General features: G+C 57.1%; 60 protein-coding genes and 1 tRNA gene (1 of these 61 only partly in view). 38 read left to right on the plus strand and 23 right to left on the minus strand.

Features of this window, described 5'->3' with window-relative positions; genetic code table 11:
• Positions 1–1,000, minus strand: the 5' portion of a protein-coding gene (locus tag AAC060_RS12650) for a TolC family outer membrane protein (protein ID WP_339826776.1). 464 nt of this gene lie to the left of the window's left edge; the window shows 1,000 of its 1,464 coding nt (coding positions 1–1,000); the start codon lies at positions 998–1,000; its stop codon lies beyond the left edge, outside the window.
• A 21-nt stretch (positions 1,001–1,021) separates the two neighbouring features.
• On the minus strand, positions 1,022–1,675 hold the full coding sequence (locus AAC060_RS12655) for a protein-L-isoaspartate O-methyltransferase (RefSeq protein WP_339826778.1): 654 nt from the start codon (positions 1,673–1,675) through the stop codon (positions 1,022–1,024).
• Positions 1,676–1,928: 253 nt separating this feature from the next.
• On the opposite strand from AAC060_RS12655, the gene AAC060_RS12660 reads away from it, so the two are divergent.
• The 4 genes from AAC060_RS12660 (at position 1,929) to AAC060_RS12675 (ending at position 4,897) form a co-directional block, all read left to right on the plus strand.
• Positions 1,929–2,002: transfer RNA gene (locus AAC060_RS12660), tRNA-Cys, on the plus strand.
• 144 nt (positions 2,003–2,146) lie between these two features.
• A complete protein-coding gene (locus tag AAC060_RS12665; RefSeq protein WP_339826780.1) occupies positions 2,147–2,944 on the plus strand; it encodes a tryptophan 2,3-dioxygenase in 798 nt (265 codons plus the stop codon).
• Complete coding sequence (locus AAC060_RS12670) at positions 2,941–4,062, plus strand: class V aminotransferase (RefSeq protein ID WP_339826782.1); 1,122 nt, start codon at positions 2,941–2,943, stop codon at positions 4,060–4,062. Before AAC060_RS12665 ends, AAC060_RS12670 begins: the two co-directional genes overlap by 4 nt.
• 142 nt (positions 4,063–4,204) lie before the next feature.
• On the plus strand, positions 4,205–4,897 hold the full coding sequence (locus AAC060_RS12675) for a crotonase/enoyl-CoA hydratase family protein (RefSeq protein ID WP_339826784.1): 693 nt from the start codon (positions 4,205–4,207) through the stop codon (positions 4,895–4,897).
• Here the strand turns inward: AAC060_RS12675 and AAC060_RS12680 are convergent.
• Both AAC060_RS12680 and AAC060_RS12685 read right to left on the minus strand, forming a co-directional pair.
• A complete protein-coding gene (locus tag AAC060_RS12680; protein ID WP_339826786.1) occupies positions 4,894–5,268 on the minus strand; it encodes a VOC family protein in 375 nt (124 codons plus the stop codon). The two genes, AAC060_RS12675 and AAC060_RS12680, sit on opposite strands and share 4 nt — an antisense overlap.
• A gap of 36 nt (positions 5,269–5,304) precedes the next feature.
• Positions 5,305–7,245, minus strand: coding sequence for a prolyl oligopeptidase family serine peptidase (locus AAC060_RS12685; protein WP_339826788.1), 1,941 nt, complete (start codon positions 7,243–7,245; stop codon positions 5,305–5,307).
• A gap of 70 nt (positions 7,246–7,315) precedes the next feature.
• On the opposite strand from AAC060_RS12685, the gene pabB reads away from it, so the two are divergent.
• The 3 genes from pabB (at position 7,316) to AAC060_RS12700 (ending at position 12,161) form a co-directional block, all read left to right on the plus strand.
• Positions 7,316–9,133 (plus strand): aminodeoxychorismate synthase component I, encoded by a 1,818-nt coding sequence (gene pabB, locus AAC060_RS12690; RefSeq protein ID WP_339826790.1) that lies wholly within the window; start codon positions 7,316–7,318, stop codon positions 9,131–9,133.
• A gap of 1,297 nt (positions 9,134–10,430) precedes the next feature.
• Positions 10,431–10,991, plus strand: a complete 561-nt coding sequence (locus AAC060_RS12695) for a hypothetical protein (RefSeq protein WP_339826791.1) — start codon at positions 10,431–10,433, stop codon at positions 10,989–10,991.
• Between the two features lie 150 nt (positions 10,992–11,141).
• On the plus strand, positions 11,142–12,161 hold the full coding sequence (locus AAC060_RS12700) for a DNA topoisomerase IB (RefSeq protein ID WP_339826792.1): 1,020 nt from the start codon (positions 11,142–11,144) through the stop codon (positions 12,159–12,161).
• A gap of 279 nt (positions 12,162–12,440) precedes the next feature.
• Here AAC060_RS12700 and AAC060_RS12705 read toward each other — a convergent pair whose 3' ends face one another.
• Positions 12,441–12,668 (minus strand): sterol desaturase family protein, encoded by a 228-nt coding sequence (locus AAC060_RS12705; RefSeq protein WP_339826794.1) that lies wholly within the window; start codon positions 12,666–12,668, stop codon positions 12,441–12,443.
• Between the two features lie 34 nt (positions 12,669–12,702).
• Positions 12,703–12,906, minus strand: coding sequence for a hypothetical protein (locus tag AAC060_RS12710; RefSeq protein WP_339826796.1), 204 nt, complete (start codon positions 12,904–12,906; stop codon positions 12,703–12,705).
• A 358-nt stretch (positions 12,907–13,264) separates the two neighbouring features.
• Between AAC060_RS12710 and AAC060_RS12715 the strand changes: the two genes are divergently transcribed.
• Entirely contained in the window at positions 13,265–14,113 is an 849-nt protein-coding gene (locus AAC060_RS12715; RefSeq protein WP_339826798.1) for a hypothetical protein, read from the plus strand.
• A gap of 52 nt (positions 14,114–14,165) precedes the next feature.
• Here AAC060_RS12715 and AAC060_RS12720 read toward each other — a convergent pair whose 3' ends face one another.
• Positions 14,166–14,720, minus strand: a complete 555-nt coding sequence (locus AAC060_RS12720) for a GNAT family protein (protein ID WP_339826799.1) — start codon at positions 14,718–14,720, stop codon at positions 14,166–14,168.
• Positions 14,721–14,816: 96 nt separating this feature from the next.
• On the minus strand, positions 14,817–15,713 hold the full coding sequence (locus AAC060_RS12725) for a LysR family transcriptional regulator (RefSeq protein WP_339826801.1): 897 nt from the start codon (positions 15,711–15,713) through the stop codon (positions 14,817–14,819).
• A gap of 94 nt (positions 15,714–15,807) precedes the next feature.
• On the opposite strand from AAC060_RS12725, the gene AAC060_RS12730 reads away from it, so the two are divergent.
• Positions 15,808–16,305 (plus strand): lactoylglutathione lyase family protein, encoded by a 498-nt coding sequence (locus tag AAC060_RS12730; protein WP_339826803.1) that lies wholly within the window; start codon positions 15,808–15,810, stop codon positions 16,303–16,305.
• Positions 16,306–16,550: 245 nt separating this feature from the next.
• Here AAC060_RS12730 and AAC060_RS12735 read toward each other — a convergent pair whose 3' ends face one another.
• Positions 16,551–17,201 (minus strand): twin-arginine translocation pathway signal protein, encoded by a 651-nt coding sequence (locus AAC060_RS12735; RefSeq protein ID WP_339826805.1) that lies wholly within the window; start codon positions 17,199–17,201, stop codon positions 16,551–16,553.
• Positions 17,202–17,526: 325 nt separating this feature from the next.
• Between AAC060_RS12735 and AAC060_RS12740 the strand changes: the two genes are divergently transcribed.
• The gene (locus AAC060_RS12740) at positions 17,527–17,889 is read left to right on the plus strand and encodes a PRC-barrel domain-containing protein (protein ID WP_339826807.1); all 363 of its coding nucleotides are present in this window, start codon (positions 17,527–17,529) and stop codon (positions 17,887–17,889) included.
• A gap of 108 nt (positions 17,890–17,997) precedes the next feature.
• Here AAC060_RS12740 and AAC060_RS12745 read toward each other — a convergent pair whose 3' ends face one another.
• From AAC060_RS12745 to AAC060_RS12755, 3 genes are all read right to left on the minus strand, one after another.
• Positions 17,998–18,189, minus strand: a complete 192-nt coding sequence (locus AAC060_RS12745; RefSeq protein ID WP_339826808.1) for a DUF3008 family protein — start codon at positions 18,187–18,189, stop codon at positions 17,998–18,000.
• Positions 18,190–18,232: 43 nt separating this feature from the next.
• Positions 18,233–18,718 (minus strand): MgtC/SapB family protein, encoded by a 486-nt coding sequence (locus AAC060_RS12750; RefSeq protein WP_339826809.1) that lies wholly within the window; start codon positions 18,716–18,718, stop codon positions 18,233–18,235.
• A 169-nt stretch (positions 18,719–18,887) separates the two neighbouring features.
• Complete coding sequence (locus tag AAC060_RS12755; protein ID WP_339826929.1) at positions 18,888–19,367, minus strand: pyridoxamine 5'-phosphate oxidase family protein; 480 nt, start codon at positions 19,365–19,367, stop codon at positions 18,888–18,890.
• Between the two features lie 225 nt (positions 19,368–19,592).
• Between AAC060_RS12755 and AAC060_RS12760 the strand changes: the two genes are divergently transcribed.
• From AAC060_RS12760 to msrA, 5 genes are all read left to right on the plus strand, one after another.
• Positions 19,593–20,867: an O-acetylhomoserine aminocarboxypropyltransferase gene (locus AAC060_RS12760; protein WP_339826810.1), complete on the plus strand. Its 1,275-nt coding sequence runs from the start codon at positions 19,593–19,595 to the stop codon at positions 20,865–20,867.
• Entirely contained in the window at positions 20,867–21,169 is a 303-nt protein-coding gene (locus AAC060_RS12765; RefSeq protein WP_339694204.1) for an alkylphosphonate utilization protein, read from the plus strand. Before AAC060_RS12760 ends, AAC060_RS12765 begins: the two co-directional genes overlap by 1 nt.
• Positions 21,170–21,242: 73 nt before the next feature.
• Complete coding sequence (locus AAC060_RS12770; protein WP_339826812.1) at positions 21,243–22,445, plus strand: pyridoxal phosphate-dependent aminotransferase; 1,203 nt, start codon at positions 21,243–21,245, stop codon at positions 22,443–22,445.
• Positions 22,446–22,811: 366 nt separating this feature from the next.
• On the plus strand, positions 22,812–22,970 hold the full coding sequence (locus AAC060_RS12775; RefSeq protein ID WP_339826814.1) for a hypothetical protein: 159 nt from the start codon (positions 22,812–22,814) through the stop codon (positions 22,968–22,970).
• Between the two features lie 32 nt (positions 22,971–23,002).
• On the plus strand, positions 23,003–23,713 hold the full coding sequence (gene msrA, locus AAC060_RS12780; protein WP_339826816.1) for a peptide-methionine (S)-S-oxide reductase MsrA: 711 nt from the start codon (positions 23,003–23,005) through the stop codon (positions 23,711–23,713).
• 249 nt (positions 23,714–23,962) lie between these two features.
• Here the strand turns inward: msrA and infC are convergent, their stop codons facing one another.
• Positions 23,963–24,502 (minus strand): translation initiation factor IF-3, encoded by a 540-nt coding sequence (infC, locus tag AAC060_RS12785; protein WP_082788356.1) that lies wholly within the window; start codon positions 24,500–24,502, stop codon positions 23,963–23,965.
• A 139-nt stretch (positions 24,503–24,641) separates the two neighbouring features.
• Positions 24,642–26,645, minus strand: coding sequence for a threonine--tRNA ligase (thrS, locus tag AAC060_RS12790; RefSeq protein ID WP_339826818.1), 2,004 nt, complete (start codon positions 26,643–26,645; stop codon positions 24,642–24,644).
• 380 nt (positions 26,646–27,025) lie between these two features.
• On the opposite strand from thrS, the gene AAC060_RS12795 reads away from it, so the two are divergent.
• The 5 genes from AAC060_RS12795 to AAC060_RS12815 all read left to right on the plus strand — a co-directional run bounded on the left by AAC060_RS12795 (position 27,026) and on the right by AAC060_RS12815 (position 29,778).
• On the plus strand, positions 27,026–27,421 hold the full coding sequence (locus AAC060_RS12795) for a hypothetical protein (RefSeq protein ID WP_339826820.1): 396 nt from the start codon (positions 27,026–27,028) through the stop codon (positions 27,419–27,421).
• The gene (locus tag AAC060_RS12800; protein WP_339826822.1) at positions 27,418–27,609 is read left to right on the plus strand and encodes a helix-turn-helix transcriptional regulator; all 192 of its coding nucleotides are present in this window, start codon (positions 27,418–27,420) and stop codon (positions 27,607–27,609) included. The genes AAC060_RS12795 and AAC060_RS12800 overlap by 4 nt, the downstream gene beginning before the upstream one ends.
• A 53-nt stretch (positions 27,610–27,662) precedes the next feature.
• Positions 27,663–28,010, plus strand: coding sequence for a hypothetical protein (locus AAC060_RS12805; protein ID WP_339826824.1), 348 nt, complete (start codon positions 27,663–27,665; stop codon positions 28,008–28,010).
• Positions 28,011–28,157: 147 nt separating this feature from the next.
• Positions 28,158–28,904 (plus strand): alpha/beta hydrolase, encoded by a 747-nt coding sequence (locus AAC060_RS12810; protein WP_339826826.1) that lies wholly within the window; start codon positions 28,158–28,160, stop codon positions 28,902–28,904.
• Between the two features lie 43 nt (positions 28,905–28,947).
• Positions 28,948–29,778: a tetratricopeptide repeat protein gene (locus tag AAC060_RS12815; protein ID WP_339826828.1), complete on the plus strand. Its 831-nt coding sequence runs from the start codon at positions 28,948–28,950 to the stop codon at positions 29,776–29,778.
• Between the two features lie 94 nt (positions 29,779–29,872).
• Here the strand turns inward: AAC060_RS12815 and AAC060_RS12820 are convergent, their stop codons facing one another.
• Entirely contained in the window at positions 29,873–30,592 is a 720-nt protein-coding gene (locus AAC060_RS12820) for an SIMPL domain-containing protein (protein WP_339826830.1), read from the minus strand.
• A gap of 133 nt (positions 30,593–30,725) precedes the next feature.
• Between AAC060_RS12820 and AAC060_RS12825 the strand changes: the two genes are divergently transcribed.
• The gene (locus AAC060_RS12825) at positions 30,726–31,145 is read left to right on the plus strand and encodes a VOC family protein (RefSeq protein WP_339826931.1); all 420 of its coding nucleotides are present in this window, start codon (positions 30,726–30,728) and stop codon (positions 31,143–31,145) included.
• A gap of 13 nt (positions 31,146–31,158) precedes the next feature.
• Here the strand turns inward: AAC060_RS12825 and AAC060_RS12830 are convergent, their stop codons facing one another.
• A complete protein-coding gene (locus AAC060_RS12830; RefSeq protein ID WP_339826832.1) occupies positions 31,159–32,817 on the minus strand; it encodes a diguanylate cyclase in 1,659 nt (552 codons plus the stop codon).
• A gap of 177 nt (positions 32,818–32,994) precedes the next feature.
• Between AAC060_RS12830 and gloB the strand changes: the two genes are divergently transcribed.
• Positions 32,995–33,717 carry a hydroxyacylglutathione hydrolase gene (gene gloB, locus AAC060_RS12835; protein WP_339826834.1) on the plus strand — a complete coding sequence of 241 codons (723 nt, stop codon included), beginning with the start codon at positions 32,995–32,997 and terminating at the stop codon, positions 33,715–33,717.
• 83 nt (positions 33,718–33,800) lie between these two features.
• Positions 33,801–34,211 carry a hypothetical protein gene (locus AAC060_RS12840; RefSeq protein ID WP_339826836.1) on the plus strand — a complete coding sequence of 137 codons (411 nt, stop codon included), beginning with the start codon at positions 33,801–33,803 and terminating at the stop codon, positions 34,209–34,211.
• A gap of 264 nt (positions 34,212–34,475) precedes the next feature.
• On the opposite strand, the gene AAC060_RS12845 is transcribed toward AAC060_RS12840, so the two are convergent.
• From AAC060_RS12845 to AAC060_RS12860, 4 genes are all read right to left on the minus strand, one after another.
• Positions 34,476–35,087, minus strand: coding sequence for a hypothetical protein (locus AAC060_RS12845; protein WP_339826838.1), 612 nt, complete (start codon positions 35,085–35,087; stop codon positions 34,476–34,478).
• A 181-nt stretch (positions 35,088–35,268) separates the two neighbouring features.
• Positions 35,269–35,526, minus strand: a complete 258-nt coding sequence (locus tag AAC060_RS12850) for a DUF2171 domain-containing protein (RefSeq protein WP_339826840.1) — start codon at positions 35,524–35,526, stop codon at positions 35,269–35,271.
• Between the two features lie 155 nt (positions 35,527–35,681).
• Complete coding sequence (locus AAC060_RS12855) at positions 35,682–36,302, minus strand: extensin family protein (RefSeq protein ID WP_339826841.1); 621 nt, start codon at positions 36,300–36,302, stop codon at positions 35,682–35,684.
• A 429-nt stretch (positions 36,303–36,731) separates the two neighbouring features.
• A complete protein-coding gene (locus tag AAC060_RS12860) occupies positions 36,732–38,489 on the minus strand; it encodes an AMP-binding protein (RefSeq protein WP_339826933.1) in 1,758 nt (585 codons plus the stop codon).
• Positions 38,490–38,735: 246 nt separating this feature from the next.
• Here AAC060_RS12860 and ggt point away from each other — a divergent pair, with 246 nt between their 5' ends.
• The gene (gene ggt, locus AAC060_RS12865) at positions 38,736–40,472 is read left to right on the plus strand and encodes a gamma-glutamyltransferase (protein WP_339826842.1); all 1,737 of its coding nucleotides are present in this window, start codon (positions 38,736–38,738) and stop codon (positions 40,470–40,472) included.
• A 14-nt stretch (positions 40,473–40,486) separates the two neighbouring features.
• Here ggt and AAC060_RS12870 read toward each other — a convergent pair whose 3' ends face one another.
• Positions 40,487–41,524 (minus strand): quinone-dependent dihydroorotate dehydrogenase, encoded by a 1,038-nt coding sequence (locus AAC060_RS12870; RefSeq protein ID WP_339826843.1) that lies wholly within the window; start codon positions 41,522–41,524, stop codon positions 40,487–40,489.
• Positions 41,525–41,646: 122 nt separating this feature from the next.
• Between AAC060_RS12870 and AAC060_RS12875 the strand changes: the two genes are divergently transcribed.
• Complete coding sequence (locus AAC060_RS12875) at positions 41,647–42,810, plus strand: isovaleryl-CoA dehydrogenase (protein ID WP_339826844.1); 1,164 nt, start codon at positions 41,647–41,649, stop codon at positions 42,808–42,810.
• Positions 42,811–42,847: 37 nt separating this feature from the next.
• Here the strand turns inward: AAC060_RS12875 and AAC060_RS12880 are convergent, their stop codons facing one another.
• Positions 42,848–44,284, minus strand: a complete 1,437-nt coding sequence (locus tag AAC060_RS12880) for an alkaline phosphatase PhoX (protein ID WP_339826846.1) — start codon at positions 44,282–44,284, stop codon at positions 42,848–42,850.
• 81 nt (positions 44,285–44,365) lie between these two features.
• On the opposite strand from AAC060_RS12880, the gene AAC060_RS12885 reads away from it, so the two are divergent.
• The 4 genes from AAC060_RS12885 (at position 44,366) to AAC060_RS12900 (ending at position 48,238) form a co-directional block, all read left to right on the plus strand.
• Positions 44,366–45,052, plus strand: coding sequence for a glutathione S-transferase family protein (locus AAC060_RS12885; protein WP_339826848.1), 687 nt, complete (start codon positions 44,366–44,368; stop codon positions 45,050–45,052).
• Between the two features lie 92 nt (positions 45,053–45,144).
• Positions 45,145–46,632 (plus strand): SulP family inorganic anion transporter, encoded by a 1,488-nt coding sequence (locus AAC060_RS12890; RefSeq protein WP_339826849.1) that lies wholly within the window; start codon positions 45,145–45,147, stop codon positions 46,630–46,632.
• 103 nt (positions 46,633–46,735) lie between these two features.
• Complete coding sequence (locus AAC060_RS12895) at positions 46,736–47,368, plus strand: glutathione S-transferase family protein (RefSeq protein WP_339826850.1); 633 nt, start codon at positions 46,736–46,738, stop codon at positions 47,366–47,368.
• A gap of 3 nt (positions 47,369–47,371) precedes the next feature.
• The gene (locus tag AAC060_RS12900) at positions 47,372–48,238 is read left to right on the plus strand and encodes an EamA family transporter (RefSeq protein ID WP_339826851.1); all 867 of its coding nucleotides are present in this window, start codon (positions 47,372–47,374) and stop codon (positions 48,236–48,238) included.
• Here AAC060_RS12900 and AAC060_RS12905 read toward each other — a convergent pair.
• A complete protein-coding gene (locus AAC060_RS12905; RefSeq protein WP_339826853.1) occupies positions 48,235–48,750 on the minus strand; it encodes a sterol desaturase family protein in 516 nt (171 codons plus the stop codon). The two genes, AAC060_RS12900 and AAC060_RS12905, sit on opposite strands and share 4 nt — an antisense overlap.
• Positions 48,751–48,895: 145 nt before the next feature.
• Here AAC060_RS12905 and leuC point away from each other — a divergent pair, with 145 nt between their 5' ends.
• The 9 genes from leuC to AAC060_RS12950 all read left to right on the plus strand — a co-directional run bounded on the left by leuC (position 48,896) and on the right by AAC060_RS12950 (position 55,878).
• Entirely contained in the window at positions 48,896–50,326 is a 1,431-nt protein-coding gene (gene leuC / locus AAC060_RS12910) for a 3-isopropylmalate dehydratase large subunit (protein ID WP_339826855.1), read from the plus strand.
• Between the two features lie 9 nt (positions 50,327–50,335).
• Positions 50,336–50,605, plus strand: a complete 270-nt coding sequence (locus tag AAC060_RS12915; RefSeq protein ID WP_339826857.1) for a hypothetical protein — start codon at positions 50,336–50,338, stop codon at positions 50,603–50,605.
• A gap of 2 nt (positions 50,606–50,607) precedes the next feature.
• A complete protein-coding gene (gene leuD, locus AAC060_RS12920) occupies positions 50,608–51,201 on the plus strand; it encodes a 3-isopropylmalate dehydratase small subunit (RefSeq protein ID WP_339826859.1) in 594 nt (197 codons plus the stop codon).
• A 31-nt stretch (positions 51,202–51,232) separates the two neighbouring features.
• Positions 51,233–52,234, plus strand: a complete 1,002-nt coding sequence (locus AAC060_RS12925) for an NADPH:quinone oxidoreductase family protein (protein WP_339826861.1) — start codon at positions 51,233–51,235, stop codon at positions 52,232–52,234.
• 70 nt (positions 52,235–52,304) lie between these two features.
• A complete protein-coding gene (locus tag AAC060_RS12930; protein WP_339826863.1) occupies positions 52,305–52,631 on the plus strand; it encodes a DUF1476 domain-containing protein in 327 nt (108 codons plus the stop codon).
• Positions 52,632–52,635: 4 nt separating this feature from the next.
• The gene (locus tag AAC060_RS12935) at positions 52,636–52,869 is read left to right on the plus strand and encodes a BolA/IbaG family iron-sulfur metabolism protein (protein WP_339826865.1); all 234 of its coding nucleotides are present in this window, start codon (positions 52,636–52,638) and stop codon (positions 52,867–52,869) included.
• 10 nt (positions 52,870–52,879) lie between these two features.
• The gene (grxD, locus tag AAC060_RS12940; protein ID WP_339826867.1) at positions 52,880–53,212 is read left to right on the plus strand and encodes a Grx4 family monothiol glutaredoxin; all 333 of its coding nucleotides are present in this window, start codon (positions 52,880–52,882) and stop codon (positions 53,210–53,212) included.
• Positions 53,213–53,635: 423 nt separating this feature from the next.
• Positions 53,636–54,004, plus strand: coding sequence for a BlaI/MecI/CopY family transcriptional regulator (locus AAC060_RS12945; protein ID WP_339826869.1), 369 nt, complete (start codon positions 53,636–53,638; stop codon positions 54,002–54,004).
• Positions 54,001–55,878: a M56 family metallopeptidase gene (locus tag AAC060_RS12950; protein WP_339826871.1), complete on the plus strand. Its 1,878-nt coding sequence runs from the start codon at positions 54,001–54,003 to the stop codon at positions 55,876–55,878. Before AAC060_RS12945 ends, AAC060_RS12950 begins: the two co-directional genes overlap by 4 nt.
• Positions 55,879–55,946: the final 68 nt, after the last annotated feature.

Raw genomic sequence — 55,946 nt, forward strand, 5'->3', positions numbered from 1 at the left:
GCTGTTCGTAGGTCTGGCCAGAGCGCGCTTGTGCCTGACGGATCTGGGCAGCCGGTCGGCCACCCTGGTAAATCGGCATGGTTGCCTGGATACCGACTTCTGCGGTAGATTGTTCCTGAATGAAAGTTGTGCCTGCAATATTTCCACCGAGCGTGCCATGGTAATTTATATAGCGCCCTTGCACATAGGTCGACACCTTGGGTTTGTTGGATGCCCGGGCCGTTTTGATATCAAATTCTGCGGCCGCAGTGCGCTCCTTGGCGGCGAGCAGGTCCGGATTATAGGTTAGCGCAATATCGACTGCCTGATCCGGTGTCTCGGGAAGGTTTGGCAATGGCGGAGGCGCCTCCAGATCGCCGGGTTCGTGTCCGACTAGCGCGATGTAATTTTCCTTGCTGCGGATCAGCCCCGCGCGCACGGTTTCCAGATCGCCCTTGGCGACTTCCAGCCGGGATTCCGATTGCGCCACGTCGGTCCGGGTGAGGTCTCCGATTTCGAAGCGGTCGCTGGTCGCTTCCAGATTGACCGAGAGGACGCCGACATTGGCCCGGTTCAGTTTGACGATCGCCGTGTCGCGGATAACGTCCATATAGGTGGCGACGACATTGCTAAAAAGACTCGCCTCGGTTGCGCGGAGGTCCAGCTGGCCCGCTTCCACTCTGGTCTTGGCGGCGCGGACGGCATTTTTTACCGCTCCGCCCGAGTAGATCGGCACAGTGACCGAACCGCCCGCAGTGGACTGGCGCAGAGGTGCGGTAAAGCTATTCGCGCTGCGCAGGAAATTTTCCTGAAAACCGAAATCACTGGTCGCGCTTGGGCGGCCATCTGCTTTGGCGATCGCGACTGTCTCGTCGGTCGCCCGCTGGGCGGCGCGCGCGCCGGACAGGGTCGGGTTGGTTTGATACGCTGCCACGAGAGCATCGCGCAGCGTGTCTGCTTGCACTGGTGCAGACAGCAGCGTCAGGATAGCCGTTCCAGCAAGAAGGCGACGTCTATTCATCTCAAATCTCTCCCGAACACCTCAAAAAGTGAAGGTTTTTACTTTTTCAAAACCGGGCAGGGGACATCCCCCGCAATCGGCAAAATATTGATAGCCGACATGCTCCCCAGCCGTGCGACCCAGGGCAAGGCGAGATACGCCGTCATTCATGACCGCTGCCACGATTCGCCCGTCCGGCGCGAGTTGATCGACCAAGGTTTGGGGAATCTGGTCCACCACACCATCAATAACAATTACGGAATAAGGTGCCGATTTGCTCCAGCCGTCCGCATGTTCGGCCGTTTCAATCGTAATTCCGTCAATGCCCGCCAGATTTTTCTTGGCGGTTGCCGCCAGTTTGGCATTTGCTTCGATCGCCGTCACCGAACCGGCGAGTTGGGTCAGAACAGCCGCCGTATAGCCCGTGGCCGCACCGATCAGCAAGACATTGTCATTCTTTGTCACATGCGCGACATTCAACAACCGTCCGGTGGTGAGTGGCGGATTTAAAGCCCGCCCTTCGCCGACTTGCACACCGCGGTCCGCATAGGCGAAGCTACGTTGTGCAGCGGGCACAAAATCTTCGCGAGGGACGTGACTCATGGCCGCGATAACACGCGGATCACTGACATCAGTGGTGCGCAACTGGCTGACCACCATGGCTTTGCGCATCTGCTTGAAATTTTCCTGACCCAAGAGTCGATCCTTCCAAAATATGTTTTTTCGTCCTTGCCACGCCTGTATTATTAATACAATACACTATGGAGTGAATTTTGTCGCTTCTAGCGGGGCTTGGCAGTTGCGCCAAGATGGAATCCGGTGAATTTATGCTGACTGCGTCTTTTGCGCGACAATCAGGCCATTTCTTATTTTATGCACGGCCAAAAACGGATGATGCAAGTTTGGGTTGACTTTACCGGCAAAGCGAAGCAATTCGCGCCCTCTCTCCGGCCCGATGGCGGAGTGGTGACGCAGCGGATTGCAAATCCGCGCACCCCGGTTCGATTCCGGGTCGGGCCTCCAGAGATCTGTTCCAAGCTTGGGTTTCACTAAAATATTGATGAAACACATGCCTCTGGGCGTTGCTGGGCGATTGGCAAAAGCCGGCTGGCTGGCCTTTGACATCGATGCTCTTCCCATAAAGTCTCCGCGGCGTTACACTTCCGCATGACCGATAAATCCACCATGACCTACGCGCGCTATCTGGCGCTCGATACATTGCTCGACGCGCAGCATCCCCGATCCGATCTGGACGACGAGATGTTGTTCATCATCATTCACCAGACCAAGGAACTCTGGCTCAAGCAGATCATTCGCGAAATGCGCTTTGCCAAACAGCAAATTGCCGCCGACGCGCTGGTGCCTGCCTATAAGGCGCTGGCGAGGATCAGCCGCATCCAGGCGGTGATGACGTTGAGCTGGGATGTATTATCGACCATGACACCGAGCGACTATACGCGCTTTCGTCATGTGCTGGGGCCCAGTTCCGGCTTCCAGTCCGACCAGTTCCGGACTGTGGAATATATGCTTGGCCTCAAGGACAAGGCCTTTCTGAAATATCAGGAGGATCGCCCAGAGGCGCAGGCGGCGATGCAGGCCGCGCTCGATCAACCCAGTATCTGGGATGATGCGATAGCGGCGCTGGCGCGTGCCGGTTTTGATATTGCACCGGACCTGCTCGATCGTGATTTTGCCGTTTCACATCAGCCATCAGAACAGGTCGAGACGGCTTTTCTGGAAGTCTATCGCAATCCCGATAAATATTGGGAGCTCTATCAACTGGCGGAGAAATTGGTCGATCTTGATGATGCAATGGCGACCTGGCGGCACAAACATGTGTTGACCGTCGAGCGGATCATAGGCGGGAAAATGGGAACGGGCGGAACCGCTGGCGTTTCCTATCTGCAAAGCACGGTGGGCAAGCGCGCCTTTCCGGAACTATGGTCGCTGCGTACCCAATTATGAGCTGGAAACATCTGTTTTCCAAATCTCTTGCGGCCGATCCGGAGCGGCTCCACTTCGCCGCGCACAGCCATCATCTCTGGCCCGACGCCAGCCATGACGGTCATATGGCTGCTTGGCAGGATGCGGCAGCTTTAGCGGATCACAAGTGGGACAAGATCATGGGCCCCGTCTGGTCCGAAGCACAACAACATGTTGCTGATGAGCTGAAGCTACCGGATCCAGCGACGCTTTGCTTTGCACCCAACACCCATGATTTTATCGTGCGCCTATTGTCGGCCATTCCGGCGCGGCCGGTTAGGGTTCTGGCGACTGATGGCGAGTTTCACAGCTTTCGCCGGCAAATGATCCGTTGGGTGGAGTCGGGGGAGGTCGTTCTGCAACCGGAACCACCCGATAGCTTGCTAGAGACTGCCCGGACCGGTGAATTCGATCTGATATTTGCCAGCCATGTGCTGTTCAATTCCGGCACGATCATTTCCGCGCTGGACGAACTTGCGGCGTTGGCGCGTCCTGAAGGGCCCTGGGTGGTCATTGATGGCTATCATGGCTTCAAGGCGATCGAGACCGATCTGTCGCAAATCGCCGATCGGGTGTTTTACCTCGGGGGTGGTTATAAATATGCGATGGCGGGAGAGGGGGCCTGTTTCCTCCATGCGCCACAGGGTTTTGCTGAGCGACCGGTTGTGACTGGGTGGTATGCAGCATTTGACGATCTCGCCCTGGCGCCCGGAGATGTCGGCTATGGGCCGGACGGACGGCGGTTTCTAGGCAGTACGTTCGATCCGTCCGGACTTTACCGGTTTAATGCCGTGCAGAATATGCTGGATAGCGAAGGGCTGACCACGGTTGTGATTTCGGACCACGTCGCGGCTCTGCAGGCTCAGTTTCTGGAAGATGATCCTCTGGCAGATTTTGAATTGCTCAATCCGCTTGGTGATCAGCAGCATGCGCGTTTTCTTGCTTTTCGCGGGGAAGCGGCATCCGCTCTCCATGACCGGCTGGCCAAGCAGAATGTCGTGACCGATGTCCGCGGTAATGTTCTGCGGATTGGCTTCGCACTTTATCATGATCGGCACGATGTGGCGCGTCTGACAAAAATAATCAGGGAACTAACCTGAACGAATTGCCGCTACGGCCTGTCTGGCGAAGCAAGTTTCTGAGCGGTTATCATCGTTGCCTCACAGGATTTTTCCGTTGACCTGACGAATTCTGCCAATAGGCTTAACCGATCAATTAAATCCGTATTGAAAAGGACCGACCATGAGCATTTCCGTCGATATCCAGAATGATGTTGCCTTGATCACGATGGACGATGGCAAGGCCAATGCCGTCAATTTCGATCTCATGATCGCGCTTAACAAAGCGCTGGACAAGGCCGAGGCGGACGCCAAGGCGATCGTCCTTACCGGCCGGGAGGGCCGTTTTTCCGGTGGCTTTGACCTCGGCATGATGGGCGGCTTTACCCGTGAAGATTCCGTCCGTCTGCTCGACCGGGCGTCTGAGCTGGTGCTCCGTCTCTATGGTGGACCTATGCCTGTTGTCGGAGCTTGCAATGGCCACGCCATTGCCATGGGCGTGTTTTTGCTGATGGCTTGCGACACGCGGATTGGTGCGACCGGCGACTTCAAACTGGGTGCGAATGAATCGATTACCGGGATGACACTGCCGGTATTTGCGGTCGAACTGGCGCGCGACCGGCTCAGTCCGTTGCACCAGACCCGCGCGATGATCCAGGCTTTCATCTATGAACCCAAGGGCGCGGTCGAGGCCGGCTATCTTGATATGCTGGTCGAACCGGACAAGGTGGTCGGTCAGGCTACCGCAATTGCGGGTCAGCTCGCCAAGCTGCCGGGCCATGCCTATGCCTATCAAAAATCGGCGATGCGGAAACCGGCGCTGGATGCGATCCGGGCGAGCATTGGCAATCACCCGAATTTGCGCAAAATGGCTTAGCGGTGCTGGTCGATCAGGATCGGGTTGCCATCTGGATCGGTCAACATGATGCTGGCTGGGCCTTCGCTGCCTTCGGTCTGGCTGTCGAGTGTGACACCCGCTGCCAGCAATGACTTCTGGATATCGCGGACGTCGTCGAAATCATCGAGATCCTGTCCATCCTGATCCCATCCCGGGTTGAAGGTCAGCATATTCTTGGGAAACATGCCCTCGAACAGGCCGATCATTGTCTCGCCATTTTTCAGGATCAGCCATTTCTGGTCTTCGTTGCCACCAAATTTGGCAAAGCCGAGTTTCTTGTAAAAGGCTCTGGAAAGGGCGATATCCTTGACCGACAGGCTGATCGAAAAGGCTCCGAGTTTCGTCTTCATTCTCCTTTGCTGCGCTTATTGCCGAATGGGGCGAACCTATTCCTTGTCCAGCAGATATTTTTGCCAGAAGATCAGGCTCGCCCAGAATTGATAGTCGCCATTGGCTTTCTTGCGGAAGCCGTGGCCTTCGTTTTCGGCCAGCAGATGCCAGGCGGGGCGGTCATTGGCGCGGACGGCGGCGATGATCTGGTCGGCTTCGCTTGCCGGGACGCGCGGATCATTGGCGCCGGTGACCACCATCAGCGGGATATTGATCTCGCTGGCGCGGATCAGCGGACTGATTTCCTGCAATTTGGCGCGCTGGTCGGGGTTGCGCTCGTCGCCATATTCGCTCCTCCGCAAATCACGGCGATAGGCCTGGGTGTTTTCGAGGAAGGTGACGAAATTCGAAATGCCGACAATTTCCAGCCCCGCTTTCAACTTGTCGCCGTAGCGCAGCATCGCTGCCAGCGTCATATAGCCGCCATAGCTACCGCCGGTCACGGCGATGCGTTTGCGGTCAATGCGCCGGTCCTTGCGCAAATGGTCGAGGAATGCGCCGATATCGAGCACGCTATTCTCCCGCTGCCACGGGCCATTGTCGAGCGAAACAAATCTTTTACCAAAGCCGGTGGAGCCGCGGACATTGGGATAGAATATCGCGATGCCGAGCTCGTTGACCAGATGGTTGTCGCGGCCCAGAAAACGCGGTGTCGCCTGACCCTCCGGCCCGCCGTGGATGTTGATGATCAACGGGCGCTTGCCCTTGTGCCGCGCGGGGTCGGGGCGATAGAGAAAACCGGACATTTTCTCGCCGTCAAAGCTTTCGATCTCGACCAGTTCCGGTGCGACATTATCGGCAGCATCCAGCCCGCCGGTCTCGCTTCTGGTCCAGCGGGTGACCGCCAGCGTCTCCGGATTGACGCTATAGGCGTCGATGCCGGTGCGGTTGCTGTTCAGGGTCAGGCCGAGCTCGCCCCAGGGCGCGAATTTGACGCCGCTGATCACCCCGGTCGGCAAGGCATCGACGACCTGGATATCGCCGTTTTGCGTATCGTAGAATTTCAGCAGCGAACGACCCGCCTGATTGACCTCAAATGCGATCCAGCGGCCATTCTGGCTGATATCGAAATTGGCAATGTCCCAGACTTTCTCGTCGACCAGCGGTTCGAACAGCGATGTCTCGAGATTGACGATGCCGAGCCGTTTGACATCGCTGCCGTCATCCGATGCGGCCCAGAGGCGGCCGTCCGGGGCGAATTGCAGGCCTTCGTAGGAAACCGGCACGTTGCTGCTGGTCAATTTGCGCAGGCTGCCCTGTGCGATGTCGATCAGATAGAGTTGGTTGTCGGTGACCGAGACATAGTTGAACACCAGCAACTGTTTGTCATCGGGAGAGAAATCGATCGGGAACCAGCCGCCTCCGGTCGAGGCGACCAGCATCCGGGCGCTTTCCGGATGGGCCGGGTTCATCAGATAGATGTCGTTATAAAGTCCGGTGCGCTTGTTCGAGCCGAAGGCGAGCAGCTTGCCGCTGCTCGACCAGGGCCCCAGATTATTGCGGCTCTCGCCGTCGGTGAGCAATTTCGGCTGGCCGTTTTGCAGCGCGAATATCTGGTGGATCTCGTTGCCGCCGCTGTCTTTCTGAAACAACAAAGCCGAGCCGTCGGGCGCATAGCGGGCGCTGCTGACGGGTTCGCTGGCAAAGGTCAGCTGCTCGCGCTGCGCCATCGGCGCGGCGACGCGGTGCAACTGGCGGGTTTCGGCGAAGCGGGTGGAAATCAGCATCGCCCGGCTCTTCGGATCCCAGTCGACAAAGCTGGCGGTGCGATATTCCATATAGGGGCGGGTCTGGTCGACAATAGCCTGCGGAATGGCGGGAATCTGGTCGGCGACCAGAGCGGCGGGTTGCGGGGCAATGTCCTCTGCCGCGGCAAGCGCGGGGCCGCCGACGACCAATGATGCCACCACAATCTGCCAAGCCCGTCCAAACCGCATCCTCATCACTCCCTGTTTTCTTTGGTCAAGCTTATGGACGAACGCTATGAAAAGCAATTAGAGGTGGTTGATGTTCGATGGAAAGTCTCCCTTTGTTTTGCTCGACGATGTGCGGGCCTGTGATGCAGCGCCAGCGCGGCTTTACCGCGATCCGGTGGGGGTCATCCGGGCGGATAAAATGGAAGATTTGGAAGCATGTTTTGCAGCTGTCTCGCGGGCGCGAATGGCGGGGCAGCATGTTGCCGGCTATCTGTCCTACGAAGCGGGACTGGGGCTGGAAGAGCGGTTGCGGGGCAAGATTCCGGCGGATCTGCCTGCGCCGCTGGCCTGGTTTGGAATATTCAACGATTACATCGAGTTAGGTCAGGACAACCTTGTCCAACAACTGCCCGACCGCAACGGCGCGTGGCTGGGCCGGCTCGAACCCTCGATATCCCGCGAGGCTTATGATGCGGCGTTCGAAAAGGTCCAGAATTATATCGAAGCCGGAGATATCTATCAGGCCAATCTCACTTTTCGCGCGGAAATGGATTTTTCCGGACATCCTCTGGCGCTTTATGCCGCAATTCGCGGCCGCGCGCAGGCCGGCTATGGCGGCGTGGTGTTTGATGGCAGCAACTGGATGCTTTCCTTCTCGCCGGAACTGTTCTTCGCGCTGAAGGACGGCCGGATCACCGCCAGGCCGATGAAGGGGACCGCCGCGCGCGTCGCCGATCCGCAAGCAGACGCAGCGGCGCAAGACCATCTGCAAAGCGACCCGAAGCAGCGCGCGGAAAATCTGATGATCGTCGACCTGCTGCGCAACGACCTGTCGCGGGTGGCGGAGCAGGGCAGCGTCAAGGTGCCACAGCTGTTCCAGATCGAAAGCTACCCGACCATCCACCAGATGACCTCGACCGTCACCGCACAGCTGCAGGACGGGCTCGACGCGGTCGATGTGATCCGGCAGATTTTTCCCTGCGGCTCGATCACCGGCGCCCCGAAAATCCGCGCGATGGAGATTATCGACGAGCTGGAAAGCGCGCCCCAAGGCACCCCCGCCGACCACGGCCCGCGCGGCATCTATTGCGGCTCGATCGGCCGGATCGACGCGCCCGACGAAAAGGGCCGCTCCGACGCCGCCTTCAATGTCGCGATCCGCACCTTCTTCCTGCAAGAGGGCAAAGAAACGCTTTCCATCGGCCTCGGCTCTGGCATAGTGGCGGACTCGGACGGGGAAGACGAATGGCGGGAATGCCTCGCCAAGGGGAGGTTTGCGAAAGTGGATGCCAATGCGGAAGGAGGCCATAAGGTCGACCTGATCGAAACCATGGCCTTTGATCCCGCCAGCGGCATCAAGCGGCTGGAAGCGCATCTCGAGCGGATGAAGACCAGCGCCAGCGCCCTGCAGTTCGAATTCGACCGCCACGCGGCGCGCAACGCGATCCAGGCGATCACCTTTCATCAGGAAGCCTCGGCGATGGTCCGGCTGCACCTCGGCCAGTCGGGCGCGCTGGCGATCGAGCTAAAGCCGATGCCTGCGCCGCAAGACGGGCCGGTGCCATGCCAACTGGTGCCGATGCAGGCCGACAAGGCGGACTTCCGCCTCCACCACAAGACCAGCGACCGGCGGGTCTATGAGGTTGAGGAAATAGGCGAGGGCGTTCACCCGATCTTCGTCGATAAGGATGGTTTCGTCACCGAAGGAGCGATCTGGAATGTCTTTGTCGAGCGCGACGGGGTGTTGTTGACGCCGCCTTTGGCAAGAGGCGTGTTGCCGGGCGTGTTGCGAGCGGAACTGCTTGAGAGCGGGCAGGCGGTCGAGGCGGACCTGCGCACGGAGGATCTGGCGGGCGGGTTTTTTGTGGGGAATAGTGTGCGGGGGTTGGTTGGGGGTGCGGTTGCTTAACCTGTGTTGCTAGAACCGATCCAAGACTATTTCGCTCTTTTAAACGAGGGTTACCTAATTGTAATCATTGCCGTTTCAATCGCACTTGTTTCGATAATCACCTATCGTGATCGCCAAGCCAAGGTGAGCAAGATTGTCCTGTTGTCGGTTCTATCAATCACGCTCGTGCCATTTTTGCTAAGCTTCATGTTTTTAGGGTTTTTAGGTTATCAACATGTGTTCGCGCATAGTTATGAGTATTTGCAATTATCGGTCTCTATTTTCCTGATTTTCCTGACCCTCTTGGTGGGAATGTTCGTTAATGCAGCGATCTTGGACCATCAACCGTTCAACTTCATTTTCGTCTTTTTGAGCCTGATTGTGTTGGTAATAATGGGAGCGATAGGTCCAGTGGTTTTTGTTTTGGCACGACTTATCTGGTCCGTGATATTGTGATTTTCAGGCAACGAACAATTACCGCAGTACTAACCCACCCCGTCACCCCAGCGCAGGCTGGGGCCTAACCCGGCCATCGTTCGCAGATGGAAGTTTGCCTTGGATCCCAGCCTGCGCTGGGATGACAATTTGCTGTTGGCATAGTCGGAATTTGGATAATCGCGGTGACTGTTGCAACTCTCGCTGTTATTCATTCTCATCAAACCGCTGCCTATCTTGCCTATTGACCAAGTCAATGTGACATTGTCCGCTCACTTCATCGACATCAATAATCCGGTACAACCGAAGGTCCGCCGACCTCGCGGCATTTGAGATCGATCGTCCGCCATTCGAGATCGCTGGGCGACCGATCAATGCGTGCAACTTCGTCATCCACGCATCGCTCTGACGGGGTTCTGTCATCCTGCTCCCGGAGCGCTCTTTTGAGTCTCAACAAAGCGCGACGTTCTGCTTCGGAAATTTGACCCGGTTGCATTTGGGCGCTGGCATACGTCCTGTGGTCAGCATGTGCCCGGTCTGTTTGCGTTGAATTTTCTCCCACATTTCCCGTCAGGGACACTCCAGCCACCATCGCGAGAATCAGCCGGTGCGGATTTCGGGTTCCGGGGACTTGCCGTCGTTCGGCGTCGTTAAAGTTTTCTGTCATCATCTGTAATTTCCGTTCCTGTTTCCGGGCAGTTGATGGAATTCTGACGTCCCGAAATCTCCAGATCCAGCAGCAAGCCGGGCACTAACAATGTCTGATTTTGACATAGGGACAATTAACAGAAACTGACGGGGAGCGGGCAGGCGAATTTGCGGCTATCGGAGTATGAATGTTGATGCCTTGCTGAATTCGATGATTTCGAGCATGCCTTGATCAATGAGCAAATCGAAATCGACGCGCGAGGAAAAAGAGCACCAGCAGCTTATGCGGCTGGCAATGTCGGCGAGGGATTTTCGCCATGCCTTGAGTGCTGCAACCTTTTTGACCGAAGAGTGCGATTGGATCAAGAGTTATAGCAATGCGGAGAGCCGTAAGTTCCATTGTTACGAAACAACAATGGTCGTCGCATACGGTCGACCTTTCGTTCAGTCGCGCGGTCAGGTCGCACCACCCTTCAACTGGAATATGGTACCCGAACTTGAACTTGGACCTGACGAAAGGCGGCTTCACGAGCAGCTGCTCACATACCGAAACAAGCTGCACGCGCACTCAGATAGCGACTTTACTAATATGGGTTTGGAAATCTGGCGAACGCCTCTGCCGGATGGTGAATTCCATGACTTCTTGGCAGTGCGCGGCGGCGAGTCGTTAAACTTCGAAGAGAATGAGGTCGATCAAATACATCGGATGTTGTGGAAGATCCGGCACCACGTTGACACTGCCCTGCAGGCTCACCCCGCTTCGCGCGACGGCCTTCCAGTCATCGCCATTGGGTGAACGGCGGCTTTCCATCCCTTCTTAACCTGCCAATAAAACATTCACCATCACCTCTGGAACCGATCACCACGATTCGAGTTTCTCGATCATGGAAAATCAATCCCAAACACCCGCTAACCCACACCGACCGGCCCCCACAGGACCACGGCCTTGATCCAGCTTAGCCACAACGGAACCGAGTTCCGCATCCCCAGCCTGGTCTACAGCAGCGACGAGGAGCCCGGGATCTCGCGGGTGCGGCGGGGGCGGGGGTTTCAATATTTGTTGCCGGACAAGAGCCCGCTGAAATGCAGCGTCGAACTGGCGCGGATCAGGAAGCTGGGCGTACCGCCCGCTTATACCGATGTGTGGATTTGCCCGAAGGCCAATGGCCATATCCAGGCGACCGGTTTCGATGCCGCGACGCGCAAGCAATATCGCTATCATGACCAGTGGCGCATCTATCGCGACCGGCAGAAATTCGACCAGCTGGCGGAATTTGCCCAAACACTTCCCCGAATTCGGCGCAAGGTGAACGCGCTGCTCACGCCCGGGCAGGTCGGTGATGAGCCGAGCAAGGATGTGGCGATTGCGGCGCTGGTCCGGCTGATCGACCGGACCGCGATCCGGGTCGGCGGCAGCTCGCGCATGAGCAAGGGGGCGACCACGCTGGATATCGGCAATGTCAGCTATGGCGAGGATTTGATGCGCCTGCGCTATCGCGCCAAGGGCGGGAAGCGGGTGAGTTGCAGTCTGCGCGACACACGGCTGCAGAGGATATTGGAGCAGATCGATGATTTGCCCGGCAAAAGATTGTTCCAATATGTCGGCAGCGACGGCGAAGTGCATCCGCTCGACAGCGGCGACGTCAACGACTGGCTGAAAGCGGTGTCCGGCATGGAGAGCCTCAGCGCCAAGATGTTCCGCACCTGGCACGGCAGCGTCGCCGCACTGGACGCGATCGTTTCGGACGAGAACCCGACGATCAAGCAAGCCTGCGAAGCCGCCGCCACGACCCTGCGCAACACGCCGGCGATCTGCCGCAAGAGCTATGTCCATCCGGCGGTGTTCGATCTGATCGAGATGGAGGCTGGCGAGCGGTTGGCGATGATCGAGAGTGACAGCGCGAATATCAGCGGGCTGCGGGTGGGCGAGAACAGGTTTGTCGGGTTGATTGGCGGGGGGCGTTGACGGTGCCTTTGCTGGCTAGCAAGATCTTCGTCCCAGCGCAGGCTGGGACCTAACCCGCCTCGCTTTCGCACCCCGCTGATTGGTCTGGATCCCGGCCTGCGCCGGGATGACGGCCGACCAGCGGAAAGGCAAACCTCCGCCGTACCGCTGCCGCATGCCCGGTCAGCCGCTTTTATCGGCAACTATCTCTGCTGTTTTTGGCGCCCCAAAGGCGTCTATGCCCTGATTGCCGACGACCAGATCAAATCTTTGGAGATAGTCCGGATGCTCTGTTCCCATCTACCGGTCCCACCATGTGAAATAGAGACCGAAATTGGCATTGCCGTGGCTATGATGCAGGTCATGATGGGTGGTTGTCGTGATCCAGCGGAAAGGGCCTCTGGTCCAACCCGCGGGAAACAGCTCGACACCGGCATGCCCCATGGTGTTGCGAATGATCATATGGATCAGGAAAATCGCAATCGCTAGCGTGTAAACCGGTAGGCCGATCGCGGTCAGGAACAGCAAATATATCGGGACAAAGGCGGCCTCGGTAACTGCTTCAAACGGTTCTAAGCGAGGAAAATATCTCCCGCCGATAATCGGCGCTTTTGGCGCGGCGTGTCTGGATCCGCCGGCTGTCCGACCAGCTTTTTGCCAGCCAGAGGATCCATGAAAGAAGGCCAGCCGTCACCAGATAGCGGCCAAGGTCGAATGTGAATATGCGCGTCGAGCGCTCCAATATCATCGCGTAAAGACTGTCCACTTATTGTTCCTTAAATGTCCGGGTGCGCGATCATATTGTTGCAACGATGCTGGCAGCAAAGGCGATCATCACCAAAATTGCCCGGAACCAGTGCCATGCCGCCCATCGTGCAAGTTCTGCGGGCAGCTGCCAGTCCTCCAGCGCGATCCCTCAGGCGTAAAACAGATTTTCTTTTTCAATGGCCGCTTTCCTCCAATTCAGGCCAAATTAGAAATAAACTCGCATTGTCCCGTTTCACGATAGAAAAGTGGCTATACCCACCGATCATGAGTGCCTTTCTGCGCATTTTATGCCATGGAATGCATGGATCATAAGCTATCTGGAGAACGTTATGGCGCCGGTGATAAATGGACTATCTGTGACTTCGGTTGCTTTGACGATCGTTTTGTTACTCGCGACGGTTCCGGCCAATGCTCAACAAGAGGATAGCAAGGCAGCAGATTCGCCAGTCTCCGGTGCTGAAAACGAGGAAGATCGCGCATCTGCCGAAGACATGGAATCCACATCGCAATCCGACGTGATTATAGTGACGGGCAATAAAGCCGGCCCGGCCGAAATAGTCCTTGGCTCGCGCATCCCCCGCACGCCGGCATCTGTCGATGGAAATATTGCGACATCTACCGGAACGCGTGGTTTTACGCCGGGCAGCGGGATGGATCCGGCAGGAGGATTCAGGCGGATCAAAAAATCCCGGGCTTGCGTAAGCAACGATGAGTCGCTTTCCAAAACAGCCGCTTGCATCATGGCAGACGCGCAGGAATTATATGCGGAAGGCCGATTGACCGAGGCAGGCGACGGCTACGCGCTGATTTCCGGTTCAACGCAATTCACCTCTGACGAACGGTTGAAAGCGGCGCAATGGCAGTATCGCATCGCCGATGAAGCCGGGGATAGGGAAGCGCGTGAGCTTGCGCTCGAGACGATGATCGAAACAGGCGCGATGCACCCGATGGAAGAAGCAAGCGCACGGCGAAGTCTGATAAGCGCAGCTTTGCAGCGGGGAGATCGTGTCGGCGCGTATAAACAATTGATCGAACTGGATGAGGCCGGACTGGCAGGCCAGAGAGACGTTGCCAATCTTGCCATCCTCTCTCGCGAATTGGGCGTTGCCGGTGCCAGCGCTATAATGTTGCGTGCCATCAGAATGGATGAAGGATCAGATACAGTCGTACCAAAAAGCTGGCGCGCATTCGCGCTGCGCGAATGAGGCGGTAACTTCATAGCCTATCCGCGACTTGCCTAGGTCCGTTCCTGCGCTGTCATTGCAATTGACTGTCACTGCTCCATTCGCGACGAAGCAGGCCATAGACCAGCATGTCGCAAAGTCCGTTGTGGGTGCGCTCATGCTCGCGCAGACAGGCTTCGCGGGTGAAACCCAGGCGCTCGGCCAGCGCTATCGAAGCCAGATTTTTGCTGTCAATTTCCGCGAAAACACGGCGATGGTTCTCCCGTTCGAACAGATGGGAAATCAGTGCGGAGGTGCACGTACGCGCGATTCCCCGGCCCTGTCGCTCTGTTACCGTGATATATCCCAATTCGGTGACCTGATCATCACCGGCCGGGACCGCGACAAAGCGGCCGACAACGGCATTATCGGATTTATCAATCGCGACCCAGCTGCGGCCATTCCAGTCCGGATCGACGAGCCAGGCGCGCAACGCGACTTCGCTGTCAAAATGCGGGCGCGAAAGAAACCGGCACGCCTCCTCGTTCGAAAATGTCGGGAACAAGGCCGCGCTATCGTCAGGCTCCAGCTTGCGGAGCATGTATTTCCCGGCGTTTATCAAAACCGTGTCGGGCATTTCTTTCACCATGCTGTCCTTTTGCATATTCAATGACCATCATAGCCAATGTCCGCGTGGGGCGCAAAAGGAGAGGTTCAGCAATCGCCCCAAAAGCTGGCCTTAAAGCTAGTCCAGCTTGCGGGCTTCTTCTCGGATTATTGCAATCATTTTCTCGATTGGTGCGCTCGGTTTGCGTCCCTTCGGCCAGATCAGGAATAGTTCCGTCTTGTTCCAATTCGGCAATCGGGCGGTGGTCAGAGTTTCGCGATCAGGAAAGGCAAGCACTCCGCTTCGCGGCAATATTGTATAGCCTATTCCATTTGCTACCGGGACCGGTATTTGACCGATTTGATTTATGAAGCTTTTTATCCGCAGTCTGTCGATGCCCTCATATTCGCTTCGATAGTTGGAGGCCAATACTCTGTCGGCATAGGTTGCTCCGTCAGGGTGGTGGATATAGCCAAGGGCCTGGAGATCATCGAATGCCGGTGTTCTGTTTTTCCATTCCACAGGAAGGATTAAATCGAGATGCTCGGTGCCCAGAGGTTCGGCATCCAATCGCGGGTGACCTGAGAAATCTGTCGTCACCCCCAGGCCGAATTTCCCGGAGAGCACACCCTCAATCACCTCCCGCTTGGGCGCGGCAGTCAGCTCTATGGAAAGGTCAGGAGCATTTAACATCCAAGCGGTTAATGCCGGGTAGAGGAGCATCGCAAAGCTCCCCGAACAGGCAACGCTGGCGGTGCCCCGATCCGGATCCCCTTCACTAAGGCTTTCGAGAAAGGCCTTTTCCGCAAGCCATCGTGCCTTCGCCATGATTAGTGTCTTCTGTCCCGCGGACGTCAGCACGAACCCTGGTGCATCCCGATCAATCAGGCTTGATTGCAGCTTATGTTCCAATTTTGCAATGTGCTGTGACATGCCGGGCTGAGTCATGTTCAGACGCGCGGCGGCTTTCGTGAAGTTCTCTTCTTCGCAGAGCACGGTGAAGGACCGCAACCATGTAGAATTCAAGCTAGTCATAACATAAAATTATCATAGCGAGTTTGATTCATAATTTCAAGCCTGCGTGAGTAGTGACTAGATAGGGCATATCAACAAGTGAAAGGACGCCCAAATGAATGTATCGCCCAAAAGCTTTTCGCATATTGGCCTGTCAGTGCCTGACCTCGAAGCAGCGGTGAAATTTTACACCGAGGTTCTCGGACTCTATACGATTATGGAACCCACAGAGATATTCGAGGACGACAGCCCGATTGGAGTGATGTGCACCGATGTATTCGGCCCGGATTGGAAAAGTCTCAAGATAGCCCACCTGGCCACGGCTGACCGAGTTGGCATTGAGATCTTCGAATTTCCTGAGAACCACGCCCCAAAAGACAATCTCGAGCATAAGCGCCACGGCACTTTTCACTTCTGTGTTCAGGACCCGGACGTCGAAGGACTGGTGGAAAAGATCGTCGCGGCCGGCGGTAAACAGCGTATGCCGATCAGAGAATATTATCCCGGCGAGAAGCCATATCGGATGTGCTACGTCGAAGATCCGTTCGGGATCGTTTTTGAAGTTTACAGCCACAGCTATGAACTCACTTATTCGGAAGGCGCCTACTCATAAAACATTGATGACGGGGCGGGATAATTTCCGCCCCGCTTTTGTAAGCGATACGCTCAGATCAATTATGTCCGCTACCCACCCATTTCCAGTCAATCGAACGGATCGGATGGAACCTTAAGGCTGTCATTCTCCCGCCACCGCTATACCGGTCATTTGAGGATATCCATCATGCACCTTGGCGTGCCGCTCGGGTTTATGAAACAACGTTGCCCCTGTCCGTCCAGTCGCTTTGGGTCTCAGCGGCTTTATTCTGCTGGCGCTGCTTTTTCAGCCTTGCCCGCTGCCACGAGGGTATCCCAACTGCCCCAGTCTATCGCGCGTCCGGGATAGGCGACTTTCTCGAATGGCCAGTCTGTCGCTACCCAGCGGCTGGCCCATTGATATAGCTCGGCGTCGAAGCCTGCATCATATTCGGCCTTGGTCACCCACATTTTGACCACGGCATCATAGCCTTCCACATTGCTTGGTTGGACGTAGAGGGAGCCACGCTCGCGGCTGCCGTCCGGCGTGAGTATGGCATAGGCAAAGGATTTGCGGCTTTCAAACCGGGCCTGTTCACTTTCCATGTCCTTCATCGCGTCGGCAGCAGTGATGTCCTTGTGCGGCCAGCCGGTGCTGCGGGTGAACGTCTTCTGCAAATGATCGATGGAGGACATATAGGCGGCGAAATCTACATCAACCAGATCCGGGCCCAGTGGCACGATCTTGAAATCTTCTGTCTCGATCAGAGTAGGGGCGTTGAAATCCGCCGGGATGAAGGAGGGCTCTGCTGGTTCGGTCTTTGCAACCGCTGTGGCAGAGCTGCTTTCTGCCAATATCGTTGCAGATGCGGGGCAGGCGGTGATCAGGGCCATCGCCAGAGTCAGGCCTGCGCCTGTCATCCTCAAATTCATCATGCTCATTCCTCAAAATTGGACGTTTGGTTCAATAGAGTAGTTTTCCGGCAAGTGGAGCCGGATGATATGCTGGAACCGGCATTTTGAGGAATTGCATCAACCAGCTTTTGGCGCAACTGTTCAATTTTTTGGACGTGTGTCGGCTGAGATTTGGGGCCAGTGGGCGTCGCATCCCGCGGCTTTTCTCCACAATCATAAATTTCGAAAAATCCGCGGAACGATCTTCGCGGTCGTTGGTAGATTTCCTGTAGCCACATGGCATCGGCCTTCCCCCTGAATACGGGCCGCCGTGGGGCTATCCCTGAAACCTAGAGGAGATAAAATTATGTTACAGGATGAGCAAAACGGCATGGTAATCGGCAGCGACCGCGTGGACGGCACCACCGTCTATGGCCCGGACGAAGGCAAGATCGGATCGGTCGACAAACTGCTGATCGACAAGCGTGGCGGCAATGTTACCGATGTGGTGATTTCCGCTGGCGGCTTCCTTGGCATAGGTGACGAGAAGCACAGCATTCCCTGGTCGAAGCTCGACTATGACACTAACCTCGGCGGCTACCGGATCGATGTGACCAAGGAACAGCTGATGGATGCGCCGCGCTTTGGCAATAACGAACCGGACCGGGTCTATGACCGCGATTATCAGTCGAGCGTCTATAATTACTGGACGGTGACGCCTTACTGGTAGGCCGTTGTCCTAGACGCAAGAAGCCGGGCGAAAGTGATTTCGCCCGGCTTTTTTGTGCGTGGTGGATATGACTGCTTCAGGCGGGGCGACGACCGCTACTCGAAGGGGCTAGTCGTCGTCTTCGACTTTATCGGGCAGGCCGTCGTGATCGGTGCTGGCAAAATCCTCCAGCTCCTTTTCACTCATGCTGTCATACATGTCCTTCGACGCGCCCTTGAGATCACCGACCTTGGTCTCGCCGCGCTTGGCGGACAAAGCCGCTCCGGCGGCGCGTTGCTGGGCTTTGGATTTTGCTGGCATATATATCTCCTGTTTCTGATGGTGGTTGTTCTGATCGGCTGGTTCAGGACGGTGACCGCTCTTCATCTTCTCCCGGGTCCCAGTGCGAGGTAAAGGGTGCGCTGGTGATCAACACGGTCAGGATGATTCCGGTGATGATCGCGGCCAGCCAGATTTCCCCGAAGCCGCAGATCAGTCCGATCGCGCCCGCTGCCCAGATCGCGGCGGCCGAACCGGCACCCTGGACAAAGCTGCCCTCGCGGAACATCGCGCCGGCACCGAGAAAACCGATGCCGGTGATCACACCTTCGAACACCCGGCTAGGGTCGATATCGCTCTGTGGATCGCGGGTGGATTCGAGCAGCTCCATCGCGCCGATCGCCAGCGCGCAGGCTGCGACCGAGATGATCACAAAGGGCCGGAAATCAATCGGTTTTCTGCGGATGAACCGCTCCAGCCCGATCAGAAACGGTAGCAGGGTGGCGGCGCCGAGTCGCCACAGCGCCTCTGACCAAGCAATCGTATCGGGTCCGGCGAGAATATCCGTCATGGCAAAAGAACGCGCGGGCCGGACATTTGTTGCAGCGAAAACGCGAGAAAGACAGGGGCAGCAGAAGGCGGGAGCAAAGCGGGATAATGCCCGACTCTAACGCCGGCGTCCGCTCTATTCCGTTCTTCTGCGGCCCCTGTGGACTGCGTTCAGATGGCAGTGGCCGCGCCTAGAGCGGCACCTTGGCATGGTCGCCCATTTCGTCGCCGTTCATAGTCATGCCGGTCATCATCTTGAACATGCCAACTACACCGGGATCGGCTTCCCAGATTTCCGCGTCACCGAGATCGAGGCGCAGCATCAGCAGGCTCGGGTCCTGACGGCCCTGTTCGTACCATGCCTCGACCGGCTTGCTCCAGTGCTTGTCGATAATCGCATCATTGGTTTCCTCGGTCAGATTGCCGGAGACGCAGGCGAAAAGATCATGGCCTTTGGAGACAAATTGCATCATCGCCGGGCCGCCCTTGGCGAGCCGGTTGTCACGCGAGGTGTAGAACCAGATCGCGCTGTTTGCGTCCTTGTCGAGCTGCGCGCGCATCGGGATGCTATGCTCGCGGCCGCTATCCAGCGCGATCATCACAAAGGGGCTGTCGGCGATCGACTCCCAGAATTCTTCCCGAATCTCGTCGCGGTTGACTGTATCGTTCATATCTTTGTTGCTCATGGTATCTTTCCTTTTTCCGTTTCATCTGACCAACGCGCAGAGCGGATAAAGTTTCACTACATTCGGGAAAATCATCACGGTTATTGCAGCGGGCAATCTGGTAACGGCGGAAAAATTCCGCCAGCCCGTATCATCCCGTCACAAGTCTGGTTGCGGTGACGGCGCATTGATATTAGGCACGCTGCATATTTCTTGGAATAAGGACGCATCATGACCACCCATCTCGAGACCATGGCTGTACACGCCGGCACCGAACCCGATCCGACGACCAACGCGCGGATCACGCCGATTTACCAGACGGCCTCTTATGTTTTCGATGATGTCGACCATGCTGCCGATCTGTTCAATCTCGATGCGTTCGGCAATATTTACACGCGGATCATGAACCCGACCAACGGCGCGCTGGAAGGCAAGATTGCGGCGATGGAGGGCGGCGTCGGCGCGCTGGCGGTGGCTTCGGGCCATGCGGCGCAGATCATCGTCTTCCATGTGCTGATGGACCCAGGCGCGCATATTGTTGCGGCGAAGAAGCTTTACGGCGGCTCGCTCAACCAGCTCGCCCATTCGGTCAAGAAATTCGGCTGGAACGTCACCTTTGTCGACGCCGACAATATGGACGAAGTCAGGGGCGCGATCACCGATGACACGCGCTGCGTGTTTATCGAGAGCCTCGCCAATCCCGGCGGCGTGGTACAGGATATCGAGGCGATTGCCGATATCGCTCATGCAGCCGGCATCCCGCTGGTGGTCGACAATACGATGGCCTCGCCGATGCTCTGCCGCCCGATCGAACATGGCGCGGATATTGTCGTGGAGAGTGGCACCAAATTTCTCGGTGGGCACGGCAATAGCGTCGCCGGCCTGATCGTCGACAGCGGCAAGTTCGACTGGACCAAGAGTCCGAAATATGCGTTCCTGAACCAGCCAAACCCGTCTTATCATGGCAAGGTTTTCACCGATGCCTTTGGCCCGATGGCGTTTATCCTCGCTGCGCGCGCCTTGTCCTTGCGCGATCTGGGGCCGGCACTGGCGCCGCAGAACGCATTCTATATATTGACTGGCATGGAAACGCTGGCGCTGCGTATGGAGCGGCATTGCGAGAACGCGCTCAAAATGGCGCAGTGGCTGCAGGGCCGCGAGGAGGTCAGCTGGGTCTCTTATGCCGGCTTGCCGGACAATGAATATCACGCGCTGGCGCAGAAATATCTCGGCGGCAAGGGCGGCGCGGTGTTCACCTTCGGTCTGAAGGGTGGCTATGAAGCGGGAAGAAAACTGGTCGAAGCGGTCAAGCTGTTCAGCCATCTCGCCAATATCGGCGACACAAGATCGCTGATCATCCACCCCGCCTCGACGACGCATAGCCAATTGTCGGGCGATGAACTGGTTGCCGCTGGTGCCGGGCCCGATGTGGTGCGGTTATCGGTCGGGATCGAACATATCGACGATATTATCGCCGACATGCAACAAGCATTGGATTCTTTGTAATGAGCGACGGCGCAGGCGATTATGTTTATGACGAAGAAACGGGCGAATGGTTGAGCCCGGAAGATGCTGCGGCGCAATCGTCAGGACCGGAGGTTGTTGATGCGGTGGGCAATGTGCTGGCCGATGGCGATGCGGTCACCCTGATCAAGGATCTCAAGGTCAAGGGTGCGGGACAGACGCTGAAACGCGGGACATTGATCAAGTCGATTCGCCTGACCGGGGACGATCAGGAGATTGATTGCAGGCACGAAGGCATAAAAGGTCTCGTACTGCGAGCAGAGTTTGTGAAAAAGCGCAGCTGACCCATTCTCCCTGTTGCAGTGCAGCAGCAATGATATTAGGCAGTCACGCTTATTCCTTGCGACAGGACCTCCCATGACCATGATCTCCAAAGCACTCGGACGTATCCAACCTTCTGCCACGCTGGCGATGACCGCAAAGGTCACCGAACTGAAAGCGCAGGGCATTGACGTGATCGGCCTGTCGGCCGGTGAACCCGATTTCGACACGCCCGACTTCGTCAAGGAAGCGGCGATCCAGGCGATCCGCGACGGCGACACCAATTATACGGTGGTCGACGGCACCGCGGCGCTGAAACAGGCGATTGTCGACAAGTTCGCGCGCGACAACGGCCTGACCTATACGACGAAGCAGATCACCGCCAACAGCGGCGGCAAGCACACATTGTTCAACGCGCTGGTGGCGACGGTCGAAGAAGGCGACGAGGTGATCATCCCCGCGCCTTACTGGGTCAGCTATCCCGACATCGTCAATTTTGCCGGCGGCACTCCGGTGTTTATCGCGGCGGGGGCTGACCAGGGCTACAAGATCACGCCGGAACAGCTGGAAGCGGCGATTACGCCAAAGACCAAATGGCTGATCCTGAACTCGCCATCCAACCCGAGCGGCGCGGCCTATAGCGCCGACGAACTGAAGGCGCTGGGCGCCGTCATATCTCCGCACGAGCAGGTGATGGTGATGACCGACGATATGTACGAACATATCTGGTATGCCGATTTCCCGTTCGCCACGATCGCGCAGGTCTGTCCCGATCTCTACGACCGGACATTGACGGTCAACGGCGTTTCCAAAGCTTATGCGATGACCGGTTGGCGGATCGGTTATGCCGGTGGCCCGGAATGGCTGATCAAGGCGATGGCCAAGTTGCAGTCGCAGTCGACCTCCAACCCCAGCTCGATTTCACAGGCGGCAGCGGTGGCAGCTCTCAACGGCCCGCAGGATTTTCTGATCGAGCGCAACGCCGCTTTCGAGAAACGCCGCGATCTGGTGGTGTCGATGATCAATGACACGCCGGGTCTGCAATGTCCGACTCCGGAAGGTGCCTTTTATGTCTATCCTGACGCCAGCGAGCTGATGGGCAAAACAACACCCAAGGGCGTGGTGATCAACACGGATGAAGATCTGATCGCCTATTTTCTGGAAGAAGCACAGGTTGCCGCTGTGCATGGTGGGGCCTTTGGCCTCTCGCCGGCATTCCGGATCAGCTACGCGACATCGGAAGAGATATTGATCGAGGCCTGCACCAGAATCCAGCGGGCCTGCGCTACTTTAATTTAACCTCAGGCGCCGGGCGGGCGCATCCGCGCCCTTGGCTTTCGCGCCATAAGGCGCGGCGGCCGGTCGGCCTTGCCTCGGCTTCGCCTCGGTTAGAAACCAGCCAACAGTTGGGACGCCAAACCGAGGCGCAGCGGAGGCAAGCGCGACCGCGCGCTCGCAGCGTAAGCGAGGATAGCCAAGCGGACGGATGTCCGCGCCCGGCGCCTGAGGTTAAAATAAAAACATCCCTCCGATAGAAAATCTTCCCGCTCGCAAACTGAATATGACCTTGTGATCAGGTTCACAGCGGGGAAAGGAAAACTATATTAACAACTGTAACCTACAGGCGGGACGTTTCGAACAGATGATGACCCCAAGGAACAGACCATGATGAAAATATTCAAGTCCGATTTGACCTATAGCCTCGGCGGCGGCTTTCTCGCTGGTGCATTGATGTTGTTTTTCATGCAACCCGCAGAGCAGCGTTCCGACATGGGCCAGGATCTGTCGTCGACGGTTAGCGCTGCATCGCAGTTGATCAGTTAATTCCGATGGGCCCATTCCTCTCCAGAACAATCATGTTTGGCGTCAGTCTCGCCTGTTTTGGTGTGGTCTGGGCCGGTGTACAAACGGCGCTGCCTGTTGATCAGGCTTCGCCGCAGCCCTTCGTCGGCGAAGCCCATGCCGCCGAAAAGGCCACGATCATTCCGATGCCGCGCGTTGTCGCCGGAGAGACCGGAACGCGGGCTGTCGCGATTTTTGCGGGTGGCTGCTTCTGGGGTGTCGAGGGCGTCTTTGAACATACCAAGGGCGTTGTCAGTGCATCATCGGGCTATCATGGCGGCACCAAACGCAGCGCATCTTACAAGCTGGTGAGTGCTGGCCTGACCGATCATGCCGAAGCGGTACGGGTAGTCTATGACCCCAGCCAGGTCAGCTATGGCCAGCTGATGCAGATTTATTTTTCGGTGATCGCCGATCCGACGATGTTCAACGCGCAAGGACCGGACCGCGGCAAGCAATATCGTGGCGCGCTGGTACCGATGAATGCCAAGCAAGCGAAAGCGGCTCGCGCCTATGTCGCGCAGCTTAGCAAGGGGCGCTATTGGAATCGTCCGATTGTGACCAGGATAGAAGCTTTTAAAGCCTTTTACCCGGCCGAGACTTATCATCAGGATTTCATGCGGAAGAACCCGCGGCAAGGCTATATCGTCCGCTGGGACAAGCCCAAGGTCGCTAATCTGAAGCGCTATTTCCCGCGGCAATATCGCGCAAAACCCTCCGCCTGACATTCGCCCGAACGACTCATCAAGTTTAACAGTTAGTTAGCTTTCGATTGTTATTCATACGCCGGGGATTGAGAAGCAGGAGGGCGATAATGGTACACCAAGAGTTTGAAATTATGATTGCTTTCACGGCCTTGGTCGTGGGTGTCGGAATGTTATGGATTGTGCGCAGCCAGCCAGACTGAACGGCAGGCGCCTCGCCGGCCAGCGGCAGATCAAAAAAAGGCCCCCGTTTTCGGGGGCCTTTATGCATTATTTAGGGCTGAGCACCATCAACATCTGACGGCCTTCCAGTTTCGGATAGGCCTCGACCTTGGCGGTTTCCTTCATGTCGTTCTGCACCCGCACGAGCAATGCCATGCCGAGTTGTTGATGCGACATTTCACGACCACGGAAGCGCAGGGTCACTTTGACCTTGTCGCCATTGTCGATGAATTTGTTCACATTGCGCATTTTCACGTCATAATCATGATCGTCGATATTCGGACGCATCTTGATTTCCTTGACGTCCTGCACCTTCTGCGTCTTGCGCGCAGCATTGGCCTTTTTCTGGGCCTCATATTTGAATTTGCCGACGTCGAGATATTTTGCAACCGGTGGTTGCGCGTTCGGAGAAACCTCGACCAGGTCAAGGCCAACTTCTGCTGCTCGCTCGATCGCTTCCCTCGTGTTCATCACGCCAAGGTTTTCGCCCTTGTCGTCGATGACCCTTACGGTGTCGGAATTGATCAGATCGTTGAAGCGCGGTCCGCCTTTTACGGGCGGCGTGGGGCGACGAGGTGGTGCAGCTATGTTAAATACTCCCGAGTGGTTTTCTATGCTGGCTCATTAGCCGCAAAGTTTACATGAATAAAGCCTTCTTGATGGCGAAAGAGATATTAGCCATCAATATTGTGGTGTGAATGCCACAGCTTCCTTTAATATATGGTAATTATGAGACCGATTTCAAGTCCGGTGGCAACGCTTCGTTCTTCAACATGGCTACAACCTCGTCAAGCGTCAGAAACTCCTGCTCCTTCTGGCCAAGCCGGCGCAGAGCAACCTTGCCTTCTTCCGCTTCGCGCATACCAACAACCAGGATATTAGGGACTTTCCCGACTGAATGCTCGCGCACCTTGTAGTTGATCTTCTCGTTGCGCAGATCGGCTTCGACCCGGATGCCGGCGGCTTTCAGTTTTTCAACCACCTGTTCGGCATAAGGATTGGCGTCGGTGACGATCGTCGCGACGACAGCCTGGGTCGGTGCCAGCCAGAGCGGCAGCTTGCCGGCATAATGTTCGATGAGAATGCCGATAAACCGTTCGAAGGATCCCAAAATTGCGCGATGCAACATGATCGGCTGATGCCGTTCGCCATCCTCGCCAACATAAGTCGCGTCAAGCCGCTCCGGTAGTATCGTGTCGGTCTGGATCGTGCCGACCTGCCAGGTCCGGCCGATCGCGTCGGTAAGATGGAATTCCAGCTTGGGAGCGTAAAATGCGCCTTCGCCCGGCAATTCTTCCCAGCCATATTCTTCGGTATCGCGCCCCGTCGCAATGACGGCGTCGCGCAACGACTGTTCCGACCAGTCCCACATTTCGTCGCTGCCAATGCGGTTGTCGGGTCGCAGCGCCAGCTTGATCGCATAATTTTCAAACCCGAGGTCGCGGTAGCAACGGTCCAGCATGTCACAGAACAGGCCGACTTCCTCGATCAACTGTTCCTTGGTGCAGAATATATGCGCGTCGTCCTGGGTGAATTGCCGTACCCGCATCAATCCGTGCAGCGCGCCATGCGGTTCGTTGCGGTGGCAGCAGCCGAACTCGGCCATGCGGATCGGGAGATCGCGGTAGCTTTTGATGCCCTGACGAAAGACCAGAACATGGGCAGGGCAGTTCATCGGCTTGATCGCCATCATGTCGGCGGTGCCGGTGATGACCGGGCCGTCGCTTTCGGCATCGGGAACCTCGTCCGGAACAGCGAACATATTCTCGCTATATTTGCCCCAGTGGCCGGATTGCTCCCATTGCCGAACGTCCATCAACTGCGGCGTCTTGACCTCTTCATAGCCGGCATCAATCTGGCGGCGGCGCATATATTGCTCCAGAGCCTGCCAGATTACATAGCCTTTGGGATGCCAGAAAATGCTGCCCTGCGCTTCGGACTGGATATGATATAGATCCATTTCCTGGCCGAGTTTGCGGTGATCGCGCTTGGCCGCTTCTTCCAGCCGCAGCAGATGCGCGGCCAGCTGTTTCTTGTTGAGCCAGCCGGTGCCGTAAATACGCGATAATTGCGGATTGCGCTGGTCGCCGCGCCAATAGGCACCGGACACGCGCATCAGCTTGAACGCTTTCGGGTCAAGCTTGCCGGTCGAAGCCAGATGCGGCCCGCGGCACATGTCCATCCAGTCGTCTCCGGACCAGTAAATCGTAATTTCGTCGCCGTCGGGCAGTTCAGCGGCCCATTCGGCCTTGAACGTCTCTCCGTCCTTCTGCCAGCGCGCGATCAGGTCGTTGCGATCCCAGACTTCCCGGCGCAGCGGTTTGTCGGCAGCGATGATCCGCTGCATTTCCTCTTCGATTCTCGGCAGGTCTTCGTCGGTAAACGGGTCACCGGCTGGTGCGAAGTCATAATAGAACCCGTCATCGGTCGACGGACCAAAAGTGATCTGCGTGCCGGGAAAGATGTTCTGCACCGCCTCTGCCAGCACATGGGCATAGTCATGGCGTGCCAGTTCCAGCGCATCTTCCTCGTCGCGCGAGGTCACCAGCGCCAGTTCGGTATCTTCTTCCAGCGGGCGCATGATATCGCGCAGCTCGCCGTCAATCTTTGCCGCGAGCGCGGCTTTGGCAAGGCCGGGCCCGATATCGGCGGCAATCTGTGCGGGAGTAGTGCCCATGGCCACTTCACGCGTGCTACCGTCGGGAAGGGTGATTTTAATCATCTTGGTCATGGGCTCAGATCATCTCAAAATTTGTCAAAGTTGGGTCTAGAGAAGGCGGGGAAACCCGCCATCAAAGGGTTGGATTTGACTTAGACTTTTGAAGTTTCAAGTCAACCAAATCACGGAGAGGTTTGATTTGAATGACAAGTATCATATGCAAATTGTCATGGAAGCTTGACATTCGTGTCCGAATCGCTCAATTAAGTCAAGTAAGCATGACATAATGTCTATGTAGCTTGATGGAGGACGATAATGAGGTTGAAACGCTGTTCGGGTCGGGCGATGACCCCCAATGAAAATATCGCCATATGGGCGGCGCTGGTGGTCCTGTTGCTGGGGGCGATGTGAGCGCTATGGGAAGGCAGTCAGGAAAGAGCCTATGGCCCCGCATGTGGAACTGGATCAAGCCCGACTGGCTGTTCCTGTTCATGCTAGTCGCCAGCATCGGACTACCGGTTTTGAGCGGGCTGAAAACCGATGTCAGCCAGTTTGTACCTCCGCCGCTATTTCCCAAACTGGCCTTGCTGATCGGAGCCATGGTGGCGCTTTCGGCTATAGCGACGGTGGGCGCGAAGCTCGATCGCAAGCATCTTGATGATTATATGTTCCAGATGGTCGCCAACGGCGCGGTAATTGCGATAATCACGACGATGCTGGTCAATATGATTTGGGAGATCGGTTCCGGCATATTGCCGCCGATTACACGCGATGATCTGATATCGGTGATGATGGGTAGCTGGAGTCTTGGCTATTTTTTCTATCGTTTTCGCGGGCTCAACACATGAAAAACCGGCTCAAGGTTCTCCGCGCCGAACGCGACTGGTCGCAGGCGGATTTGGCCGAACGGCTCGCGGTTTCCCGGCAAAGCATCAACGCGATCGAAACCGGTAAATATGATCCGTCGCTGCCGCTCGCGTTCAAGATTGCCGATCTGTTCGAAATGACAATCGAAGAGATATTCCAGCACGATTGATCGACTGACGAATTGTGATGCACTGGAGCGGATGTTGTTTTAAGCTCGACCTAATGTCTGATTTTGCAAACATTTGGCTCGTCGATGGTGACAGCGCCCTGAAACGCCGGGTGCGGATGGAAACTGTTGGCAAGACATTCGTACTTTATGAACAACTTTGGCGCAGCGAAGCCTATTTTTTCGGCGATCTGGTCTATCGCGGCACGGAAGGCGATTCCCATGTCTTCGGTCTCGAGGACGGCATCAAGAGCCGGCAGAAATGGAAGCTGGGGTTCAAGGGTGATCTCCCCGCAGAACTCGTGCCGCTGCTACCCCGGGTCAAGCAACCGTTGATATCCAATATCGGCATGCTGGTCATCGCCTTTCTTTGTCTGGCTATTGTCTATCTTGTCGCTCGCTGACGAACGGCGCAATTGAGAGTCGAGTGTTGACCCTCTCCTGATTCTTGCGCAAGCGGCTAGCCGCTGCATCTTCTCATCCGACATTTTCTGACTATATGGCAGAAGATGGATCGCCGCCTTCGCGGGGACAGGCAGACGGAATAATCTATGGAAGACGACATCTTGAATCTCGACCGTCCCGGCGGTGCAACGCTCGCTTATTGCTATACCCCGGCCAAGCCGGGTGTGCAGGGGACAACGCTGGTTTTCCTGCCCGGCTATATGTCGGACATGGAAGGCGGCAAGGCGCTGGCCGTCGATGCCTGGGCAAAGCAGCAGGGCAGGGCGATGCTGCGCCTCGACTATTCAGGTTGCGGGGCGAGCGGCGGGGATTTCGAGGACCAGAGCCTGATCGACTGGCGCGACGATGTGCTGTTTCTGATCGACAAGGTGACCTCGGGTTCCATCACCCTGATCGGTTCGTCGATGGGCGGCTGGCTGATGTTGCTGGTTGCGTTGTCACGGCCGATGCGGGTCAAGAATCTGGTCGGTATCGCGGCTGCGCCGGACTTTACCGACTGGGGCTTCACCCAGGAACAGAAAATGACGATATTGCGTGAGGGCAAGCTGGAGGAAGAAAGCGAATATTCCGACGAGCCCTATGTCACAACCCGGACATTCTGGCAGTCGGGCGATAGCGCCCGTCTGCTCCACAAGGAAATCGCATTCGACGGTGCGGTGCGGCTGCTTCACGGGCAGAAAGATGATGACGTGCCTTGGGCCTATAGTCTGGAGATCGCGAAGAAGGTCCGTTCAGATGATGTGCAGGTCCATCTGGTAAAGGACGGCGATCACCGCCTTTCCCGGGATAAGGATATTGCCTTGCTGATCGACATATTGTCACGACTGGGATGAGTGCCGGTCTCTTTAACCGAAGCCAATAACGGACATATCATCCATGATTTCGTCGCTACTCCTGCCATTATTGATGCAATCGGCCACGCCTTATGGTTCGCCGATCGACCCTGTGCTCCGCCCGTCGGAGGCCAAGCGCGAGGGGCCGGTCAATTCGCCCCCGGTTAAAGCGAAAACACCCGGCGATGTTCGATTTGAGCAATGTCTTGATCAGGTGACTGACGATCCGACCAACGGTCTGCTCACAGCGAATAAATGGCAGATCGAAGGCGGCGGCTATCTGGCGCGCAATTGCCTTGGCTTCGCTTATGCCGAACAGGAAAATTGGTCAAAGGCGATTGGCGAATTTGTCCAGGCAGCAGAGAAAGCACAGGCAGCGGGCGATGAGCGCGCTGGCAATTTCTGGTCACAGGCCGGCAACGCGGCGCTGGCCAGCGGCGATCATCAGCTTGCCCTGAAATATTTTGGTACCGCGCTCGAGCAAAAAGATCTTGATGGATTGCTGAAAGGCGAAGTGCATCTGGATATGGCGCGCGCCTTTGTTGCGTTTAACAAATATGACGAGGCGAAGCAGCAATTTGCGCTGGTCCACGAACTTGTGCCCGAAGATCCGCTCGGCTGGCTGCTGTCGGCGACGCTGGCGCGGCGGATGGGCGATCTTGTCCAAGCCAAGTCTGATATTGCTGTGGCCGCCAAACTGGTCACAAGCGATCCGGCCATCGCGCTCGAGGCCGGGAATATCGCCTATGAAGCGGGCGATGTCGCGAACGCGAGGATCAACTGGGAGCAGGCGGTCAAATATGATCCGGACAGCAGCTCAGCCAAAGCCGCAGCCCGTTATCTCGCGCAGATGCTGACTGGCGCAGAGCAATAATTCCGCATCACTGAAGCATCGTCGAACCGGCTCGGACTGGGATCGATGCTAAAGGCGGCCTCGATCCTGTCAGGGATCGAGCCGCCTCCTGCTACTAATCGAGATAGAAATTCACCGTCGTGACCACGCGCACTTTCTTGTACGGCGTGTCGGTCACGCCATAGCCGCCGGCATCGCCGTCGCGGCTGTCGATGCTGAAATAGCCCTGGGTCGCGGATTTGATCCCGCCGACGTCGGTGCCGCTGTCTTCGGCAAATTGTTCGGCGGACTTGCGCGCGTCCTTGGTTGCTGCGGCGACCATTTCCGGTTTGATCTCGTCAAGCTTGGTAAAAGTATAGCTCATCCCCGAACCGTCCTCGAGCACGACTCCGCGCCGGACCAGATCGAATTGCCGGGCGACTGCGGCCTGGGCCTTGTCGATATCATCGGTGCGCAGGCTGAGTCGCTGGCGGATGGTATATTGGGGGATGCCGTTGTTGCTATATTGGTTGACGTTAGCGCCGGTCGGTTTGAGCGCATCGGCCTTGAAGCCGAGTTCCTTGAAAAAGCTGGTGATCGCAGTGGTGTCGCGGTCGATGTCTGTCTGGGCGCTTTGCAGGTCGGTGGACTGGGCGCTGTAGGCGATGGTCCAGGTGGCGAGGTCGGCGGTGACGTCACGCTCGGCAAGGCCGCGTACGGTGACGCTGCGATCCGCCATCTTGGCGCGCAGCAGGCCGTCACCCAGCAAATAGCCGCCTGTAATAAGACCAATGGTCAGCAGGCCTGCGCTGGCGAGCCAGACCTTGTTTCTGCTCTCGATAAATTTCTCGCTCATCACTCTTTCCCTCAGTTCAAAAGCCGCTTAGGCTGTTGCAAATGACCCGGTTCGGCATTGCGATATCTGCGATGAACCGTTTCTGAATAGCGATGAATGGAGAATTCCTGTGACCATAAAATATCTGCACACCATGCTCAGGGTCAGCGATCCGGAAGCAACGGTCGCCTTTTTCGGGCTATTGGGGCTGGAAGAGGTCCGCCGCTATGATAGCGAACAAGGGCGTTTCACCCTGATTTTTCTGGCGGGTCCGGGCCAGAAGGATATTGCCGAAGTCGAACTAACCTATAACTGGCCATCGGAAGACGGCAGTCCGGCTGAACAATATGATGGTGGCCGCAATTTCGGCCATCTCGCTTATGCTGTCGATGATATCTACGCCTTGTGCCAGACCTTGATGGATGCCGGTGTGACCATCAACCGTCCGCCCCGCGATGGCCATATGGCTTTTGTGCGTTCGCCGGATAATATCTCGGTCGAGTTGCTGCAAAAGGGTGACCGGCTGCCGGTTCAGGAGCCTTGGGCGAGTATGGAAAATATCGGCGAGTGGTAAGTCCCGACGACCGCTAGATCGAAGCCTTGCCGGTCGGTATCGACGGGCTGATCTTGGATATATCGATCCACACAACCTGGTTCCGGCCGTTGTTCTTGGCATCATAGAGACGCCGGTCGGCGGTTCCCATCACGCTGCGCAATGAAGCGCGCTTGGCAATAGAAGCGACGCCGACGGAAAATGTGACCGGCTCCTGGATCTCGGGCACACGTTCGTGCACGGCATTGATCAGGGATTCACATATTGCGGTGAGCGCATTGGCAGGAAATTTCTTGCGGTTGTCCCGGCTGTCGGGTTCGAGCAGCAGCGTGAATTCCTCACCGCCGATCCGGGCTGCGAAATGGCGGGTTGCATCGAGCTCTTTGCCGACAACCCGCAATACTTCGTCACCGACTTCATGGCCGTAGAGGTCATTTACCCGCTTGAAGAAGTCAATGTCGATAATCGCAAGGTGGCTGTAGCGATGCTCGTGCAGGTTACGCGCGAACTCTCGCTCGAACGCACGACGATTGTTCATCATGGTTAGTCCGTCCGTGTCGGCGAGCAGGGTTAGTTCGACTTGTTTTCGCAATATGCTTTCATTCTGCTGTCGCAGGCGGAGAATACGGTTGGCAACACCGAGCGCGAGGGCGATGGTTTCTATTACCAGCATGAAATAGAGGCCGTAATCGAGTATCGCCCAGCCAGTGTATAAATCCATGCCGCGCGCTACCCGGTCCAGCCCCAAAACGATGATCGGTGTCCAGCCGGCGATCTGGAACCAGATCGCCTTGCTGCCGCGACGCAGCGCATGGCCCATGGTATATAATACGATGCAAAAGGCCGGTATGAAAGAAGCGTGATACCATGCGCGCGCGTGGATATTATAGCCACCATCAACCGGCATGATGAACGCCGTGACAAATACCGGCAGCATTGCGCTCGCCAGTATGACGGTCTGGAGCCAGGGGGCAATTTTCCCCTGCTCGACAAAGCGGACGAGGAAAAATCCGCTGGCGGCAAAGCCGACCGCAAGGGTCCAGTGATTGAGCAGCATCTTGGTGGTCAGGCTGGTTTCGGGGAAGGGGATGAAGATCAGGCCGGAAGAACTGAAAGTGTAAGCGACGGTGGTTGCGATCATCAGGCTGTGCCAGAGCATGAAACTATAGCGCAACGCTCCATAGAAGCAGAGATTATAGATGAGCGGCATGATCGCCATGCCGCACAAAACTGCAAACATGACCGAGAGTGGAAGTTTCAGGTCATCCCATTTTTTCTTGGATGCCAGTTTGGTAAATGATATCGAGTTGAGCGCTTGCGGATCGTCGATCGTGACATAGACCTGCTGTATGCGATCGCGGATTCCGGGATTTTCCGTCCCCGGAACGAGAAGCCCGAAGCGATTTTTTGGCCGCCAGCTATCAATCACTTCCTGTTCTGAAAAAGAGGAAGACAGGATTTCGCCATCGTCGAGAACGGCATGGACCTGCATCGTGCTCAGGCCGTTATTCTGCCCCTGGACTTCGACCATTCCCGGGGGGAGCGTTTCGGCGTCAAAAGGCATTCTCAGCCATGCGCGGGGACCATTGATGGCCTCTTTGGTCTCGGAACAGTTGAAAGTCGGATTGGTCTTTAACAATGCTGGCAAGGAGACATTTTTTGCGCTGGTCAACGTGCATAATCTGTCTGCCATCGGCACATCTGCATGCGCAGGCGAGCAGAGGCAGATATAGACCAGAAATGCGACGATAAAGCGCAATGAACGCACCCCTAAAGAAATTCTGCTGCAGAAGTTTTCCGGGATAGCGCCAATTCGTTATTTTGAGGTTAACCATCGACAGCACTGGATTTGCATAGTAATTTGCCCGCCATGCTTGAGATTATCAGAATAGCCGTATTGTCTGACAATTATGTCTGGCTGGTCCACGAACCCAATTCGCAGGAGACAATGGTTGTCGATCCGGCGGTGGCGGAGCCGGTGCTGGCCGAGGCAGAGAAACGCGGCTGGAAAATCACCCAGATCTGGAACACCCACTGGCACCCCGATCACACCGGCGGCAATGCCGCGATCAAGGAAGCGACCGGCTGTCATATCACCGGTCCGGAAGCGGAACGGGAGCGCATTCCGACGCTCGACAGCTTTGTGAAGGAAGGCGACACCGTCAAGCTCGGCGAGGTGACTGCTAATGTCATCGACGTGCCTGCCCACACCGCCGGCCATATCGCTTTTCACATTCCGTCGGAAAATGTCGCTTTCGTCGGCGATACGCTCTTCGCCATGGGCTGCGGGCGGTTGTTCGAAGGTACGGCGGAGCAGATGTACGACAATATGCGCAAGCTGGAGGCACTGCCGGACGCCACGAAAATCTATTGCGCCCATGAATATACCCAGAGCAACGGCGAATATGCGCTGGTCGCCGAACCGGACAATCTCGCGCTAAAGGAACGGATGGCCGAGGTTCTGACCTTGCGGGCGAGGGGCGAGGCCACGGTGCCGACGACGATCAGACAGGAACGCGCCACCAATCCGTTCATGCGGGCCGCTTCTGCGGCGGAGCTCGGGGCAAGGCGGACCGCAAAAGACAATTTCTGACTCCGGTCTGCCTGTTTAATCACCGGTTCAGACGCTTTCATGCTAGATGGGTGGCCAACAGGGCTGGGAACAGGAGACAGGCTATGAGAAAATTGCTTTTGACAATTCCGGCGGCAATGCTGCTAGCGGCACCGGCGATGAGCGAAGAGAAGCCCCGGCTCACCGAAAAACAGCAGATCATGCTCGACAAGCGCCTCGAGGGGCGGACTGCGGGCGAGCCAAAAAGCTGCATCGGCCGCAATGACCAGCGCAATATGACGGTGATCAGCGACGACATCCTGCTCTTCTCGTCGAGCCGTAATGCAAAGACGATTTACGTCAACAAACCCTATGGCGGTTGCCACAACGCGGATCGCAACATTCTGGTCTATCGCCGTTCGAGCGCCGCATTATGCCGGGGCGAAATTGTCCAGCTGGTCGACAATCTAAGCGGCATGACCATGGGTAGCTGCGCCTTTGGTGATTTTGTACCTTATACCAAGGATGCTAACTGAGCGCATCCGCTGCAAACTGGACAGAAAACCGCGGATTTATTTTCCGTAAACTTTGCCGGAAAGGCGCAAAATTCCAGCCTTTCCGGCTTGTCGACCGGGCGCCTAGTGTAAACTTTGATTTTGCGCCCCGGCAAATGCCGGTCAGCAAAACCATGCGGACAACGGCTGGCGCCTCTTGCCCGGATTGTCAAAGAGCCCGTCCCGCGTCCGTGGCAGGATCGGCTGCGATGATATGCGACCAGCCTCCGTGTAGGACAGCGCTTTTTAGTTGAGGTTCCCCCCGCCCGGCTCCTTGCCCGGTGGCAATGCATCACGATGCTTCAGCAGCCGCTGTTGATATTCCGTGCCATCGCCATATTCTTCAAACAGGCGCTGCCGATTATGGGTGCCGCGCACTTTCAGCGCGTGCTTGATCGGGCACCAATATTGTTCGGTGCGGGCGGAGACTTCGCGGACATAGGCGATGACGCCATTGGCATAGCTGCAATAGGTGCAGTTGATTTTCTCGATCGCGTTGAGATAGGACAGACGCCCGCGATCATAGACGATATAGTCGCTCCGCCGGACCCGGGCGATACCATAAGCCCGGAAACACACTGATTGATAGATGGAAACCGAGAGGTCGAGAAAGGCAAAGGGAAGCAGCAGGGCGTAGATGAATGGCGCGGTCAGGATCACGGATAGCTGTGCTTCCGAAACATAGCGCACCACACCGATACGCAGAGACCGGTTCATTTTTTCCATATCCCGGTCAAGCTGTGCGCGGCCTTTGCCGAGCCGTTCGCCCATCAGGCGGCGTTCCTCGGCGATCTGGATTTCCAGTTCCGCTTCAAGCTCGCGGATGCGATCGACAATTGCGCTTGCCTTGCTGTTCACCGGCACGTTCCCCTGTTCACTGACTGACCGTCTTCAATCGTCAGATTTTGAGAGAGAACCAATCCGTATAGCTACCTAGTGTTGCGGGTAGGGGAGCAGTGATGACGGACGCGAGCACATATAGAAAAGCCCCGACCGCGCCAAGCGAGGTCGGGGCTTGTGAGGAATAGGAGCTGTCGGCCTATTTATCTTCTTCAAACATATTCACAGCATTTTCGCCGGTTGCCGAGAGGCGGATCTTGTCGCCTTCGAATTCCGCGATCAGGCCAATGGGCAGAAAGTGATGCGAAGCGCCTTTTCCGCTTTGCGTCTGCGGGCTGTCTTTCTTGGTGAGCTTGATGCGCTCGCCGCTATTGTCGAGATGGTCAACGATACCGACGTGCACGCCGTCCGCGCCGATGACTTCCATATTTTCCTTGATCAGGCTCTTGTCTACCATGTCGAAATCCTTTTTCTGTTTTCCTATTATGAGACCAACGTGCGGGAAGCGATCCTGTTCCAAAATCATCGGAGGAGCGATCATTGGTCAAGGAACATAGGGTCTAATCCCGATATCGCTCTAGCTTCTCGTTTGCGGGCGCGGGATACGTAATATTACCGGCAATATTGCGAACCGCTCCGCCGCGCCTGGTCGAAATGCAGATGATCCTCATGCGCCTCGTTATAGTCCGGGGACAGGGTCGTCGCGAACAGGGTGCAGGCGCCGTCGCGCACCTCCTTGAGGAAGCGCGACCGTTCGTCATTCGCGTCCCAGTGACCGGCAACCGAAACCGTGCGCCCGTCGGCGAGGCGGAAGGCGGCGATGTCGATCGCATTGGCCGTGGCATGTTCGCTGTAATTGCCCGTCTGTCCGCCGCCGATCCGCCGACAGCTGTAGCTGCCATAGGTGATGATCTCCTCGACCGTGGTGCCGAGATGGCGGGCAGCCGCGGCTTTGACGATCTGATTTTCCCAGAGGACCAGACTGACCGCCATCGGGCAGCTTGTCCGGGCAGCGGGGCTATAGGCGATGGCCTGCGGCTGGTCCCGGCTGAGGGCGACGCCATTGTCATAACCGCATTGCGGACCGGCATCGACCGGCGGCAGGGGGGAATAGCCGATGGCGGCTTGTTCGAGCAGCGCATGGCAAAAGGGCGTATCGTCGGCGAGTGCGTCGATTTTCCTCGTGGTAAACGGCCCGATCGGCGCGGCCAGCGACAGCGGCGTCCACGGCATCCGGTAGTCATGCCTGATCCATTCGTAACCGCGTAGAGCCAGCGCCAGAAGGATGATAAGAAAGATGATCCGGAAGGAGATGGTCTAAAATCCTGTTCAGGGCGCGGGGGTGTTGGGGGATTTCCTGTTTAACCGTCGCGAGCGGGAAAAGTTCCTATCGTATGCTGTTTGCCGTGACCGTGCGCCCATAGGACTCACACGAAGCCACGAAGCCGCAAAGCGATTGTTCCCCTTCTCCCGTGAGGGAGAAGGATAAGAAGCCTTGCCGCCGAAGCCTTGGCGAAGGCGGCTAGGCGTAGTTGGATGAGGGTGTTCCGCTGGTTGGTTGCCGTGCCACTAGGGTGCAGTAAACCCTCACCCAGCTTCGACTAGGCAGCAAGCTGCCAAATCTGCGCAACCCTCTCCCTTGTGGGAGAGGGAAAGTCCCCACTACTTCTTATACAACCCGTCCATCCGCTCCTGATATCTTTCCCGGATCACATGCCGCCGGATCTTCATGCTCGGGGTCAGCTCTTCATTTTCGATCGCGAACGGTTCGTCGGCGAATTCGAAGCGGCGGACTTTTTCGACGACAGAGAGGTCTTTGTTGACCCGGTCTACCGCTTCCCGCACCGCCGACTTGAACGCCGGGTTGCCCTGCAGGGCGATGAAATCATAGGGCATATCCTGCTCGCGCGACCATTCCAGCGCCCATTCGGGGTCGGGGACGATCAGGCCGACCATATAGGGTTTCTTGTCGCCGGTGATCATCGCCTGCAGGATTTCCGGCTGGATGGTGAGCATGCCCTCGACCTTTTGCGGGGCGATATTGTCGCCCTTGTCGTTGACGATCAGGTCCTTCTTGCGGTCGGTTATCGCGACCCGTCCGGCTTCGTCGATATGGCCGATATCGCCGGTGTGCAGCCAGCCGTCCTTGAGCACCTTGTCGGTCTCGGCCTGGTTGCGCCAATAGCCGTGCATGACCAGCTCGCCGCGGACGAGGATTTCACCATCGGCGGCGATCTTGACCTCGGTGTCGACCATCGGCGGGCCGACCGTGTCCATTTTGAGGCCGGTGCGCGGGCGGTTGCAGGCGATGATCGGGCCGGATTCGGTCTGGCCATAGCCTTGCAGCAAAGTGAGGCCGAGCGACTGGAAGAAGGTGCCGATTTCTGGGTTGAGCGGCGCGCCGCCGGAGACCATCGCCTTGATCCGTCCGCCGAAGCGTTGCTGTACCTTGGGGCGCAGGGTCTTGTCGAGGAACAGGTCCATCAGCTTGTCGCGCTTGCGGCCTTTGCCTTCTGCCTCGCGATTGCCGATGGCGAGCGCCTTGCCGAGCAGATAATTGGGCATTTTGCCCTGTTTCTCGACTGTCTTGATCAGCCGGGCGCGGAGCACTTCGAACAGGCGCGGGACGACGACCATGATCGTCGGACGGACTTCCTCGATGTTCGAGGCTAGCTTCTCGAGACCTTCGGAATAGAAAATCTGCGCGCCGAGGCCGATCGGGAAAAACTGGCCGGCGCTATGTTCATAGGCGTGACTGAGCGGCAGGAAGGAGAGGAAGACTTCGTCGTCCCAGCCAAAGTCCGTTTCGATAACCTCTGCGGGCCCCTTGGTATTGTGCAGGATCGCGCCATGATGCTGCATCACGCCGCGCGGCTTGCCGCCGGTGCCGCTGGTGTAGATAATGCAGGCGGTTTCGTCGCGGGTGATGCTGGCGACCTGCTCGGTCACTTCTGTAACATCAGCGTCGCTACCCTGGACAAGCTTGTCCCAGCTATAGAGGTCGAAATCGCCGGACTGGCCGATGCGCAGATCGGAGATGCCGATGATGATATTGGCGTCCGAAGAGCTGATCACCGACGGCAGCAGATTCTTCGCCAGCTTGCTGTCGGAGACAATCACCGCATGCGCGCCGCTATTGTCGAGGATATGCTGGTGATCGGGGGCGGTGTTGGTGGTGTAGGTCGGCACGGTAATGCAGCCGGCGGCCATGATGCCGAGATCGGCGATACACCATTCCGGCCGGTTTTCCGACACCAGCATGACCCGGTCGCCCTTTTTCAGGCCGATGCGTTTCAGCGATTTCGCCAGCGCGGCGACTTGCCGGGCTGCTTCGGCCCAGCTGGTCGGCTGCCACTGGCCGTCGATCTTGGCGTGCAGAAACGGCCTATCGCCGCCCTGGCTAGCGCGGTCGAAGAACATCGACACCAGATTCTGATATTGATCGATTTCAAGATAACGGTTTTTCGGCTTTTTCTGGCCCACGCAACAATTCCTCTCTCATGCTCCGGATTGATACCGGACCTTGATCATTTGCTTATGGACTAGCGCGGTTGAAACCGCGCGGCAATTATTTAGGTAAAAAGGGTCGCCATTTTCCGGATCGGGGATAACGCAACCACTGCCAATGGACATCGCTGATCGACCTGGTCTATAGCTTTCTACCATATGAAAATATCCCGTCTTATCGCTGCTGCGGCAGCGTTTCTCACCGCCTCCTGTGCCCAGACCGGGCTATCTGAACCAGCTTCTGTTTCAGCAACGGCCGCTTCCGCAACACAGCAGGAGGAGCCGTTCGTCATTGCCGCCAATCCGCTTGCAGCCCAAGCGGGTCAGGATGTTTTGAAACGGGGCGGCAGTGCCATCGATGCGGCTATTGCCGTGCAGGCGATGTTGTCGCTGGTCGAGCCGCAAAGTTCCGGCCTTGGTGGCGGCGCCTTCCTGACCTATCTGGATGGCGCATCCGGCAAACTGACTATTTATGACGGCAGGGAAACCGCTCCGGCACAGGCCAGCCCGTCGATGTTTCTCGGGTCCGATGGAAAGCCGCTCGGCTATCGCCAAGCGGTAACCAGCGGGCGAGCGACCGGCGTGCCGGGTGCCGTCGGGATGCTGGCAATGGTGCATCGGGAACATGGCGCGCTTGACTGGAACAGCCTGTTTGCGGCCGCAGAACGTACCGCGGAGGAGGGCTTTGTGATCAGCCCGCGGCTTGGCCGCTTTCTCGGACTTTCCTTTCCGCAACTCGATACGCCGGACGCTGCCGCCTATTTCGGCGGGCCTGACGGCAAAAGGAAGACCACAGGCGACCGGATCACCAATCCGGAATATGCCGAATTCCTGAGGCGTCTGGCGAATAACGGACCCGAAGCGCTCTACAGCGGTTCGACAGCGGCGAAAATCGTCGACAAGACCCGCTCGGCGCCGCTCGGCGGGCGTATGACGATTGCCGATCTTGCCGCCTACAAGCCGATCAAGCGGGAGGCTTTGTGCAATCCCTATCGCGTCTATCTTGTCTGTGTACCGCCACCGCCATCGAGCGGCGTTGGCTTGCTGCAATTGCTGTCGATGCTGGAAAATACCGATATTGCCACGCGAAGCCCGGATGATCCGCAGGCCTGGTTCCTGTTCGCCGAAGCCAGCCGACTGATGTACGCGGACCGCGACCAATATGTCGGCGATCCTGCCTTCACTTCGGTGCCTGTCAGCGGGCTGCTGGAACCGGCCTATGTTGCTTCCCGTGTTGCCCTGATCGGCGAGACCGCAGCAGCCTCTCCACCCGAAGCGGGAACCCCGCGCGGAGCGGTGCAGGCGGCGGCTGATCAGACATTGGAGCCAGCGGGAACATCGCACTTCATCGTTCGCGATGCGCAGGGCAATGTTGTTTCCATAACCACAACGGTTGAATCGATCTTCGGCAGCGGCCGCATGGTCGACGGTTTCTTTCTCAACAATCAGCTGACCGACTTTTCGTTCAATCCGGTCGATGCGGACGGACGTCCTGCAGCGAATGCGGTTGCGCCGGGCAAGCGGCCCCGTTCTTCCATGACGCCGACCATATTGCTTGACGCCGACGGCAAATTTGCCGGCGCTATCGGATCGGCCGGCGGCAACAGCATTCTCGCCTATGTGGCAAAGTCGCTGGTTGGCGCGATCGACTGGGACCTGTCGATGCAGGAGGCGCTGGCGCTGCCCAATCTGGTTGCGCGCGGGGCAGGCATCGGTGGTGAATTGGACAAGTTCAATCCGCTGGTGCTGCAAGGTCTTGCGGCGCGCGGTATTGATCTCAAACCGGGCCAGGGCGAAGATAGCGGCGTGCATGCGGTGATGATCCGCAATGGCGAAGTCGATGGCGGATTTGATCCGCGACGCGAGGGCGTTGTGCTGGTGGGAACCGGCGAATAGCGGAACGATAGGCGTTAAACCGTGCCGACAGCCTCTGCGATATTGGTGAAACCGTCCCGTTTTACCAGTTTGGCCAACTGGCAGCTCATCGCGGCAGCAATCGTCGGGCCTTCGTAGATCATCGCGGTGTAAAGCTGGACCAGCGAGGCGCCGGCGCGGATGCGTTCATAGGCATCTTCTGCGGTGGTAATGCCGCCGACGCCGATCAAGGGGATTTTGCCGCCGCTGGCTTTACGGAAGTCCTTCAGCCTTTGCAGGGAGAGGTCCTTCAGCGGTGCGCCGGAGAGGCCGCCGGTTTCGGATTGATTGGCGGACTTCAGATCGGGCCTAGTGATAGTGGTGTTGGAAATGATCAGCGCCGCGATCTTCTGCTTCATGGCAACGTCGACAATATCGTCGATATCTGCTGGTTCCAGATCGGGAGCGACCTTCAGGAATACCGGGGTTTTCGATTTGCCCATAGCGCCCATGACAGCGGCCAGCAATTCCGCCAGCGCGCCTTTGTCCTGCAACGCGCGCAAGCCGGGCGTGTTGGGCGAGCTGATATTGACCGTCAGATAATCGGCCAGCGGGGCCATATTTTTCGCGCCGATGACATAGTCGGCAATCCGGTCCGTGCTGTCCTTGTTTGCGCCGATATTGATGCCGAGCACGCCTTGGCCCATCCGCCCGCGCATCCGCTTGAGACGGGGCAGAGCGTTTTCCTGACCACGATTGTTGAAGCCGAGACGGTTGATTACCGCCTTGTCCTCGACCAGCCGGAAGATGCGCGGCTTGGGATTGCCCGCCTGCGGCAGCGGAGTCAGCGTGCCGACCTCGGCATAGCCAAAGCCCATGCGGATCAACGCGTCGGGCACTTCGCCATTTTTGTCAAAGCCGGGGGCCATGCCGATCGGGTTGACGAAGTCGAGACCCGCCACTGTGGTCGCCAGAACGGAATCGCATTTCGGCGCGGGTCCCATCGGCAGAGTCTTCAGACCGGCGATGGTCAGGCCGTGGGCGCGTTCCGCTTCGAGCGCGAAGATGAAGGGTTTTGCAAGGTTATAGAGCATCGCCGCGCTATGGCATTGGAAAAACCGCTGCGCAATGGGGCTCGCTATCGAGCCCGAAGCACAAGCACTGGAAACCGCTTTGCAATCTGCTAAAGCGGGGCAAATTTATTGAGGAACCTGTAATGATTGCCACTCCACAATTTGATTTCCAGCTCGGCGAAATGGCCGACCAAATCCGCGACACGACAAGGCGCTTTGCCGAAGAAAAGATCATGCCGCTGGCCCAGAAAATGGATCGCGAAGACTGGTTTCCGCGCGAGCTTTGGACGCAAATGGGCGATCTTGGCCTGCACGGAATCACCGTCGACGAGGCGGACGGCGGGCTTGGGCTCGGCTATATCGAACATGCCATCGCGGTCGAGGAAGTCAGTCGCGGCAGCGCCGCTCTCGGCCTCAGCTACGGCGCGCACAGTAATCTGTGCGTCAACCAGATCCGCCGCTGGGCCAGTGCGGAACAGAAGGCCAAATATCTGCCCAAGCTGATCTCCGGCGAACATGTCGGGGCGCTGGCGATGTCGGAAGCCGGAGCGGGCAGCGATGTGGTTTCGATGAAGCTCAAGGCCGAAGCGGTGCAGGGCGGCTATGTCCTCACTGGCACGAAATTCTGGATCACCAATAGCACCTGCGCCGATACGCTTGTTGTCTATGCCAAGACCCGTCCTGATGCGGGTTCCGGCGGGATTACCGCTTTCCTGATTGAAAAAGGCATGAAGGGTTTCTCTATCGGCCAGAAGATCGAGAAGGTCGGGATGAAGGGCAGCCCGACCGCCGAGCTGGTGTTTGATGACTGCGAAGTGCCGGAGGAAAATGTCATGGGACCGCTCAACGGCGGCGTTGGCGTGTTGATGTCCGGTCTCGATTATGAACGCGCCGTGCTCGCCGCGATTCCGCTGGGCTTGATGCAGGCCTGTCTCGACACGGTCATCCCCTATGTCCGCGAGCGCAAGCAGTTCGGCAAGCCGATCGGCAGCTTCCAGTTGATGCAGGGCAAGATCGCCGACATGTATGTCCGGCTGAACAGCGCGCGCAGCTATGTCTATAATGTCAACAAATCCTGCGATGCCGGACAGACCACCCGCTTCGATGCGGCGGGCGCGGTGATGCTGGCGAGCGAGAATAGCGTACGGGTTGCCGAGGAATCTATCCAGGCGCTGGGCGGAGCAGGCTATACCACCGACTGGCCGGTCGAGCGTTACTGGCGGGATTCCAAATTGCTCGACATCGGCGCGGGTACCAACGAAATCCGCCGGATGCTGATCGGACGGGAATTGATCGGGGCGGGCTAAGGGTCCCTCCCGCTATACCGGTCCGATCTTCGCGGGACTAGAGAACTTCCAGGCCCCGGTGTCCGTAAATCTTCAGGCTTTCCCACGGCCCGGTGATCGCAAACGTATAGCCGGGTTCCTGCACATTGACGAACATCGTCTTGCCGTCGGGCGAGAAGCAGGCACCGCAAAATTCGCTTTTGTCCTTATGGGCGTTGCGGGCGATGTCGTAGATGACACCGTCCGGCGACAGGGCGCGCAGATATTGGTCGCCGCGGCCGTCTTCGCACAGGATGATGTCATTCCACGGAGCGACCACCAGATTGTCGCACATGTCGAGGGAATCGGCATTGGTGGATTCAAAGAATAGCTGCAAAGTGCCGCCTGCCGCTGCTGCATCGTTAGGGCTGTCGTCAGGTGTGTAGCGCCATATCTGGCCGACGCGTTCCGCTCCGCCTTCGGTACAGGTGAAGTAGAAATCCCCGGTCTCTCCATCCATACGCACGGCGTAATCCAGCCCTTCGCCACGCATGAATTGCGCCGCTCCGGCTGCATGGCCACGCGTGGCCAGATCGCCTTGGGGCGCTTCGACATCGTCGAGATCGATCCATGTGGCGACATGGTCATCGCCGACTTCAAATGGTGGCGACCCGTTGCCGCCCCAGTCTTCGGGCCAGTTGGATGTGATGGCGGATTTCTTGCCCTTGAGAGCAAGCGCCTGCAGACGGCCACCTTTTTGCAATTGCCCGGGTACGGTCGGGATGAAGCGGTAGAATAGTCCGGTTCGGGAATCTTCGGTCATGTAGACGATGCCGGTTTTCGGATCGACCGAGGCGGCTTCGTGGGTGAAGCGGCCCATGGCTTTCAGCGGAATGGCATCGATCAGTCCGGTGGAGCTGGAAGGGGTTTCGAAGACGAAGCCGTGATATTTGCCCGGGCCTTCTTCTGGCGTGAGCATTTCCTCTTCGCAGCTGAGCCAGCTTCCCCACGGGGTCGGTCCGCCGGCGCAATTGGCCGCGGTGCCGGTCAGTACCAGAAAATCTTTCTCCATCCGCTTGTTCTTCAGGTCATAGACCAGCTTGGTCACACCACCGAAAAAGGGCGAGCCGTCTTTCTTGCGATCGTAAAGCTGGCTGTCCGAAACGCGGTCTAGCAGTTCATTGTCCTTGCCGAACGGGCTGCCGAGCGGGACGCTGTTCCAGTTTTCGTGATTGCGCATCAATATGCATTTGTCGGCGCTATCGGGATGCGCGAAACAGGCCATGCCATCGGGCCGGCTGGGACGGAAAAAGCCGTCGGACATGATCCCGCCAGTCTCGCTGACCAATGTATAGGAAAATCCCTTGGGAAGGTCGAGACGTCTTGCCGGGTCCGGCACCAGAGTGAGGCCGATGTTGGCGCTGTGGGCGCGAGCGCATCCTGCAATCGAAACGGACGCATAGAATAAGCCGACGGTTTGAGCGGACCGGATAAAGTCTCTGCGGGATAGTGTCATCGGTCAATTTTCCTGTTATTCGGTTTTATTCTGGTCCAGTTCGAATGAGGCCGTGCGTTGCCAGCTAAAGAAGACAGAAATATGACTTACACCCTGATCACTGCCAATCGCAACTATTCCAGCTGGTCGCTGCGCCCGTGGATGTTGATGAAGGCGCTCGACATCCCGTTCACCGACCAGATTATCTATTTCGAAGAAGATAATTTTGACCGCTTTCGGGAGTTCGCGCCCAATGGTCAGGTGCCTTGTCTGAAAGATGATAGTCGCACCATCTGGGATTCACTGGCGATCTTGGAATATCTCGCGGAGCGCCACGCGGGCTGCTGGCCGGAGGATGAAGGCGCGCGGGCATGGGCGCGTTGTGCGTCTGCTGAAATGCATGGGGGCTTCGGGCCGTTGCGCGATCTGTGTACGATGAATGTCGGGGTGCGCGCGAGCTTGCACAAGATTGAAGCGCCCCTGCAACGCAATATAGACCGGATCGGCGAGTTGTTCACGCAGGGGCTGGATGAATATGGCGGACCGTGGCTGGCCGGTAAGGATTTCACCATCGTCGACGCGATGTTCGCGCCGGTGGCCTATCGGGTGCGGACTTATGGACTGGATATCGGATCAGCAGGCCATGCGTGGGTCGATCATATCATCGCCCATCCGGCGATGCAGGATTGGGAACGTCAGGCGCTGGTCGAAACGCAGCGGGAAATTGGTCACGAAGAGGAACTGCAAGTGGCTGCAACCGTAACGGCGGATTTCCGGGTCGCTGATTAGCGGCCCAAACTTGACGGCTTCGGGCCAATAGTCCATTGCGCGCCGGTTCATGTTGCATTGCAGCATTATCATTTTCGAATTAAGGAAGATTCATGGCGATTCACAGTGATTTTCGGCGCGACTGGCTGTCGAATCCCAAGACCGAGTTTCTGGCCGGACTGGTGGTTGCACTGGCGCTGATTCCGGAGGCCATCGGCTTTTCCATTATCGCAGGTGTTGATCCGCGCGTCGGCCTCTATGCCAGTTTCTCGATTGCCGTGATCATTTCGATGGTCGGCGGACGACCGGGGATGATCAGCGCGGCGACCGCTGCGGTGGCGGTGCTCGTGGTGCCGCTGGTCCGCGATCATGGTGTTGAATATCTGTTTGCTGCTACAATCCTCATGGGCATATTTCAGGCGATAGCGGCCTTGCTGCGGCTCGACCTGCTGATGCGTTTTGTCTCGCGGTCGGTGATAACAGGCTTCGTCAACGCCCTGGCGATCCTGATCTTCATGGCGCAGGTTCCGCAGATGACCGGTGAAGCCTTTACCTGGCAGACCTACGCGATGATCGCGGGTGGTCTGCTGATCATCTATGGCCTGCCGCGAATTACCACATTGGTCCCTTCACCGCTGGCGGCGATCATTGTGCTTGCCGGCCTCAGCATTGCCTTCAAGGCCGATGTCTTCACGGTTGGCGACATGGGTGAACTGCCGGAAAGTCTGCCGTGGCTGCATATTCCACAAGTTCCGATCACCTGGGAAACACTGGCGATTGTCGCGCCTTATGCGCTGGCGATGGCGGCGGTCGGACTGCTCGAATCCCTGCTCACCGCTTCGATCGTCGATGACCTGACCGAAACCCGCAGCGACAAGAAGCGCGAAACCTACGGGCAGGGCATTGCCAATTTTGTCACTGGCTGGATCGGCGGCATGGGCGGCTGTGCGATGATCGGTCAATCGGTGATCAATATCAAATCGGGCGGACGTCGCCGGCTTTCGACCTTTGTCGCGGGTGTGATGCTGCTGGTGCTGATCGTCGGCCTTGGGCCCTTGGTTGCGCAGATACCGATGCCGGCGCTGGTTGCGGTGATGATCTTTGTTTCGATCAGCACCTTCCGCTGGAAAAGCTTTACCGAAATCACCCACCATCCGTGGCCATCCAATTTCGTCATGATCGCGACCGTGATCATGGTTGTCGCAACCCATGATCTGTCGATCGGCGTGCTGACCGGCGTATTGCTCTCCGGCATATTCTTTGCCTGGAAGGTCCGTCAATTGGTGACGATTCAGGATTTTGTCGAGGTCACCACCCATCGCTATGTCTTTGGCGGCCAGATTTTCTTCGGCTCGGTCGACATGCTTTACGAGGCGATGGAGTTTAACGAGGAAGGCATCGACAGCGTGATCATCGATGTCCATGACGCGCATTTCTGGGACATCAGCGCGACCGGCATGCTCGACAAGATCGTCGAGCGCCTCAAGAATGAAGGCAAGTCCGTCGAACTGATCGGCCTCAATCAGGCCAGCGCGACGCTCGTCGAAAAATATAGCGAGAATGACAAGCCGTTCGAAAGTCTGGGCGTGGTCGGGCATTAGATAGCGGCGATATGCTCCGCATCAGGTGCGGAGCATAAAGTCCTGTTGACCGCTTGACGGCTTTGCCGCACATCTGCTCCCAAATATAAATGAGGAGCCCCAAATGATCAAACTGCACCATCTCGGCTATTCCCGTTCGTCCCGCATCATCTGGCTCTGTGAAGAGGGCGGCATCGACTATGAGATGGTGACCTATCATCGCGATCCCAAGACGCGGCGTTCGCCACCGGAACTGGCGGAAGCGCACCGGCTGGCCAAGGCGCCAACGGTGGACGTGGACGGCTTGACCATGGTCGAATCCGGCGCAATCATCGAATATCTGATCGAGCGGCATAGCGACGGAGCGCTTGGCGTGGCGCCCGATCATCCGGAGCGCGCCAAATATCTCGAATGGCTGCATTTTGCCGAAGGCACGATGGGCATGAGCTTCATCATCACCGGCATCGCGCCGATGCTCGGCGGACTGCCCGAGATCCTGAACGGGTTCCTGCAGGCGGAAGTCGACAAGCTGCTCGACCATCTGGAGATTGAACTGGAGGGCAAGGATTTCCTCGTCGCGAACAAATTCACCGGCGCGGATATCAACCTGCATTATATGCTCGAAGGACGGGCCGCTCTGGGGCAACTCGACAGCCGTCCGAATTGTACCCGCTATTTCGAGGCGCTGGTGATACGGCCGGGTTATCAAAAGACAGTGAAACTGGGCGGACCGGTGTTGTTGCCGCGGCCCAGCTGATTTGTGAGAAAATCTGACGGGTCGCTGACGACCGTTTTCCTGCTTGTCAGCATATTGCTTGCCTTTGCCGGCAATTCGATTCTGGTGCGCGCAGCATTGGCCGGGGCGCAAATCGACTGGGCTGGCTATACCATCGTCCGGCTTGTTGCCGGTGCGCTGATGTTGTGCGTGCTGTTTACGGTGCAGAAGCGCAAGCCGATCATGCCGGGCAAACGCGACGTGGCTGGCGCGCTTTCGCTCTTTGTCTATGCCGCGGCTTTCTCCTGGGCCTATGTCCGGCTCGACGCGGGTATAGGGGCGCTGATCCTGTTCCCGGCCGGACAGATTACCATGCAGCTTATCGGCCTGTTCAGGGGCGTCGTTCCTACCAAGGGACAACTGGCCGGAGTAATAATCGCGCTGGGCGGCTTGATCTATCTGATGGCACCGGGCGCTTCGGCTCCGCCGCTGGCGAGCGCTATCTTGATGGCTAGCGCAGGCGTGGCCTGGGGATTTTATACATGGTCCGGCAAGCTCGGGAGCGACCCTTCGCTGGCCACGGCTCGCTATTTCGTGGGGGCCAGCTTGTTGGCGTTGCTGCTTCTTCCCTTCGTCGATCTGTCCGCGCTGACCTGGCAAGGCTTTGCTCTTGCCGCGATTTCAGGCGGTATAACCTCTGCGCTGGGTTATGTGCTTTGGTACAAGATACTGGCGCGGATATCGATCACCAGCGCAGCCGTGTCGCAACTTTCGGTGCCAGCGATTGCCGCGATGGGAGGCGTGATATTGCTCGATGAAATATTGACCACTCGACTGCTGATCGGTGGAATGATCATCTTTATCGGTATCGGTCTGACGATCTGGGCCTCGATCAGAGGCAGCCGGATTTAACCCACCGCATCCCGTACAACCGCGACTCCGGCCTCCCGCTGCACTTTCAATTCCGCCTTCAGCTTCGCCGGATCGCGAGCAAACACAAAGCCGAAACTCACCCCGCCTTCCTTGCCAATTGTCGCATGGTGCAGCTTGTGCGCCTGCACCAGCCTTTTGGCATAGCCACGCTTGGGGACGTATTTAAAGTAACGCTGATGGACCAGGCCATCGTGGACCAAAGTGTAGATGATGCCGTAAAATAATATACCGAGACCGATCCATGTGCCCGGCTCCCATGCCCTCGTACCCATGATCATCGGGCTGCCGACGATGAACATGGAGATGCTCATCACGGCGCCAGCAATGCCGAATAGATCATTTTTTTCCAGGCGCTTGTCGTGCGGTTCGTGATGATCGCGGTGCCACGCCCAGCCAAAACCGTGCATGATATATTTATGCGCTCCCCAGGCAATGCATTCCATTGCGACAACAGAAGCAATGATAGTGGTCAGGATCGCAAAAATGCTCATAGTGCGGAGATAATCCTTTCCCGACGGCTTTTGAAGTAAATATTCTCATAGGCGGCTTCAGCGAAGGCTGGAATCTCCCGAGGTTAGTCGCTACATCGCTTGGGATCCCATCTGACGCTTGTCAGACACAATATTGAAAGCAGCTATGAACCAGCCAAAAACCCTGTACGAGAAAATCTGGGACGCCCATGTTGTTGACCAGCGCGATGACGGCACGGCGTTGATCTATATCGACCGGCACCTGGTCCACGAAGTGACTAGCCCGCAGGCTTTTGAAGGCCTTCGCAAGGCCGGACGCAAGGTCCGTCGGCCGGACCTGACTCTGGCGGTTCCGGATCACAATCTGCCGACCACCGCGCGGCTTGATGCCAAGGGGCAGAAAATTCCGATCGCCGATCCGCAAAGCGCGGCGCAGCTGGAAGCTCTGGAAGCCAATGCGCCGGCTTTCGGCATCAAATATATTGGTGCCAGCGATATCAATCAGGGTATTGTCCACGTGATTGGTCCGGAGCAGGGTTTTACCCTGCCGGGCACGACACTGGTTTGCGGCGATAGCCATACCGCGGCGCATGGCGCCTTGGGCGCTCTCGCCTTCGGTATCGGCACCAGCGAAGTCGAGCATGTGCTGGCGACGCAGACGCTGCAACTGACGCGCTCGAAAACGATGGAAATTCGCGTGGATGGCTTGCTCGGTCCCGGTATCAGCCCGAAAGACCTGATCCTCCACATTGTCGGGGTGATCGGCACGGCTGGCGGAACCGGTCATGTTATCGAATATCGCGGCGAAGTGTTCGAACAAATGTCGATCGAGGGCCGCTTGACGGTCGCCAATATGTCGATCGAAGGCGGCGCGCGCGCTGGCCTGGTCGCTCCGGATGAAAAGACATTCGCCTATCTGAAAGGCCGTCCGATGGCGCCCAAGGGAGCGGACTGGGACGCGGCGCTGGCTTATTGGAAGACGCTGCCAACCGATGAAGGCGCGAAATTTGACAAAAGCGTGACCATCAATGCTGCCGATGTTTCGCCGACCGTGACCTGGGGCACCAGTCCCGAAGATGTCGTTCCGGTGAATGGCGTGGTGCCCGCGCCGGACAGCTTTGCCGATCCGTCAAAGCAGGATGCCGCACGCAAGTCTCTGGATTATATGGGGCTGGAAGCTGGGCAGGCGCTGCACGATGTCACAATCGAGAATATCTTCATCGGCAGTTGCACCAACAGCCGGATCGAGGATCTCCGGGCTGCGGCTGCGGTATTGCAAGGCCGCAAGAAAGCCGACAATATCAAATGGGCGATCGTGGTGCCGGGTTCGGGGCTGGTCAAAGCTCAGGCCGAAGCCGAAGGACTCGACCGGATATTCACCGATGCCGGTTTCGAATGGCGCGAACCGGGTTGCTCTGCCTGTCTCGGCATGAACCCCGACAAGGTGCCTGCAGGTGAGCGCTGTGCATCCACTTCCAACCGCAATTTTGTTGGACGGCAGGGGCCTGGTGCTAGAACGCATTTGATGTCACCCGCAATGGCCGCCGCTGCGGCCGTAACGGGCAGGCTCACCGACGTGCGTGAACTGACAAGATGAGAGGTTGAAATGAGCGACGACAAGAAAAATGACAAACCGTCCGTAGAACCGTCCGCCAAGAATGATGATTCAGCGAAATGGTCGACCGGCGCCAAAGTCGGCGCCGCGATCGGATCGGCTGCGGTTGCGGCGGCTCTGATGTACGCCGGACGGCATCAGATGAAGAAGCATAATGAATTCAAACCAGTCAACGACAAGCCGCTGCCGAAATATGAAAATGAGCCGGATTATGATGACGATGACAGCGATGATCTTGTCGACAATAGTGAAGAAGAATAGAGATGAAACCGATTAACCGCGTAGAAGGTCGTGCTATTCCCTTCGGCCAGAAAAATGTCGATACCGACGTCATCATCCCGGCGAAATGGCTGAAAACCATATCGCGCGAAGGGCTGGGCGAGGGCGCATTCGAAGCGATCCGCGCGCAGGAGGGCAATATTTTTGACGATCCGGAATATGCCGGTGCCACAATATTGATTGCCGGCGATAATTTCGGCTGCGGATCGAGCCGCGAGCATGCGGCCTGGGCCCTGGCTGATTTGGGGATCACTGCGGTCATCGCACCAAGCTTTTCCGATATTTTTTCGGGCAATGCCTTTAAAAACGGATTGCTTGCCATTGCAGTGCCACAGGCTGCTGTCGACCGGTTGATGGAGGTCGCCAAGACCGATCCGATCACCATCGATATGGAAAGCATGAGCATTACCACGCCGTTCCAGGACCGGTTTGCTTTCGAGATGGATCCGTTCCGGCATCAGTGCCTTGTTGAAGGGCTCGACGAAATTGACCTGACATTGGCAAAGTCCGATGCCATAGAGCGGCACGAGAAAAATAGTGATTCTGCACAGCCGTGGCTGATACCCATAGCGGCATAGGATCCGAACAATATTCCAGAGAGGAAGTAAAATGAAGGCTTTGATGTCAACCAAAGTGGGCGGACCGGATACACTGGAGATGCTGGACGTCGCCGATCCCGTTGCCGGCAAGGGCCAGGTCCTTATCGATGTCAAAGCCTGCTCGATCAACTATCCTGACGTGCTGATCATTCAGGACATGTACCAGTTCAAGCCGCAGCGGCCATTTGCGCCAGGCGGAGAAGTGTCCGGTGTGATTGCGGCGGTCGGCGAAGGCGTGACCGATTTGAAAATCGGTGACCGGGTCGCTTCGACCACTGGCCATGGCGGTCTGGTCGAGAAGGTTGTTGTCGACCAGAATGCCGTATTCAAAATTCCCGATAGCGTCAGCTTTGAAGACGCGTCGGCGCTGATCCTGACCTACGGCACGTCGATCCACGCTCTCGTCGATCGCGGTCATATCAAGGAAGGTGAAACCCTTCTGGTGCTCGGTGCTTCCGGTGGCGTGGGTATCGCGGCCGTCGAACTGGGCAAAGCTTTTGGCGCGCGCGTTGTTGCAGCGGTATCTTCTGAAGAAAAGGCTGCTTTTGCGAAATCGGCCGGTGCTGACGAAACCGTCGTCTATGGCCGCGCTCCGTTCGACAAGGATCAATCCAAGGCTTTGGCCGCGCAGTTCAAGGCAGCGGTTGGCCCGGGCGGCGCTGACGTTATTTATGATGCGGTCGGTGGTGATTATAGCGAACCGGCGGTACGCTCGATTGCCTGGGAAGGCCGTTTTCTGGTGGTCGGTTTCCCGGCTGGTATCGCGAAACTGCCACTCAATCTGACCCTGCTCAAATCCTGTGATGTTTGCGGTGTGTTCTGGGGTGCTTATGCGGCGCGCGATCCAGAGGGAAACCGGGCGCATATCGACCGGTTGTTCAAGCTCTGGGACCAGGGTCTCATCCAGCCGCGCGTGTCAGAGATATTTGCCTTTGAAAATGCAGGTCAGGCCATCCAGAAAATGGCAGATCGTGGCGCCATCGGTAAATTGGTAGTCAAAGTCGCCGATTGATTGCCCGCGCGCACTTGTAGGAAGCATCGGTGATGCCTATTTTTATGATAGCATTGATCAAGGAAAAGCCATGACAGACTTTAAAGATCGCGAACGTGCGTTCGAAACGAAATTTGCACGTGACGAAGAGATGGAATTCAGAGTTACCGCGCGGCGTAATCGTCTGCTGGGCCAATGGGCTGCCGAGAAAATGGCGCTGACGCCCGAAGAAACGGCTGCTTATGCGAAAGAGGTCGTAGCGGCTGATTTTGAAGAAGCAGGCGACGAAGATGTCATCCGCAAATTGCTTGGTGATTTGACGTCGGCCGGTATCGAGATCGACGATTCGGCGATTCGTACGGCCCTGACCGACAAGATGGTCGAAGCCCGGCGTCAGTTTATCGAAGAAGCCAGTTAGGCAGATGCCCATGGCAAGCGCAGATATCGAGGCCATGATCTTGGCTGCCTTTCCGGACGCTTCGGTTGAAATTACCGATCTGGCCGGTGATGGCGATCATTATGCCGCAAAAGTGACTGCTGCTGCGTTTGCGGGGATGAACCGTGTGAAACAGCATCAGGCGGTTTACGCGGCACTAAAGGGAAAAATGGGCGGTGAACTGCATGCGTTGCAACTCACCACCGCGGTTCCCGACTAGGAGAATATATATGAGCGATGTAAAAGCAAAAATTGACGCTGTGGTGAACAGCAATGACGTGGTGCTGTTCATGAAAGGCACGCCGCTTTTCCCGCAATGCGGATTCTCAAGCCGTGCGATTGCCATTCTTGAGCATCTGGGAGTCGGGTTCGATTCTTTCGATGTCCTTCAGGACATGGAAGTGCGGCAGGGAATAAAGGAATATTCGGATTGGCCGACGATCCCGCAGCTTTATGTCAAAGGCGAATTTGTCGGTGGCAGCGATATCATGATGGAAATGTATGAAGCCGGCGAGCTTGGCGAATTGATGGCCGAGAAAAAGGTTGCACCAGCTGAAGCCTAAACGCTTTTCTGCCGCACCCACAGTCGAAGAAATGAAAAACGGCTCGATCTAGGAGGATCGAGCCGTTTTATTTTGGGTAGTGTCTGTCTAAACTGTGAAACGAGAGGGGACGGCGGAGACCAGTACGCCATCCCCCTCATTCGTACCTCCTGAAAGGAGATGTGGGTGTGAAAAGTCATGTACACCCGATACGTTGCATCCCTTGTGCCAGTTTTATAAAGTCCATATATTCTAATGACTTGTATGGTTTAATTGCTGTTAACATTTGTAAACTTGTAAGATAATTCGACAACGCGCGGCTTTTCGACAAACGGCCGCTGCCCATCCACCAACGACATCGAATGTTCAATTGAGTGTTTACAACTGTAATCATTGAAACTACACATGTAGTCACTGACGATATTCAAGGGAGTCCCGATAATCATGGCTGAACGCATTAGCGATGCCGAACATGCGGTGATGGAAGTTCTTTGGAAACGTGCTCCCCTGACCGCTACAGAAGTGGCGGACCAGGTGGTCCAGGAGAAGGACTGGTCTCTTCAGACGGTCAAGACCCTGTTGTCCCGGCTGGCCGCAAAAGCGGTCGTCGGCACCGAGCGCGATGGTCGTCGTTTTCTTTATTCTCCGCTGGTGGAACGGGATGATTATCTCACCGGCGTATCACGGAATTTTGTGGATCGGCTTTTCGGGGGAAAAGTCATGCCATTGGTTGCCCATCTGGCCGAGGCCGATGAACTGAGCGCTGATGACATCCGCGAAATCGAGGAGCTTTTGAGGGAGTTGAAAAAATGAGCGGCGAATTGAACCAATGGATCTGGGATACCATGTTCTCGATGACCCTGTTGATGGTGCTGATATTGATGATCCGCAAACCGGTCAGTCATTTCTTTGGCGCGCGCATCGCCTATCTGCTCTGGATATTGCCGCTGGCGCGCTTGTTCATGCCAACACTTACCCTTCAGGCACCGGCAGAGGTCGAGCCTGCAGCCACGCTCATGCCTGCGATGGACGGATCTGGTCTGGTTGCTGCGGTCCCGCCGCAAGCGACTAGCCTGGGCGCGCTGGCGTCACTTGACTGGACGATGATTGCCATCATCCTCTGGCTCGGTGGAGCGGGTCTGCTGTTCATCAGCAAGCTCGCCGCCTATCTGCAATTCCGGGAAGATATCGTCGCTGATGGCCGGTTGATCGGTCGCCACGGAACTATCAAGATCCTTGAAACCGCAGCTGTTGGAGGTCCTCTGGCTTTCGGCGTGTTTGAAAAATATATCGCGGTTCCGACCAATTTCTTTCGCGATTATGCGCCGCGGGAGCGGGAACTGGCACTGGCGCACGAAATTGCCCACCATGAGTCGGGGGATCTCGCGGCCAATTTTGTCGGGCTGACGATATTGTCCCTGCACTGGTTCAGTCCGGTTGCGTGGTTCGCATGGATTTATTTTCGGCAGGATCAGGAGACCGCCTGCGACGCGCGGATCCTTGAGCAGAGCGGTCGTGACGTCCGTGCTGTTTACGGACGGACTATCGCCAAATCGGCTTCGGGCCACCGGCTGGGGCTTGCCAGTCCGCTGAACCAGAAAGACAAGATCAAGGGCCGTCTCAAAATGTTGGGACAATCGGAAAAATCCGCTCTCCGTCGCCGACTGGGATTCGCTTTGGTTGGGGTCGGCACGGTCATCACCTTGCCGCTGACGGCAACCGTGACCTATGCCGAGGCGGTCGCGGACGACGTTGCAAATATATCGGCACCGAACGCGCCATTTCCGCCGGTGGCTCCATCCGCCCCTGCGGCGCCTCTGGCACCCGTTGCCCCGATAGCGCCTTTGGCTCCAACAACCACTGCTGACGACGGCGATACAATCAATATCACGATGCTGAACGGGCGCAAAAGCGGCGATCTGTCGAAAGATTATGTGCACAAGATAAAACATGATGGCAGAACGATCATCCTGCGCACGAACAAGAAGCTGAGCGATAAAGAAGTTCGTCAAATGGTTGCTGAAGCCGAAAAATCGCGGCTTGAGGCTGACAAGGCGCTCCGCGAAAGCGGACTGGATAGCGAGCACATGGGATCGACCATGCGCGAGGTCGAACGGGAACTGGCCCAGGCCCAAAGAGAGATGAACCAAGAGCTGCGGGAAGCGGACCAGGAAGTTCGCGAGGCTTTGCAGGAAGCCCGGGAAGCCAGGCGTGAGGCTATGGCAGAAGCGAGAGAGGCGCAGCGGGAGGCGCGGGAAGCGCAACGCGATGCGGTAGCGGAATCCGCGTCAGCCGCTCGCATATCTTCGATATTCTATACCGTTCAAAAATCCATATCCAATGCCACTTCCAGCGTCACATCGAACGCTACTTCCGATTCTGGCCGGAATAGAGCCGTTGCTCACAGCGGCAAGGTCAACGGTCCCGATTGCGTTGCGATGAACAGGCAGATCGCCATGGGCGGCGAAAGCGACCTCTCCGGACAGGCTTGGGCCGTGGTTGCCGGTTGCGGCGGATTTGAAGTCAAGATCGATAAGACGGCGATACTCGACGCAGCGCTGCAAGGGCTGAAAAAAGAGCGGGCCGATGCCGTAAAATGTAAAGATAGCAAGTTTGATCGCGCGAAAAAAATCAAGGAAATCGATCGCAGCATTGCCGTGCTGCAGGCTCAACTCTCACTGACATAAGCGGGTTAAGCTGTTTTGAAGGGGGCATAAGGGCGGTTCGTTTTGCGGACCGCCTTTTTTCATGGTTG

The organism is uncultured Parasphingorhabdus sp. (genome assembly GCF_963975555.1).
GTDB lineage: Bacteria > Pseudomonadota > Alphaproteobacteria > Sphingomonadales > Sphingomonadaceae > Parasphingorhabdus.

Bases quoted from the DNA above. Each gene is read 5' to 3' on its own strand.
- AAC060_RS12720 (WP_339826799.1), bottom strand. From the start codon at position 14,720: ATGGTGAAAGAAATGCCCGACACGGTTTTGATAAACGCCGGGAAATAC.
- AAC060_RS12680 (WP_339826786.1), bottom strand. From the start codon at position 5,268: ATGAAGACGAAACTCGGAGCCTTTTCGATCAGCCTGTCGGTCAAGGAT.
- AAC060_RS12950 (WP_339826871.1), top strand. From the start codon at position 54,001: ATGAGCGGCGAATTGAACCAATGGATCTGGGATACCATGTTCTCGATG.
- AAC060_RS12760 (WP_339826810.1), top strand. From the start codon at position 19,593: ATGACCACCCATCTCGAGACCATGGCTGTACACGCCGGCACCGAACCC.
- AAC060_RS12880 (WP_339826846.1), bottom strand. From the start codon at position 44,284: ATGACACTATCCCGCAGAGACTTTATCCGGTCCGCTCAAACCGTCGGC.
- AAC060_RS12810 (WP_339826826.1), top strand. From the start codon at position 28,158: ATGGAAGACGACATCTTGAATCTCGACCGTCCCGGCGGTGCAACGCTC.
- AAC060_RS12815 (WP_339826828.1), top strand. From the start codon at position 28,948: ATGATTTCGTCGCTACTCCTGCCATTATTGATGCAATCGGCCACGCCT.
- AAC060_RS12820 (WP_339826830.1), bottom strand. From the start codon at position 30,592: ATGAGCGAGAAATTTATCGAGAGCAGAAACAAGGTCTGGCTCGCCAGC.
- AAC060_RS12695 (WP_339826791.1), top strand. From the start codon at position 10,431: ATGAGCAAATCGAAATCGACGCGCGAGGAAAAAGAGCACCAGCAGCTT.
- AAC060_RS12895 (WP_339826850.1), top strand. From the start codon at position 46,736: ATGATCAAACTGCACCATCTCGGCTATTCCCGTTCGTCCCGCATCATC.
- AAC060_RS12750 (WP_339826809.1), bottom strand. From the start codon at position 18,718: ATGACGGATATTCTCGCCGGACCCGATACGATTGCTTGGTCAGAGGCG.
- AAC060_RS12875 (WP_339826844.1), top strand. From the start codon at position 41,647: ATGATTGCCACTCCACAATTTGATTTCCAGCTCGGCGAAATGGCCGAC.
- AAC060_RS12825 (WP_339826931.1), top strand. From the start codon at position 30,726: ATGCTCAGGGTCAGCGATCCGGAAGCAACGGTCGCCTTTTTCGGGCTA.
- AAC060_RS12685 (WP_339826788.1), bottom strand. From the start codon at position 7,245: ATGCGGTTTGGACGGGCTTGGCAGATTGTGGTGGCATCATTGGTCGTC.
- AAC060_RS12890 (WP_339826849.1), top strand. From the start codon at position 45,145: ATGGCGATTCACAGTGATTTTCGGCGCGACTGGCTGTCGAATCCCAAG.
- msrA (WP_339826816.1), top strand. From the start codon at position 23,003: ATGTTTGGCGTCAGTCTCGCCTGTTTTGGTGTGGTCTGGGCCGGTGTA.
- AAC060_RS12670 (WP_339826782.1), top strand. From the start codon at position 2,941: ATGAGCTGGAAACATCTGTTTTCCAAATCTCTTGCGGCCGATCCGGAG.
- AAC060_RS12775 (WP_339826814.1), top strand. From the start codon at position 22,812: ATGATGAAAATATTCAAGTCCGATTTGACCTATAGCCTCGGCGGCGGC.
- leuC (WP_339826855.1), top strand. From the start codon at position 48,896: ATGAACCAGCCAAAAACCCTGTACGAGAAAATCTGGGACGCCCATGTT.
- AAC060_RS12795 (WP_339826820.1), top strand. From the start codon at position 27,026: ATGTGGAACTGGATCAAGCCCGACTGGCTGTTCCTGTTCATGCTAGTC.
- AAC060_RS12850 (WP_339826840.1), bottom strand. From the start codon at position 35,526: ATGGTAGACAAGAGCCTGATCAAGGAAAATATGGAAGTCATCGGCGCG.
- AAC060_RS12830 (WP_339826832.1), bottom strand. From the start codon at position 32,817: ATGGCAGACAGATTATGCACGTTGACCAGCGCAAAAAATGTCTCCTTG.
- AAC060_RS12930 (WP_339826863.1), top strand. From the start codon at position 52,305: ATGACAGACTTTAAAGATCGCGAACGTGCGTTCGAAACGAAATTTGCA.
- AAC060_RS12755 (WP_339826929.1), bottom strand. From the start codon at position 19,367: ATGAACGATACAGTCAACCGCGACGAGATTCGGGAAGAATTCTGGGAG.
- AAC060_RS12765 (WP_339694204.1), top strand. From the start codon at position 20,867: ATGAGCGACGGCGCAGGCGATTATGTTTATGACGAAGAAACGGGCGAA.
- AAC060_RS12840 (WP_339826836.1), top strand. From the start codon at position 33,801: ATGAGAAAATTGCTTTTGACAATTCCGGCGGCAATGCTGCTAGCGGCA.
- AAC060_RS12735 (WP_339826805.1), bottom strand. From the start codon at position 17,201: ATGATGAATTTGAGGATGACAGGCGCAGGCCTGACTCTGGCGATGGCC.
- AAC060_RS12855 (WP_339826841.1), bottom strand. From the start codon at position 36,302: ATGCCGTGGACGCCGCTGTCGCTGGCCGCGCCGATCGGGCCGTTTACC.
- AAC060_RS12925 (WP_339826861.1), top strand. From the start codon at position 51,233: ATGAAGGCTTTGATGTCAACCAAAGTGGGCGGACCGGATACACTGGAG.
- grxD (WP_339826867.1), top strand. From the start codon at position 52,880: ATGAGCGATGTAAAAGCAAAAATTGACGCTGTGGTGAACAGCAATGAC.
- AAC060_RS12905 (WP_339826853.1), bottom strand. From the start codon at position 48,750: ATGAGCATTTTTGCGATCCTGACCACTATCATTGCTTCTGTTGTCGCA.
- AAC060_RS12800 (WP_339826822.1), top strand. From the start codon at position 27,418: ATGAAAAACCGGCTCAAGGTTCTCCGCGCCGAACGCGACTGGTCGCAG.
- leuD (WP_339826859.1), top strand. From the start codon at position 50,608: ATGAAACCGATTAACCGCGTAGAAGGTCGTGCTATTCCCTTCGGCCAG.
- AAC060_RS12805 (WP_339826824.1), top strand. From the start codon at position 27,663: ATGTCTGATTTTGCAAACATTTGGCTCGTCGATGGTGACAGCGCCCTG.
- AAC060_RS12870 (WP_339826843.1), bottom strand. From the start codon at position 41,524: ATGCTCTATAACCTTGCAAAACCCTTCATCTTCGCGCTCGAAGCGGAA.
- AAC060_RS12935 (WP_339826865.1), top strand. From the start codon at position 52,636: ATGCCCATGGCAAGCGCAGATATCGAGGCCATGATCTTGGCTGCCTTT.
- AAC060_RS12885 (WP_339826848.1), top strand. From the start codon at position 44,366: ATGACTTACACCCTGATCACTGCCAATCGCAACTATTCCAGCTGGTCG.
- pabB (WP_339826790.1), top strand. From the start codon at position 7,316: ATGTTCGATGGAAAGTCTCCCTTTGTTTTGCTCGACGATGTGCGGGCC.
- AAC060_RS12730 (WP_339826803.1), top strand. From the start codon at position 15,808: ATGAATGTATCGCCCAAAAGCTTTTCGCATATTGGCCTGTCAGTGCCT.
- AAC060_RS12860 (WP_339826933.1), bottom strand. From the start codon at position 38,489: ATGTTCTTCGACCGCGCTAGCCAGGGCGGCGATAGGCCGTTTCTGCAC.
- AAC060_RS12945 (WP_339826869.1), top strand. From the start codon at position 53,636: ATGGCTGAACGCATTAGCGATGCCGAACATGCGGTGATGGAAGTTCTT.
- ggt (WP_339826842.1), top strand. From the start codon at position 38,736: ATGAAAATATCCCGTCTTATCGCTGCTGCGGCAGCGTTTCTCACCGCC.
- AAC060_RS12915 (WP_339826857.1), top strand. From the start codon at position 50,336: ATGAGCGACGACAAGAAAAATGACAAACCGTCCGTAGAACCGTCCGCC.
- AAC060_RS12665 (WP_339826780.1), top strand. From the start codon at position 2,147: ATGACCGATAAATCCACCATGACCTACGCGCGCTATCTGGCGCTCGAT.
- AAC060_RS12675 (WP_339826784.1), top strand. From the start codon at position 4,205: ATGAGCATTTCCGTCGATATCCAGAATGATGTTGCCTTGATCACGATG.
- AAC060_RS12770 (WP_339826812.1), top strand. From the start codon at position 21,243: ATGACCATGATCTCCAAAGCACTCGGACGTATCCAACCTTCTGCCACG.
- AAC060_RS12725 (WP_339826801.1), bottom strand. From the start codon at position 15,713: ATGACTAGCTTGAATTCTACATGGTTGCGGTCCTTCACCGTGCTCTGC.
- gloB (WP_339826834.1), top strand. From the start codon at position 32,995: ATGCTTGAGATTATCAGAATAGCCGTATTGTCTGACAATTATGTCTGG.
- AAC060_RS12740 (WP_339826807.1), top strand. From the start codon at position 17,527: ATGTTACAGGATGAGCAAAACGGCATGGTAATCGGCAGCGACCGCGTG.
- AAC060_RS12745 (WP_339826808.1), bottom strand. From the start codon at position 18,189: ATGCCAGCAAAATCCAAAGCCCAGCAACGCGCCGCCGGAGCGGCTTTG.
- thrS (WP_339826818.1), bottom strand. From the start codon at position 26,645: ATGACCAAGATGATTAAAATCACCCTTCCCGACGGTAGCACGCGTGAA.